Here is a 57671-nt window from a genome sequence, read left to right on the forward strand (position 1 = left end):
GATGTGTATAAGAGACAGGACCAGCACGCCGCTGTCGTCGTCGTTCTTCTCGAGTCCGGAGTTGCGGATCCAGACCCCCTCGAGGGTCGTCCCGTCGGCGGTGATCTCGACGACGGTGTCCTCGCCGCCGCCGTCGATCACCGCGGCGTCGCGCTCGACGGCTTCGATCGTGAGGTTCGGCGTGTCGACGGTGACCCGCTCGTCGAACCGCCCCTCGAGCAGTATCGTATCGCCGGGTTCGGCGGCGTCGACGGCCGCTTGCAGGGACGCGAACTCGCGGTCCTCGCCGTCGCTCTCGAGCGTCGCCGTGCCGTCGCCGTTGGGTTCCTCGACGTCGTGCACGTCGGGGACGTCCGCCCGCCAGTCGTCGACGGTCTCCGAACCGCTCGAGCCGTCCGTCGCCCCGACGGCCGCACCCGCCAGCGACGTGACGAGCACGACCGCGGCGAGGACGGCGAAGTACCGCTCGGTCACGGCCGCCCACCTCTCGTCGGCGGGTCGCGCCCGTCGGAGCAGCGCGCGTCCGAGGCGCGGAGATCGGAACCGCCGTCGGTCTCGAGATCGAGACCCGGACGCTCGTCCGGCTCGGACGGCCGATCGTCCCTCGAGCGATCGTCCTCGCCGCCCCGTCGCCGGACGCGGTCCCGAAGTCGGCTCCAGCCGTTTCGGGCCAGCGCGGGGACGTCGGCGATCGTCGCCGGCGAGTCCCGCAGGGAGACCGCGACCGCCAGCGCGACGACCGCGGCGACGAGCATGTAGCCGCCGGGGCCGACCCAGGCGGTGCCGTCGATGTTCGCGACCTGGTAGTTACCCAGCAGCGGCGGCGTGAAGCCGTCGACGCCGTTGAGCGGGGCGTCCGGATCGAGCGTGTGGCCGGCCTGGTAGAGGCGGTACTGGATGATGGCGGCCATCGATCCGAGCACCGCGACCGCCCCGGTGAACAGGGCGATCAGCCCGCGCTCGATTCTCCCGCCCGGCAGGATCGCGACGACGGCGGCCGTCGCGGCCAGCCCGACGAACGCCACCGGGCCGAGTACCCACTCCGGGACGTCCACGGCCCGCTCGTGGACGGCGTAGTTGGGATCGGCGTACACCGGGTCCGGGTAGTAGAACCCGACGTACTTGTTGAGCATCGCGACCTCTTCGAAGTCCCCGCCGATTCGCGGGTGGGCGTACAGTTCGACGACCAGCGTCTCCACGTACTGGGGCGCGTCGAACGTGATCCGCCACACCGGAACCGTCAGCGCGAGCAGGAACAGCCCCGCCGCTGAAAGCGGCAGGAGGCGTCGCAGTTCGGCTAGTCGTGTGAGACGGGTCATGGTGGATCACTCCGCGGGTTCGACGAGCAGTCGCGAGCGCATCTCGAGGTGCAGTGCGCTACAGAAGAACGCACAGTACATCCAGTAGACGCCGGGCTCGTCGGCAGTGAACGTTACCTCGCGAGTCTCCTGGGGTGCGAGCTTGATGTTGACGTCGTGTTCGGGGATCGCCAGCGAGTGCAGCAGGTCCGGCGTGGTCTCGATGTTCGTGACGGTGAAGGTCACCTCGTCACCCTCCTGGACGGTGACGTCCTGGAAGCCGAACTTGTTGCGCTGGGAGTACATCTTCACGTGGACGCGCCCGTCCTCGCGGACGATGTCGGAGTCGCCGTGATCGACGAACTCCTCGTCGTAGTCCTCGGGATCGTAGATGTCCGCGGGCTGGATCTTGTCGGCGCTGACGATCGAGGCGTCGTGGGGCTCGGCGTAGGCCGGCGTGTCCTTTACCAGTTCCATCCCCGCGTCGTCGTCGCCGATGTAGATCAGCTGATCGTTCTCCGGTTTCATCGGTCCGACGTTGAGGAACCGATCCTTCGAGAGCTTGTTCAGCGCGACCAGCCAGTCGCCCTGCGGGTCGGCCGTGTAGGACTCGGCGGCGATCAGGTGGCCGGGGTTGTAGTGGACGTCGATCTTCTCGACGACGGGATCCTCGGACTCCGCCTCGGCCTCGACGGCGGCCTCGATGTCCCACTTGACGACCTGCGAGTCGATGAACAGCGTCGTGTAGGCGTGGCCGCGCCCGTCGTAGGCGGTGTGAAGCGGCCCCATCCCGAGGCTGGGTCGCCCGACGATCGCCTCGTTGGGATCGTCGGTCTCGGCGAGCGCCTCGATGTCGATCACCGCACAGGTCGGGTCGAGTTTGCCGCTGGCGATCGCGTACTGTCCGTCGGGCGTGACGCTGACCCCGTGGGGGCTCTTGGCGACGTCGATGTAGCGCACGATCGGTCGATCGCCGCCGTTGAGCGAACTGTCGCGGGTGCCGTCGACGAGCGGGACGCCGCCGACCTCCTCGTACTCGCCGGCCTCGACGGCCTCCTCGATGGCGGGAACGTCGAAGGCTTTGACCCAGTCGGTCTCGGAGGACGACATCTCGCTTTCGGTGACGCCGTTCTCGCTGTTGTAGCCCGTCGCGAAGAACCAGCGGCCCTCCTTGCCGCCGTCGCCGTTGTCCATGTTGCCGTCGACCAGCACCTCCCACTCGACGTCCATCGTCTCGGGGTCGATCGCGGCGATGGTCGAGGTGTAGCTGTCGGGGTCGTCGAGGTCGCGCCCGTCGTTGGGCATCGGGACGCGGAACTCGCCGACGCCGAAGACGTACTTCGTGTCGGGGAGCATACAGCAGGCCCCGTGAGTCCCCTGCTGGTTGGGGACGTCGACGATGGCGTCGGTCTCGAAGTACTTCAGGTCGATCCGGGCCATCCGGCCGTTGGCCTTGTCGTTGACGAACGCCCAGCGGCCGTCGTAGTCGTTGTCGGTCTGGCTCACGCGGGGGTGGTGGGCGTCGCCCCACGAGTAGCCGCCCGCGTCCTCGAGCATCTGGCTGGATCGGTCGTCGTAGCCGTAGCCGCGGGCGCTTTCGCGGCCGAACACCGGGATGCGGATCAACTGCCGCATCGAGGGGATACCGTAGACCCGGATCTCGCCGGAGTGACCCCCCGAGAGGAACGCGTAGTAGTCGTCGTGTTCGCCGGGCGGGACGCTCGCGTCGGCGTCCGCCGCCGAAACCTGCCCGTCGTCGCTGAGCAGTCCCGTACAGCCCGCGAGCGATCCCACCGCGCCGACCGCGGCGCCCGCCTTCATGAAGTCCCGTCGCGGGATCCGCGCGAAGAGGGGGTCGCGATCGTCGACGTCAGTCGCGTGGTCTTCTATGGTCGTCATGGGTTATACTCGTCTAGAGAACCGAGAGCGTCGTACCGTCTGTCCCGTTGTATAATGGGCGATTTTTCAGGGGGGAGATAGTGCGCAGTATCGGATACTCCGTCGAAGCGTCGGGAACTCCTCGTCCGCCCGCCCGCGAGTCGAAAACGGCGAGGCGTCGACCGAGACCGGTTCCGTCAACCGTTTGTACGACGAGGCCGAATACGTCGGTACCAGTGGCTCTCCTCGAGAATCTCGTGTTGGTGTTCGTCGCCGGGCTCGTCACCGCGCTGGCGACGGGGCTCGGCGCGGTGCCGTTTCTCTTCCTCGAGGAGATCAGCGACCGTCGAAACGTCGTTCTCTGGGGATTCTCCTCGGGCGTGATGGTCGCGGCGTCGGTGTTCGGCCTCGTCGACGAGGGGCTCGCCGAGGGAACGCCGTTCCAGATCGCGGTCGGGATGGCGGCGGGGGTCGTCCTCGTCGTCGTCGCCAAGGACGTGATCGTCGACGCCGACGTCGACCCCCGCGAGTACGAGGAGGCCGACTTCAAGAAGCTCGTGCTCATCCTCGGCGTGTTGACCGTCCACAGCTTTCCCGAGGGGGTCGCCGTCGGCGTCTCCTTCGCCGACCTCGGCCTCGAGGGCGGCATCCCGGTGCTCGGCGTTACCGTTCCGGTGCTGGCGGTGTTTATGACGCTCGCCATCTCGATCCACAACGTTCCGGAGGGGACCGCCATCTCGATCCCCTTGCGGTCGATGGGCGTCTCCGAGGGAAAGATGGTCTGGTGGGCGGTGTTCTCGAGTCTCCCGCAGCCGATCGGCGCCGTGATCGCGTTCTACTTCGTTCGAGTCGCCAGGGAGTTTCTCCCCTTCGGATTCGGGTTCGCCGCCGGGGCGATGATCTACCTCGTGCTCTCGGAGTTCGTTCCCGAGGCGCTCGAGCTCGGCGAGCCGTTACCGAACGGCGGGAAGCCGGAGCTGGCCGGCGGGATCGCGATCGGGATCGCACTGATGATTCCGCTCGCGTTCGTCTGATCGGCGTCGAACGGAACGGCGGCCGCGGGGCGACGTTTCGCACGTCTCACTTCGATTCCCCGTCCGCGTCGCGGGCGACCTCGAACGGCCCCTCGTCGGCCCCCTTCTGGGGGAGCATCGGGCCGATCGAGGCGGTTCGTCGCGCGATCGTCCCCGCGCGGAGAACGTACGCCGACAGCAGCGCCACCGGCGAGGAGGCGATCGCGATCAGTCCGCTGACGACGACCGGAGCGTCGGCGTGACCGATCGTCGGCCCGCCCATGCCGCCGTACAACAGTCCCAGGAGAAACGCCGCCAGCACCGCCGGGAGCCCGAACAGGATCGTCAGCTGGGAGAGGCGGGTCAGCTCCCGTTGCAGGTACGTCGTCTTGAGGTGCTCGCGACCGGTCTCGAGCAGTTCGAGCGACTCGACTAGCTCCGCGAGCGCCTCGCGGGTAGCGCCGGAGAGTTCGTCCCCGTGGTCGTTGCGCAGGTGTCTCGCGGCGTAGATCTGCCAGGCGTCGTCGTACTCCATCGTCGCGGCGAGGGCGCTGAACGTCCCGAATCGGGCCCGATCCAGGGTCTCCCGAGTTCGGTCGGTGCTCTCCCGGACGCTCCGGACGAACGCCTCGAGCCGCGTTCGGGTCGACCCCTCGAGGTCGTCGGCGAGGCTCTCCTCGACCCGGTCCGCCCGGCGACCGATCTCTCGGACGAGTAGTTCGAGCATATTCGCCGGCGCGGCCGGCGTCGTGGCGGCGCCGGTCGCGTCCTCGATATCGCGGCGAAAGTCCACGACGCCGCCTACCCTGTCCCGGAACTCGTCGGCCGCGCGGAACTCCCGCGAGAGGATCAACTGGTTGACGGTGACGACGAGGGTGACGAGCGAGAACGTCCCCGCGATCAACCCCTGGCTGATCCGCGTCATCGTGGCGTCGTTGACACTCGAGACGAGGCCGAGGGTGTGGACGCCCACCAGGAGCAGAAACGCGCCCGCGGTGAGCGCGACGGCGACGACGATCCGATTCCATCGAAGGAGTAGCCGATCCAGGATCGAGTGAACGGGGTGATCCCGCTCGGTGACGTCCGTCCCGTACGACTCCCACGTTTCGTCGGTATCGTCGCCCCCCATGTCCGGGAGTTCGGCGCGAAGGAGGAAAACGGGTCGCGTTGCACGGTCACGGCGGACGCCCCGCGGGGAATCCCGACGCGGCCCTCGCGTACTCACTCGGACCGGTTCACCCGAACGTCGCCGGTGCCGGTGATGACGACGTCGTATCCCGCGTACTCGAACGCGATCGACTCGAGTCCCGCGCTCCGCTCGGGGTCGACCAGGTCGTTCAACGCCTCGGGATCGATAGCGTTACCGAGCGGCGGCAGCTCGAGCGGATCGGTTCCGGCCGCGTCCGCAACCGCCGCAACGACGGCGACGACGGGCGTCGTCTCGCGGCTCGGCCGGCGTGTCTGCGTTCGGAGCGCACTCGTCCGTTGAGCGAGGTCGTTCGACATAGCACGGACTGCCACAGAGCCATATAAATCGCTTCCCAAACGGTCTACGAGTTTCCAGCTATCGTTCATCCAGGTCCCGGTCGAGAGCTCCGTGCCGGACCAGCGTATCGTCGGCGAGATACTTCTCGACCGCGTGCGCGTCTTCCTCGAGCGTCTTGAGGTGTTCGCGCAGGAGTTCGCCGGTAGCTTCGTCACCCAGCCCGTCCGCCAATTCGATGTGCTCGCGCATCCGAACCGCGAGCGCCGCGTACCCGTCGAGATCGCGCTCCAGCGACGACCGGACGTCGTAGTGGTGTGGATCCTCGATGTGTATCGGAGCGTGCTGGCGAATGCCCATCGGGCCACAGACCGGTACGCCACCGAGTGCGTGGACGCGATTCGCCAGAGCGTCGGTCGCCTCGGCGATCCGATCGGCGGCGTCCTCGAGGAACCCGCCGACGTCGTTCGATTCGGCTCCTTCGACGAGCCAGTAGTGCTTTCGCACCTGATTGAAGAGGATATAGAGCCCCGAGAGCTCCGCGTTCAGTGCTTCCACGAGCCGTTCCGCGGTCTCACGCTCGAGACGGAGTTCGTTCTCCTCGACCGTGTCCCACTCCTGGCGGCGGTGGTCCGCGTCGGGTTTGCGTAGGTGCGGTGTACTCGCCATGGTTAGTTGAGCGCGTCTCGCCGAACGAGCGCGTCGTCTTCGAGGAGCCGTTCAACCTCGTGGGCGTCGTCTTCGAGCGCTTTCAGGTGATCTCGCAGGAGCTGTACCGTTCCCGCGTCGCCTCGGTTTTCGGCGATCTCGACGTGCTCGCGCATACTTGCCACCAGCGTCGCGTATCCCTCGAGATCCCCCTCCAGCGAGGTTCGCAGGTCGTAGAGGTCTTCCGCCTCGAGGTGAACTTCGGCGCGGGCCTGAATCGTCGGCGGCGTGTTCGGCGGGATACCGCCCAGTTCGACGATGCGAACGGCGAGGGCGTCGTTGATGGTACGTACCCGCTTGTACGCGTTCTCGAGGAAGTCCGCGGCCTCGCGAGACTCGGCTCCCTCGGCCGTCCAGTAGTGCTTTCGCAGCAGATAGAAGAGGTTGAACGACCCTGCGTGGTCGACGCTGAGCGCGTCGACGATCGCTTCGGCGCTCTCGCGGTCGATGCGGAGTTCGTTCTCGCTGACGGTGCCCCACTCCTGACGGCGTTCGCCGGCGTCGGGTCGGCGAACCAGACCGATCTGTTTCTCTGCCATTCTCGTTTTCCTCAGCGGATCGTTGCCTCGAGGGCGAGGTCGTCGTTTTCGAGATCGCCCTCGAGGTGGCGTCGGTCCTCCTCGAGCGTGTTCGGGTACCGTCGCGCGATCGGTTCGTGTCCCATGGCACCTAATTGCACACGAATCTATTAAACGTTAGCCAACGCGCGGAAGTCACGGCGTCGCTTGATCCGGCGATCCGAGTACTCCGTCCGGTGCCCGAGCGCCGCTTCCCGACCGAAGCCAGCGGTGCGAACGCGTTACTCGGCGCCTGCGGCTCGAGAACGGGCCAGTAATCGTTTTGGCCGCGACGGTCCTACTCGAACCATGTCGGTGTCCGCTCGACGGCCACGCGTCCTCGCCGTCCTGCTCGGGTCGTGGTTGCTCGCACTCGCCGGCTTCGGCATCGTCGTCGGTGCTCGCGTCATCGAAGCGTTTCTCTCCGGAACCGATCTCCTGGCCGTGACGCTTCTCGCGATCGGAATCGCGCTCCTGTTCGGCTACCTGAACTACCGGATCGGTACCAGGCGGCTCCTCTCGCGACTCGAGACGATCCCGCTCTCGGCGGTCCGCGCACCGAGTCTCCAGGCGAGCGTTGATCGATTGACTCGACGGATGAACGTCGATCGGCCCGACGTGTACGTCGCCCGACTCGGTCAACCCAACGCGTTCGCGCTCGGTCGTCGGACGCTCGTCGTCGACCGCTCGCTCGTCCGACTGCTGACCGCCGCGGAGCTCGAGGGGGTGCTCGCTCACGAATTCGCCCACCTCGAGCGCTCCGACGGGTTGATCCGAACGCTGGCCCTGAGCGTTCTCCAGACGGTGACGACGCTCGTGCTCGCGTCGCTGCTCCCGCTCGTGGCCGTCGTCACGATCGGTTGCTGGGGACTGTCGCTGATGGTGGGTCGTCCGGTGCGCGGTCCCGACAGCGTCGGAAGCGGGTTGCGGCGCGGGCTGGTGCGGATCGCACTGGGGCTGTCCGTCGCGCCGATCCTGGCGCTCCAGGCCGACTCCCGCCGTCGAGAGTACGCAGCCGACCGGCGAGCGGTGGCGGTTCTCGACGACCCCTTCGCGTTCGCTCGGGCGCTCGAGAAGATCCAGCGCGCCAACGAGTCACACCGGGGAGTCTTCCGGTGGATCTTCCCCAGTCGAGAGCGCCGACGGAACCGAACGCCGCTCGAGCGGGCGCTCGACAGCCACCCGCCGACCGACGAGCGCGTGGCTCGCGTTCGCGAGGCCGCAACGACGGACGAGCGCGGCGGCCGACGCCGCGTCTAACGTTCTCTCAGGACCGAAGCGTCGGTGTGAATGTCGACCTGTCGCCCGTTCAGTCGTCGGAACTCTCCTGCGGGTATCGCTCGATCGCCGGCTGCGTCGGCGCGGACGGCTCCTGCACGTCGGCGTCGTCGGTGTCGTCCTCGCCAAGGACGGGGTATTCCCGTTCGAACTCGAGGAGCATCCCGACCATGGTGAGCCCGCAGAGGACGGCGGTCGGCAGGCCGACCAGAATCGTGAACGACTGGAGCACGGACATGCCGCCGGCGAGGTTGAGCGAGATCGTCAGCAACACCATCATCAACCCCCAGACGACGCGGTTGAGTACGGACGGCGACTCGCTCCCTCCGTCGACGATCATGGCGATACTGAGGGTGGAGGAGTCAAGCGTCGTGATGAGGAAGCTAACGACGAGGACCAACAGGACGGCCGAGAACACGCCGGGGTACGGGAGAAGGTTCTCGAACAGCGCGAAGCCGACGGCCTCCAGCCCCGAACTCGAGTAGACCTCGAGCAGGTCGGCGGCGCCCGAGGTCTGGAGGAGAAGCGCGGAGCCGCCGGTGGCGACGTACCAGGGGACGGTGAGACCGAACGAGCCGACCAATCCCGCGAAGACGAGCTGGCGGAGCGTCCGTCCGCGGGAGATACGCGCCATAAAGATGCCGACCATCGGCGCGAACGTGAGCCACCACGGCCAGAAAAACAGCGTCCAGGAGCTGAGCCAGTTCGTGGACTCGCTTCCGGGCTCGTAGAAGAGACTCATGCCGATGAAGTCGGTCGCGTACCCGGTAAGGGCGTGGGAACCGAGATTGACCAGCGACGGCAGCTGCGAGAACGCGAACGTGATGGCCATCAGTCCGAGCAACAACACGATATTGAGGTCGGCGAACCGACGGATTCCGCCTTGGATGCCGACAATAACGGACAGCAGGAACAGGACGCCGACCAGGAGGATGAGTCCGATGCGGCCGGTGTCGCCGAGCTGAACGCCCCACTTGAATCCGAGACCGGAGATGAACTGGCTAATGCCGAGGCCGAACGAGACGGTGATGCCGCTGACGGTGATGACGACGACCATCGCGTCGACCAGCTTGGCGAGCCAGCCGTCGACGTTGTCCGTCCCGACGAACGGCGCGAGGATGACGGCGGGTCGGAACGGCGCGTCCTTCCGATAGACGAAGTACGAGATGGCGACCGCGAACACGAGGTAGGTAGCCCACGCGGACACGCCGTAGTGAAAGATGGCGTACTGGAGCGCGTCGGCCATCTGCGCCCACGTGCCCGTGTCGGAGCTGAAAAACGGCGGTCGGGTGTCGTAGTGGACGAGCGGCTCGACCGGCCCCCAGAACTCGAGCCCCCCTGACGAGAGGCCGGCGGTAAACGTCATCACGAGGTACTGCCAGAACGAAAACTCGGGCTCGTCGTCGGGATCGCCGAGTTTAATACGTCCCCACGGGCCGAGTAGGACGTACAGCACGAAGACGAACGAGAGAAACACGATCCACAGGTAGAGCCACCCCAGATTGGTGACGATGGCTTCGTTCGCGAGCGCCAGTTTCGATGCGGCGGCGTCGGGCCACGCGACGATGCCGACGATGATCCCGAGCAGGGGCCCCAGCGCGAGCGCGAACACGTACGGGTCGGATTCGCGTCTGAACGCCTCGATCGCACTCATGGGTCGTCGGGAACGCGGCTGTGTACGGGCGACTGTAGTTTTACACCGCTCTCGTGCGCTCTCGCGCCGCGTTCGCGTTGGCTCACACCGGCTGCGTGCATGTACACCACGTCCGGCGGTAATCGAATAAGTATCTGTTGAATTGAGTTTATATGCCATATTGTTGATTGTAGAGTGCCGCCCGAATTCCGCCGGGCGCGTTTCTCAGAGCCGCCTCGGCGCCTCCGCAGCGAGCGCGGAGAAGCAGCCCTCTCGCTCGCGAACTGCGCGGAACCGGCTCTCGCGTCGTGACCGTGGCACCGAACTTCTCGGACGTCGGTTCCTGAACAGGCGAGTCGACCTTCCCGCCGCGATCCACCCGCGGTCTCCGGTGGAGCGCTCGGTAGCGGGCTAACGGAGTGGCCAGGCTCCCCTTACAGGCGGTCCCCCGAGGCGATCCGGTTCGACGGGACGGGAAACCGAATCGCGGCTCTCGGCGCTCGGAACTACTCTTCCTCGACCGTCGTCGTCAACACTGGCACCGGTGCGGTTCGGATGACCCGTTCGGTGAAACTCCCGAGCAAGAGGCGGTCGAATCCCGACCAGCCGTGCGTTCCCATCACGATCAGGTCCGCATCGTTCGCCTCCGCGTGGGAGCAGATCACGTGCGGGACGGAACCGGATTCGACCACGGGGACCACGTCGTCGTGATCCAGTTCCGACGCGACGTCGGCGAGTAACTCGAGCGCGGTTTCTTCGACTTCGGCGGGGAGTTCGGCCGAGCGCGGATCGATCGTTTCCGGGAACTCGTCGGCGACGTACAACAGGTGAAGCGTCGCATCGTTTCGCGCCGCGATCGTCGCTGCCAGTTCGGCCGCGGCTCGCGCGTAATCGCTGTCGTCGGTCGGGACCACGATCCGCTCGTAGGGGTACGAACGCTTCCCGTTATCCGCCCGAACCGTCAGCACCGGGACCTCGCTCGAGGCGACCACGGCTTCCGTGGTGGTCCCGAACAGGTACTCCCCGATCCCGTGACGGCCGTGGGCGCCCATGATCACGGTTCCGATGTCGTTGTCGGCGACGTACTCGAGGATCACCGGCTTCGGGTTCCCCCGTCGAACGTGATCGGCGACGGTTACTCCGCGTTCCGCCGCCATCGCGCGAGCGCGCTCGAGGAGTTCCGCTCCCGGGCCACCCGCCGCGCCGTCGGACCGCTCGTCGCGACGAGCCGAATCCGAGTCGTCCGCGTCCGCGACGTGGAGTACGTGAACGGTCGAATCGGTCCCCGCCGCGACGTCCAGCGCATGGTCCAGCGCCGCCGTCGCAGGCTCGCTTCCGTCCGTCGGTACGAGGATGGGCTGATTCATACGACGCGTACGATCCGATACGGTATACATCTGGGGCCCGCTGGCCGATCCCGTCGAAAGGGTACCCGACTCGAGTTTCCGGTCCCGTTCCCGTTTGCGACTCCGTCCGGACGGCGCGCGGACCGAGTCGCTCTCGAAAGCGTAAAATCGATCGCCGTAGAGGGATCAGTAGTGACCGACTCTGGCCCCCTACTCGTCGAGACGCGGATGCTCCTCGGTTCGACGTGGGATTCGCTGACCGCAGCCGACAGACCGTACACCGCACCGGACGAGGTGTTCGTCATCGTGCTCGTCGGTTTGCTGGTACTGGCTTTGCTCCCCGTCGCGGTAGCGCTCGATATCTTTCGTTACCTCCGAACGCGCGCCGCGAGTTACGCCGAGTAAGTTACCCACGGCTTAGCCGCCTTCTGCCTCGTATTCTGTCGGCGCCGTCTCGGCGGGCTCTCGAGCGGGTGACGCGCCGCGAGGCGGCTCCCGAGTGTCGAGTCAATCGGCAAACGATACCAGCTCCTCGTTGAGCCGTTCGGTCTCGTCGGCCACGAGCCCGTGACCGCTGTTCTCGAAGCGGATCAGCTCGGCGGTTTCGATACCGTCCGCGAGCACCTCTCCGGTGATTTCGATCGGCGTGACCTCGTCGTGGCTGCCGTGGTACACCTTCGTCGGGACGGTGATGTCGTCCATGTCGGACCGAAGGTCCGCGTCACGCCAGGTTCTGGCGGAGGCGACCGTCGCCTGCCCCGAGGCTTCCATCCCGAGGCTCCAGATCCAGTCCATCATCTCGTCGCTCTGATCGGTGTGAAACAACGTCTCGCCGAAGTCGGCGTTCATCTTCGCCCGATCGGTTCGGGCGCCCTCGATGAGCGGGTTCACCGCCGCCTCGTCGAGGCCCTCGGGGAAGTCGGGCTTTTCGGTGATAACCGGACTCGCGGCGGCCAGCAACGCGAGCCCGTCGACGCGGGCTTCGTCGTGGCGGCTCATGTAGCGAGTCGCGATACCCCCGCCCATCGAGAACCCCGCCAGCGTTACCCCCTCGAGGTCCAGGTCGTCGAGAACCGCACGGACGTCGTCGGCGAACCGATCGTAGCCGTAGTCGCCGTACGGTTTGTCGGACTTTCCGTAGCCGCGAAGGTCGATACCGACACAGCGAAACCCCTCGTCGAGGAGCCGGTGGTACTGGTACTCGAACATCCGGTGGTTGAGCGGCCAGCCGTGCAGGAAGACGATGGGGTCACCCGCACCCAGATCGCGCACGAACACCTCGGTGTCGTCTTCGACGGTAACGTGAGGCATGCCTCGAGTAGCACATCTCCGACTAGCATCAAGGTGGTCCCTTCGTAAGCAACCGGTACCGGAACCACCGGTTCGCCTCGGTCGGAATCCCGGACTTCGCTCCGGTCGACGACGGGAAACGCCGTCTGTCGGTCGTTCCGAGGGGAACCGACGGACGACGCGAACGAGTCTCGTCGCCGTCGACGCTCTTTGGAGCGCGCTGTCGGTCGTTGCGCGGCCGCGGGGCTTGCGGTACTGTTCAGATAAGGCTGAAGGAGTGAGGCGTGGCGTTTTCAAAGTGATTCATGCCCGAAAACGCACGCCTCAGTCCTAGTATCGGCCAGTTCGACTTGGATTTTGTGGAGAGAGAAGCAACACCACGGCTGTTGATGAAGCTCAGTATTCAGCTCCATCTTGCTGGACTATCTCTTTCGAATACTGTCGGAATTCTCGAGATATTCGGTGTTGAACGAGCTCGATCAACGGTTCATAACTGGGTTCACAAGGCAGATCTACAGCCCGATTCCTGTCGAAGCCCGGATCACGTTGCAGTTGACGAGACGGTGATCCGGCTCGACGACGAACAGTATTGGCTGTACGCCGCTGTCGATCCAGAGTCAAACGAATTACTCCATACACAGCTTGAACCGACTAGAGACAAGGTCATCGCCAGTACGTTCTTCGCGGAATTACGCGAGAAACACGACGTCGATGACGCCGTGTTTCTCGTCGATGGCGATAAATCGCTAAACTACGCCTGTCAACGACATGGCCTCGATTTCAGATACGAACGACATGGAAATCGGAACAGTGTCGAACGTGTCTTTCGAGAGGTAAAGCGTCGAACCTCTTCCTTCTCAAACTGCTTTAGTAACGCTCATGCAGAAACTGCTGATCAGTGGCTCAGGTCATTCGCCTTCGCGTGGAATCAGCTTATCTGAACACGATGGGGCTTGCAGGCCGAACCACTATTCCGGTTCTCGAAGAACGGCCGATCGTAGACTGCCCGCTTTTCGGGTATTTCAATTCCGGTCGACGTTCGGGCTCGAGACTATGCAAGAGCTTAATATCGTACTCGCCACGATCGGCGGCCTGACGCTGGTGTTGAGCCTCGTCGCAGGATTGATACACAGTCGTGTGTACTTCATCTCAGAGCCGATGCTAGCGGTACTTCTGGGGATCGGTATCGGGCCTCTCGGGCTTGGGCTGGTCCGGTTGTCGAGCTGGGGGGATCCGTTCGTGATCATGGAGCAAGGTGCCCGGCTGACGGTCGGGCTGGCCGTAGTGGGGGCTGCGCTTCGGCTTCCCCGGGGCTACTTCCGAAAACACGCGCGCTCGATGGCGGCGATCCTCGTTCCCGGAATGGTCGGTATGTGGCTCGTCAGCGGCGGACTCGTTTATCTCCTCTTGGGGGTTCCCCTCTGGGCCGCGTTGCTTATCGGCGCGATCGTCACGCCGACAGACCCCGTCCTCGCCGGAACGATCGTAACCGGCAATACCGCGGCGGAGTACATTCCGGAACCGATCCGGAACCTCCTTACCGCCGAGTCGGGGGCGAACGACGGACTGGCGTATCCGGTCGTCTTCTTGCCGATTCTGGTTCTCCAGCATCCGCCCCAGCGGGCGATCTCCGACTGGCTGCTCTCGACGCTCCTCTGGGAGGTCGGGGCGGCCATAGTCATCGGTGCCGCAATCGGTGCGGCCGCCGGTTGGATCGAGCGCGAGTCCCGACGACACGAGTTCCTCGAGGAGACGTCCCTGCTGAGCGTGACCGTCGCTCTCACGTTCGCCGTGCTGGGTGCCGTCAAGTTGCTGGGCAGCGACGGAATTCTCGCGGCGTTCGCAGCCGGGCTGTTGTTCAACCAGTTCGCGGACGCCACGGACGAGGCGGACGAGCAGAAGGTCCAGGAGACGATGCTTCGACTGTTCACGTTTCCGATCTTCGTGCTCTTCGGTACCGCGTTGCCGGTCGAGCAGTGGGCGTCGCTCGGGGTAGCCGGCGTGATCCTCGCCGCGAGCGTTCTCCTTCTTCGAAGACTGCCGATGGTACTGGTCTTCCGACGGGCAGTTTCCGAAACGGACGGCGATCGCGACCCGCTGTTCGCTGGCTGGTTCGGCCCGATCGGGATCGCGGCACTGTTCTACGCGACGGTCGCCCACCGGATACTGGGCAGCGAACTCGTCTGGGGAGCCGTCAGTTTGGTCGTCGCAACTTCGGTCCTGGTTCACGGAGTCACGTCCAGTCCGTTCACGAAGTTGTACGGACGCGCGAGCGACCGCATTCGACCACCGGCGAACGGGACCGATCAGTCGTCGATATTCTCGAGAGGTTGACACCCTCCCACGTCTCAGGTCATGGGATTCCCGATGGAGTGCGTTGCGGTGCGTATAGCCCTGCCAAAGGGGCCTTCCGTCCGACGTGCGGTCGGCGCGACGAATACCGCTCATCGCTCCACGGCGGGGAGCCCGTATTCGCGTAGCCGGTCGAATTCATCAGCGGATCGATCTGAAACGCGGCGTACCGCACCGTTCGCTCGGGGTACCCGCCAATCTGGCCAGTACGTGGCGTCTCGAGCGTAGCGGTACCGAGCACGGCCGTACAGCCGACGGTACGAATCCAGACGATACCGAGATACGCTCGGAACTCGTTGTCCCGTAGCAGCGTCAGCGGACCGCCCGTAGACCCACGTGAACGAAACGCAGGTGCGAGAGTGATGGACAGGCCCTTTATCCCTCACTACACTACCGAGTATCGATGCCAATCGAAACCGGCGACTCGGTCACGATCGAATACACGGCTCGGTTCGCCGACGGCCTCGTGTTCGATACGACACGCAAAGACATTGCCGAGGAGACGGGGCTGGCCGAGCGGCTGCCCGACCGCGAGTACGAACCGCTCACCGTCGAGGTTGGCGACGACGAACTCATCGAAGGGGTCAACGACGCGCTCATCGGGATGGAAGCGGGCGACGAGAAGACGATCACGGTTCCACCGGAGAACGCATACGGTGAGCGATCCGACGACTCGGTCGTCGAATACCCGACCGTCGAATTCGAGCAGATACTCGAGTCGGAAGACCGATCCCTCGAGACAGGGATCCAGATCGGATCCGAGGACGGAACCGTCGGCGAAGTCACGCATATCGATCCGGAGATCACTCGGATCGACTTCAATCACCAGCTGGCGGGCGAAACGCTTGAGTTCGACCTCGAGGTCCTCGAGGCCGACTGAGTCCTGACCGGGTTAAGGGGGTCCGAAACCGATCCGAGTGCCAGACCGATGAACTCTGTAGTAGCACTTTCAATAATGACCTCTGACCGATCGCTGGCAGTAGCGATGAATCGTCGCGATTGGTCCGTAGCCGTCGAGTACGCCGCGTCCTTCGATAATCAGTGATCGTACTCGAGGACGTTTCGTACATCCGTACAAACTTGGTTCAGTCTCGAGGACCGTGAGTACGGATCGGTTAACCGATTTAGCCGTACCGATCAGAAATCTAACTCGGTCAGATCACGTCCAATCGCTATTGATTATCCGAACTACCTGCCGTCCTTATTACCTCATTCCATCGTACCTGCACTGCGCCATGATAGACCGAACGCTCACACGTCGCCGGATCATCTCGATTGTAAGCACGGGTGCAGTAGTGGGATTGGCGGGCTGTGGAGTCCTCCAGGAGGAGAGCCCCGAAGAGACTAACGACGGTGAGACAGCTAATGAGGATAGTGAGATGGACGAAGACGATGGGATGAACGGGAATGATACGCCTGACGGAGAGGGGGACGACGACGTCGCTGATAACGAAGCGAACGAGAACGAGCCTGGTGCCGAAGACGATGACGTCGAAATTCAAGAGGTCGAGGGATACGGTCGTGGCGCTGACGAGGAGAGCAGTGAAGAGAATGCGTAGTCCGATTCGGCGAGCGAAGTGTTGATCGGCATCGGTTACTCCGTTATCGAGGCACAACCCGAAGGGGTAGATAAGTATCTGCCATTGATATCCCCCCACGCCTAAAGTCGTCCCGAGAACACTCCACTTCGCGTTCTGGTGTGCAAACGAGACGCAACGCGTCTCGTTACCGCGGGAATCCGCGAAGCGGCGTTCACGGTTGCGGGTTTCCTCAGGAGCGAAGTACGTTTTCGCGTCCTCCCTTCGACGGTCCCCGACCAATTATCACCGAGGGCGTGGGTTACAGCGCGTGCAGCCCTGTCGATGGAGCCTACTCACCCTGACGCGCCGGGCGCTTCAACACGCAACTCCGCGTTCTGTTCCACGGTAGGGTGTTCAGCCTGCTGGGTATCGACACGAGCGTCTGCTTGGAGGAAAGAGATGAAGTCCGTTTCACGCTCTTTGAGTTCGCAGAATCGGTCATAATCGAGGCATCCAGGGTCAAAGATGTGGATTGGTGAGTCGCGGTCTGCAACGACCTCGACATCGCTCTAGAGATGCTTGAACTGCGTCGGTTCACGCATTGCTCCCGGCGTGATCGTGACGCCAAGCGGATGCTCAGCGTCGCTATCTACACGCGCGGAAAGATTGAGATGAGGCCCTTTCTCATCGTGATCAATCATATGTAAAATATCGGTGTCATGACGTTCGCTTAGGACTGCAACTGATCTATAGTGACCGTTAGAATTTTCTGCCCATAGATTGCTGCTGTTTGTAATGGATCATCTCGACGAAATCTCCGTCGAAGAACTTCACGATGCACTCGACAACGTCGAGGGAAAGAAGCCGACACAACGGCTGTTAGCGGCAATTGCGTACAAGAACGGCGTCACGCAGACCGAACTTGCCGAGTGGCACAACACCGGCCGACGAACAATCTACAGTTGGCTCAAGCGACTCGACACTGACGAATCGCTTGAACAGGCCGTTACTGATGCTCACCGATCTGGGAGAAAGCGAAAACTCTCAGAAAAAGACCAACAAGAGTTCGAAGAAACAGTCCACGGATCTCCCGAAGAAGTTGGGGTAGACGCGCCGGCGTAGACGCCGGCGCTCGTCCAACAGTATGTCGACGAGACCTACGATGTCGAGTACTCAATCCCGAGCTGCCGGCGGTTGCTCAAAGAGGCGGGATTGAGCTATCAAAAACCACGTCCTACAGCCGCCGAATCGGATGCTGAGGAGCAAGAAACGTTCCGTAAGGAGCTCAAAAAAGCGGCGGAAGATGGACGCCACAGTAGTCTGTATCGATCGAACCAAGCAACCCGTGCAAGTCGAGCCGCGTGCCGCGTGGCTTCCGCGCGGCACGCGGCCATCTATCGAATTATCTGGCCAACGCGACTGGATCTGTCTGTTGGGCGGGATCACCGAGAACGGGGATCGCTTTTTCTCTCGATTCGAAGAGTACGTACTGCCGAACACGCAAAATATTCCATTCTCGAGATATACCAATAGATCGAAAATAATCTGATCATCGTGCTGGATGGTGCACCGTATTTTCAGGCGTCGGCCGTACGGACCTAACGGCCCGTGATGACCTCGCCTTCGTGATATTGCCAGCATATTCACTGGGCTAAACCCAGCCAAATAGGTCAATGTTGTAGCTATTCACGAAGTTTCACGCCTGTCACAGCCTGAGGAGACCGTAATCTATTGGTTACAGATACACTCGTAACTAACTGACGAGAATCGGAGGACGTGTTCGTGGATAGAGGTTGCGAGCTCGAGCATCGCATCAGCTTGTTCCGCGGTTGCAGCAGCCTCCCGATAGTACACTGCGGCACGATTTGTTTTCCAGAGCTCGAGTAGCCGGTCGCCAAACGACTTACTGAAGAGGTTGATCTCCACAGCTCGCTCATAGACTGCGGCATGATCATGGCGAAGGTCTGCACCGCCTGCAGCATTGCGGTGGATGAGGTAGAACTGAATGCTCCGTTCGATGGCGACAAACGAAGTCTCGATTACGACGGTGTGGTGACCGTTTCGTTCACGGAGCGTTGTCGCAGCCTCGAGGAGTCGACAGGCTTTCCGGATTGGACGAGCGCCTCGTCAGTTACGTCGAGTCCTGTCTCGAGTGACTGGCCACGAGTATCCTCGAGCGCTCTTTCAGCCGCTTCGAGCGTAGCGTCGACTCGCTATCGTCCATTGGTCAGCATCTCTGTTTTGAGGTCGCTTAACGATCCTGTATCGTATAGCGTCAGTCCGTCCGCGAATATATCTTGGAGACGGTCTGCTTGGCGTTCGACCGACTTAGTGGATTCAACCAGTATTTCGAAGGCGTATCGGTCACCATCGAATCGTTGACTGCCCAGCTCTTGGGCAAGTTCGTGAGCTCGCTTCTGATTGGTTGCCCGGTTCGTACCAACTAAGACGAAAGAGTCGATGTCACTCTGTCGGTCTGCATTCCCTCGAGCGACGCTTCCAAAGAGCAGGATTCCCGTTACGTCCTCGAGTACTTCGAGAATTTTCTCTTGGAGGCTGCGGACGGGGTCTCGAAACTCTTCTTGTGGGACTCGAAGGATTGGGTCATCGGGCCTAGTGAGTCGATTGCGATTGATCTGAACGAGTTTCTTTCCACCTTCGGTTGTGGTAGTTATCAGTCCAACAGACTCGAGGTCCTCAACGGCGAGTGAAATGCTTCGGTGTGGACGGTCAATTGCACGTCCGAGATCGCGAATTCCAAACGATGAATGCGGGGTATCCGTCAAGAGGGAGAGAATTGGACCACAGGCACTGTATCTGAAAATGTCCTCGTTTGGAACTGGGACTGGGAGGGAGACAGAATTGTGGCTACTATTGTTATCCATAGATAGCGAGAGTATCCATAGAGCAAAGTAGATTGTGGTGGGTGTTGCTGCTCTGTTCGATGGTCACTAAATTCGGACTCGAACTCATAAGAGCGCGTCAGGACCGCGACCAACCGACGTAGCCAGTGGCGTTCTGCGGCGATATACAGTTAACCGCCGTCGCGGTCTAATCAATTATCTGATCAATTCACGTTTGGAGGGGATCCGGGACGTGTTGTCCAAACTTCCCATCTCGTATTTTGAGTGGGGGCCGTCTCAAATACTAGTAATCAAATCGGTTTAAGAGCGATATGATTAACAGGACGGAGTTCGTGGTATAGTCAAATGCAGACTCGAGACCTTCCGGAAGAGGCACCCGGGCACTATCGCGAGTCTCATCCACACCCATATTACATTCCGGACAAACTCCCCCTCTCGACACGGATTGATGTCGACGACGAACTCACGGAGCTTATCGCCGATGCCTCCTTTCAGCTCGGCCGAATCGACGGTATCAGTCCAACCGTCGATTTCTCACCGGTTCTCTACACGTCCCTCGTCCGACTCGAAGCAGTCGAGACCGCCGAAATAGAAGGGGCCGACGTTGACGTGGACGAAGTATACGCTCATCACACGCGGACCAGTGGAGATGAGAACGTCGATGTGAGTCGGGACTTGCAGGAGGTCCTGAATGCCGAACGCGCCCTTCAAAAAGGATTTAACGCGATCAAACAGGGAGAGCCGATAACGCTCGAACTCCTTCAGTCGCTCCACGAGTTGCTCCTCGAAAACGTTCGAAACGAAGGTGAGGTTGTCGGAGAATGGCGGACAACTGATGTCCACCTTCCTTCTCCGTACGCCAGTCAACCTCCGTTCGTTCCCCCGCCGAACCAATCGGTTTCCGAGCTTATGGACTCTCTGGAGGCGTATATCCAGATGGGCGGCCAGTATCACCTGCTCGTTGATCTCGCGATTACGCATTATCAGTTCGAGACGGTTCATCCCTGTGAGGACGGGAATGGCCGGCTTGGCCGCATTCTCATCGTATTACAGCTCTGCGCTGAAGGATATCTGAGCGAGCCGTATCTCTATCCGAGTGCCTACTTCAATCGTAACAAGCAGGAATACGTCGAGAAGATGCGCGCTGTGAGCGAAACCGGGAACTGGCGCGACTGGATCACATTTTTCATCGAAGGAATCGAGGTACAGGCGCGAGACTCGTACGAGCGAACACAGAAGCTGATGGAACTTCGGCGTGGCTACGAACAGCGGTATCCCCAGCAGAAAACGAGTCATCGCCTTGCGCGGGGTGTCTTTAATATGCCATACTTCACTGCCAACGATGTCCAGGACGAGTTCGATGTCAGTCGACAAACCGCGTATAATGCTATCAAGGAGTTAGTTTCCGACGGTGTTCTCGTTGAGACGACTGGCAACCAGCGGAATCAAGAGTACAAAGCGATCGATATTTTTGACATTCTCGAGAGAAGTCCGGATCACTAGCTCGGATATCGTGGTTCAAAACTGCACACGATCCCTTCGCTTGGAGCAATTATCTCGAATTGAGGCGCTAAAACCCCGTCCTTTAGGGCGGGGATACAGCGACGCACGTTTCTCAAACGCCTGAATCGGAAGGCTTAGGTGCCCCACAGGCGTATATCTGCCCGTCGACGCGACGGACTCCTGTCGCGTCTCGGCACCCCACAAACTGGCAGTTGACTCGGTGTTTGCCTCATCAAACAAGTAAGCCCGTGGGATGAAGACCGACAGTAACCAACCAGATAACTCCGAGTCACAAGCGTGAGAGGAGTAACGGATGCGTGGCACCTCCACCGGTTCGTCGGGCCGGAAANGTCACAAGCGTGAGAGGAGTAACGGATGCGTGGCACCTCCACCGGTTCGTCGGGCCGGAAACCAGAAATCTCCCAACGAACCGCCCGTTAGTGGGCGTGGGAAGCCCCGCCGTTTACGGCGGGGAGGATGTCACCCACTCACAATTTTCGCTTGAGGACCTGTGCTAGCTGGTTCTCGAGTTCGGCTACAGAATTTTGATCTCGCTCTCGGCTTGCTCCTCGAGTAACGCTGTCTCGCGTTGCAGGTCGTAGACGACGAGCAGCCAGAAGATCAGAAGAGTTCGTCGAGAGGCCGGTCTGCACCGGCTTCGGTCTCGACGTCTTCATCCGACTCAATAGGGGGAGCATCGAAGAGCCGGTCGCCACCGCGTTCTCGGGCAGCGAGCGTGTCCTCGATAATGGCCTCAGTTTCGTCGTCTATCTCGGGGATTTTGAGGGCTTCACTAACGTCTTCTGGTAGTTCTGGTCGCGGCGCATTCTGATGCCGTTCAATTTTCTCGGTCAGATAGAGATTTTCCTGTAGGGCACGCAGAACCGGGACGTACCGGAGGTAGCTGTACTCATCTAAGAGGGTGATCCCGTAACTGGTGAACCCCCAGAACTCCCGTGGCTCGTTGCGCTCGGTCTCATCTCCACGATATTTGTACTTCGCCATCACCTGCTTATCTGCAAGCCGGTCAAGATGTTCCCGGATAGTAGAGCGATTCTTGGGCACGAGGTATTCGAGCTCGTCGAGTGTCGCCAGGTACGTTGGATGCCCAAGCACGGCTTGGATGATGTGGTAGCGGGTTTCCTGCGTGAGGAATTGGTGTGCCCGTCGCTGTTTCTCGATCGGCATGACGTTATCACCGCCAAATGGGTCCGTCTCGTCGCCGACCGAATTTCCTGAACCCCCCGCACTATTACTCATACGTGTCTATTCCGTCTCCATTCACGTAACTGTTCGGGACAGGCAAGTTGGGAAAGCAGCTGCTTTCCCAACTTGAACATGAACGATTAAGACGAACACTTCTGTAGACAGTAGTATGAGTGGCCCCCGCGTTCCACGCAATTCATACGCCATCTACCGGGCTGTCAACCGTATTTTCGAAGGAATTAGCGCCCCACCACAGGGGGACTACCACGAAGTCGTCCGCTACATGAACGAAGAACTCCCCCGGTTCGAGCAAGCAAATAGTAGCTACCTGGTTCTTGGAAGCTACCGCGGCGCGTACGGACGACGCCTTCGAGAGTTCACTAACTGCCTCAACATGCCAACGAACGCCGAATCGATCGTTCTCGGGGATACGATCAACTTGGATACGACGGTTGTCCCCGAATTCGGCATCAAGATCAACCTCCTCGGTGAGGCAGCAGATTACATCGCTGGTGTCTATGAGAAGGAAAGCGGTGGTGAGAGCCCGGAACTCGGGGTTGTCAGAGCACTCTTTGTGAATAAGACCTTCGTGTTCCCGCGCGACTATACCGGCCTCACCCGCGATAGTCTGAAGACACGAGAAGACGTCATCCAAGCTGCTCTCGCGGTGTACTACGCCGACTTCAATCATATTGATAGTGAGCAGAGAGTTGCCGAGAAGAAGAAAGAGGAAATCGCATCACTGCTGACAGTCGCGCAAGAGGAAGGCATCGACATCAGCGAGCGAGAACTCACCGACCTCATCAAAGAGCGTCAAAGCGACATTGATGAGCCGCCCGCCGAATATAGCTGGGTCCATCTGAGCTTCTTCAAACGGTTTGAAGCGATGACCCAGTGCCACCCTTGGGCGACGATGACCGAACTGCGAGATCATGCTGATGAGATGCCGGGGTCAGAACGTCCGCGATGGGAAACTGAATTTGATGTAGGGATGTTCTGCGACGAGTAGCCGCATTCACGGATTACGTGCCTTTCTGATCGTAGGAGCGAATGATCAGTCTTCGTCGACCGCTGTCGAGGACGCGACGTCGTCGGTCACGTACTAGTCTCTCTCGCGCCGCTCGATAATCGTTTCTGATACGCTGCTCAAGTTTGTGGTCTGTTCTTTCTAAACAATAGATCAGAGTTTCCGTTTGAGGACCTGTGCTAGCTGGTTCTCAAGTTCGGCGGCCTGCAGAATCTTGATCTCGCTTTCGGTCTGTTCCTCGAGTGACGCAGTCTCTCGTTTGAGATCCTGAACCACGAGCAGTCCGTTCCAGCCGGACCCGAAGTACTCCTTGTCGTCGCGCCCAAAGACGTACACCTCGTTGAGACGCAAGAGGCGAGATACTCGAGTGTCTCCTTGATCCCGCGTCGGATTGTATCCTCGTTGGTCTTCTTGACTTCGACAGTTATGTACTCGTGATTGCGGTCGAACAGCTACTGGCGAAGCCACAACAGTCCGGCCCTCCTTAGCTGGCGCCTGCAGCGTCACTGCTCGCCCGTTCTTCCACAATTTTCCTACGTATCACACTCTGTTTCTTCTATTGCGATTCGATTGACTGTGACATCGTCGAATGCTTTGTCTGAGGAAATGATCGGATCCTCATCTGCATAGGCGACGTGATATGCATCAAACGCAGTGAGTCCATTTTGTTCCATGTAGTCTGCGGCTTGGAACAGAATATCTTCGTCTTCAGCAATAGATGCAATTTCGAGTGCGTAGGTGAGTGCCTCCATTCGATCAAATTCGAATCGATCAGAGATCATAAGAAGTTCAAGGAGCGTCGCCCGCGAAGTATAGATCTCTCCTTCGTTTTCGACCGCAATTGTCGCTGCACGCTCTTGGAGCCAATCGTCGTCTTTCACGAGCGCGATAAAGAAGTCTGTGTCAGCGTAGATCATTCGGCTGCTACTCACTCACTTCGTTGATGGCGTTTTCTTGAGCCGACTCGCGCGACTCTCGTTTGATTTCTTCGATCGATTTCTCATCGAAGGCATCACCGACAGCATCGCGAAGCCCTTCGATAGGATCTTCTTTGAGTGGGATAAGCTCAATCCGATCTTTGAGTTCGACGACTCGATATCGATCACCGTGTTTCTCCCTGATTTCGTGAGGAATAACGATTCGCCCTCGGTCGTCAGCCTCTGCCGTTTTGCTCATCGTATCCTCTACTACCGCGGGAACAGCCAAAAATATTCCCACTGTTATTGCTAGATTCCCCTGATTTGCCCTCGAAGATGTTTATAGCATCCTCAGCCAAGGATTCCCGTAGTATACTCCTCCTGGCGGTGTCACAGGCAGTTTGAGGCGAATATCTTGAACCATGAAGACGAGAGGACATTCGTTATTCCCGAGGCAGCCATCGAATCACAATTTTCGTTTGAGGACCTGTGCTAGCTGGTCCTCGAGTTCGGCGGCCTGTAGTATCTCGATCTCGCTCTCGGCCTGTTCCTCAAGCGACGCCGTCTCTCTTTTGAGATCTTGAACCACGAGCAGTCCGTTCCACCCAGTGCCGAAGTACTCCTCAGTATCGCGTCCAAAGACGTACTCCTCGTTGAGACGCAAAAAGGCGAGATACTCGAGTGTCTCCTTGATCCCGCGCCGAATCGTGTCCTCGTTGGTGCTATTCTTCACCTCGACGATCAAGTACTCCTGATCGCCGTCCTCGGAGATAATCTCGAGGACGATTACGTCCGGTCGTCCAGTTTGGTGCTGGTACTCTTTATCGAAGTAGTTGCCAGCGACCTCCTTGGCGACACGCTGTACCNCGAGGACGATTACGTCCGGTCGTCCAGTTTGGTGCTGGTACTCTTTATCGAAGTAGTTGCCAGCGACCTCCTTGGCGACACGCTGTACCTTCTTGGTTCGGGATTGGCTGTCCGCATCTTCGTCGGGAACCGCAGTAAACGACAGACTCTGATCCCGCCCGGAGTTGTCGTGGTAGAGGACGATCTCTTGGTCTCCTTCGAATCGGGCCACTTCCTGGCGTTTAGAGGCTATTGTCCGGAACTGGGGTGTGCTCTCGCGGAGTTCTTCGATCGTCGCGATGAACCGAAAGAGCACAAACAGTTCGAACAGTGAATCCGTATCGTCCGGCGCGATTGCAGTCTGTTCGAGTAACTGGCGGATCGAATTGGCGTCGCCATCGAACAATCGCTGGCGCGTTCGAAGCAGAGAGGCTGCCGTACGATACACCTCCTGGCGAGAGTTCGCGGCCGTCGTGAGCATCCGTTCGGTCGGCTCGTAGGTATCAGGCTCGCGGATCCGGCGAACGTGGACGTTGCGTTCGACGATGCGCTGGAGTTCGTCGATCAGGTCGTCGCTGCCTTTCCAGGTCTGGGCGACCCAGTCGTAGTCTCCACGAAGGTACTCCTCTGCCTCTCGAATCGTCCGGTGGATGATTGAGATGACGGGTTCTCCAGACGCACTGCCTTTGGATAGTGATCGAACCTGTACACTAGCCTGATCAGCTATAGTAGTCGTTAGAAATAGTTGCTCGCTTTTGGAATAGGGGGTTGATCAAGAGTGGTATCGATCGCTGTTGTCAGTTCAGCAAGCGAATCAAAGAATCGGTTGCTCAGTGCTGATTGTAGCTGTCTCCAGCATTCTTCGACTGAATTGAGTTCCGGCGTTGGTAACGTGTCGGCAGTTCGATCTGCGTGACGCCGCTTTTGTACACAGTTGCGACTAACAGCCGTTGTATTGGCTTCTTTCCCTCGATGCTGTTGAGTGTCTCGTGAAGTTCTTCGACGGAGATCTCGTCGAGATCCTCCATTACAAGAATTGACAGTCTATGGGCGGAAAATTCTAACGGTTACTACAGTTCATAGTTCTCTTATCGTGTGGTTTTCACTAGAAATGTTTTTCCCATGAGAACCTCCGTAGATCGGTGCTGATCACTATCTCTGGGTCAATGACTGTAAAGGCATGGCTTGTCAATGTCATCAATGAACATCTCTAGTTCCTCAACTAGGTAGCCAAGCAAGTCCTCGTAGACAGTATTTCGTTGTTACAACTGGATGTTTTTACTACCGTACTCTTGTAAATCAGCTAGCGCTCCATAAACGCATATGACTTCAACCAGTCGTGCACTATACTAATACGGGATGAAGTAATCTCTTGAGTGGGTTTTGTCGATTCAAGAGAGCACTACCTATGAATTGCGGGTACACGCTTCTAATAGATTCATCAGAAAAAAGGGTACTTCATCGCCTGAAATGGTTATAGCCCAAATCTGAACGGTCTTTCCGGTATAACTCAGGATATTCGTTAGAAGCGAATATCTATTCTACAGATGCGAATTGAGTTATGCAGCCACTCTTCTCTATACTTCTGCGGTTAAACGACGATGCTGTCTCCTTGCCTAACCAAGATGAGTCATGAGTGCTGTTTTCTACAAGATTCGCAGGTTGAAGATTGACATCCGGCGGTTTCTTAGTCACCTAGAGCCGCGTTCATAACTCGTTCCGACGGGCTCTCTTGGCCACAAGAAGTAAACACCTGGTGTGTCGCGCCTGCCTACGTTAAGGGATTGATTCGGCCAAGTAGTTACAAAACGCTCCATGGTATCAGGAAACGACTCGACATCAACGAACACAAAATTCGCAGATTCATCGGTGAGAGTCCTTGGAAACACAAAGCTGTCCAAGATCACCTCAACGAACATATGGCAGAGACGATCGCATCGCCTTTAGTGCTTAGGGAAAGTTATGAAGGTAGACTCTTCACTGAGCGTATGTCTGGAGGTCGCTACAAAGAGATCGTCCGTCACCTCAGTGAGGACGATCTCGATCGACTCCTGTCGGAGTCGACCGACGAGAAACTCACTGAGCGGCTCATTTTCCTCAAACGAATCTACAAGGGAGCGACATTGGAGGACGCTGCCAACGACATCGGCAGGCCCTCCGCCACAGGAACGCGCTGGGCTCGCCGATGAAACAAGGGCGGTCTCGGACTCCTCATCCGAACTTCGGGGGCGGCAGACCCCGGAAGCTCGACGAGGAGCAACGAGAATACCTCCGTGAACTGCTTCGTGACGGCCAGCCGTGGAAGAAACAGGAGATACAGCACCTCATCAACGAGGAACTCGACGTCACATTTCATCCCGTCTACCTCACGATCTTCCTTGATGACTTCGGTCTTTCATACGCAATACCCCGGATAAAACGCCCATCACGCCCGGAAAACGCCGAAGAGATTCTCGACGAACGCGTCCTTGATGCGTTCGACGAGGACTCGAGCAACGATCTTCACAACAAACAAGTCGAAGATGACGAAAAAGGATGGGTCGTTAATCCGGAAATTTGTACCGTCCTTGGATTTCTCGATACGTCTCATCCGCAACCATGGAATAACTCGTAGCGGCTGTACACTGTAGATGGTTCACACATCACCCGACCGCTGGTGAAGTTAGATGAACCAGCGGTCGGGTTCTACGCTCTCTCTGGTGAGAGCATTCTCCAGTTTCTGGCAAATCAAGAGAAGGAACAGATCTGTGCGTGTCTCGAAGGGGTCCGCAAGCAGAATCCGCTGGCCCGGATTCTGCTCGTCTTGGATAACTTTTCCTCGCACGTATGCAAGTACACGCGTAAGCGAGCCCATCAACTCGGCATCGACTTCGTGTTTCTCTCGGTTGGCTCACCGGACCTCAATCCGATCGAGCAGGTCTGGAAGAGCCTCAAATGGGAAGCATCGCCGTTGATTATGGAGAGCGCGGTATTCTGCCGCGCTCTCCTCACCAAGCGCTTTGAGCAACTGATGACACGGCTAAGTTTCGCGGCCTCTTTGATCGACGATCATCACAGCGGACACCTTCAGAAGTTACGCTAAGCACTATATTGGGCGATGCGATCGTTGAGGATATTGATGTCCTTAAAGACGGCCACAATAGCGTCAGCGTCAAACCACAGTATGCTGGCTCGCTTGGCAAAGCCACTTCCTGCCAAGTTGGCCTCGATTGCGTCCTCGCCGTCCCAGGTGATCACTACAACGCCGATTAACTCACCTGGCCGCTTGGTTGTGAAATCTATCTCCCACAAAACTAGACGACAAATGATAAGTTTGAGGAGCGCCGCCGTGACTGTGGCGTTCCTCAAGGCCCCCCATTCCGGACAAAACCACAGATCGCCCTTGAATTACTCCTACGTGCATGAGGAACGACAGAGGAGATCACGAGTATGTCTGGTTGAGTTCAATGATGTTCGCTACGTGACGGAGCTGTGGCAGGATATTCTTCTGAATTTGCTCTTCGTCCATTCGACTGATCGGTCCAGATACGCTGATTGCACTGGAGATTCGATCATTCTGGAAGATCGGTACTGCAACGCAGTGTAATCCTTTGATACGCTCTTCCCGATCATATGCTACTTCGTTTTGTCGAATCTCTTCAAGTTCGTCAAGCAATGTTTCTCGGTCGGTGATTGTCTGATCCGTTTTCGGTGGCAGACCATGTCGATTGATGATTTTATTTCGCCATTCCGGTGAGAGGTGGGCGAGGATAGTCTTGCCGAGCGCCGTCGTATGTAAGTGAATGCACTGGCCACTGTAGGAATCGATATTGACTGCGTCTGGACCGCGCTCTCGAACGAGAAACGTTCCAAGGCCATTCTCTTCTACAAGAAGATTGACCAGTTCCCCCGTTTCTTCAGCAACGGTCCTCAGTTCTGGTTTCGCTACGCGGTATAGGCCCTTTTTCTGCCGAGCATACGCGCCCAGATCGAGGAATCGCAGGCCGAGTTCGTATTTCTGGCCATCGCTAACGATATATCCCTCATGCTCGAGGGTTTTGAGATAGTTGTACGTGCTACTCTTAGGGAGATCAAGATGATTGGCGATTGTCGTCACCGTTGCGCCGTCGAGTGTCTTCAGCGCCTCGATAATTCTAAATGTAGTTTGAGCCGTTTTCACGAGTGTTTCCGGATTAGTGTTGTCGTCTCCCATCGTATATGATGAACTATTCGCCATGCACTAATAGTTATTCGCCTTTGATAGCCATCTCACCCAACTGGCCGGTTTGAATGGTAAACACTGCTGTCTCTTGCTCTCAATATCTACAAATCGTAAAAGCTGAGGCTAGTGAGCATGCGAAAATAGGTGTGGGACATAGTACAAACAGATCGTCCACATTCTAGTATTACTAAAGGTATTGATGAGGATAAACTCGTTACTTGCTTCGTGCTGGAGGTCTAACAGTGATTTACGAATACGGTGATTATCGGTGTGTTCAGAGTGCGCAGTACCCTGACACATGGGATACCGTCCTAATCAAGTTCCAAGGGCGTTGTGACACCATAACACGCCGCCCGGAACATGGTTAATAATAGAAGGTTCGTGAGCAGGGAATGCCTCGTTGGCAGAGAAAAACAGAAAGGCAATCATTGCTGTATCAATCAGAATCTGTAGTGCCACTCGGGAAGCAGTTACTCGTCAAGGCGGACATCGAGAACGGCGTTGGTGCCGTTATCGACAGCGTCGACAGCCTCGTTAAGAGCCTCTGAGACGACCCCGATATCATCTATAGCACGCGTATACCCGTCGCTCATCGTCGCAATGCGTGAGAAATCGACGCTACGGCCGTAGGACCCTTCCGGGACACCGTCCATGGCGGACGCGCCGTTGCCGTGTTGGCTGCGTGTTGCCTCGCGGACTGCCTCCCAACTCTCGTTATTGTAGATAACGGTGAGCGTCGGTGCGATTGCGTTCTCTGCGGTGATAATGCTCGATGCGGGATTACTAAAGAGGTATCCGCCGTCCCCAATAAGGGAAATGACACGGCTCTCAGGGGAAGCGAGCTTTGCACCGATGCCAGCAGGAACAGCCCAGCCGAGACCAGCACCGCCGCGCCAGAAATACGACCCTGGCTCAGAGAGTGGAATTTGGTGGAGCGTCGCTTGCCGATTTGTGACAACGCCCTCCATTACGATAGTGTCTTCATCCACATACTTGCTGATCTCGTTTGAGAGGACGGTTGGCGTCAGCCGGTCGTCAGCGCGGTCGGAATTAACACGGTCAGAAGCTGTCTCAATGCGCTCGCGGTGCATCTCGCGCCAGACCGTATTGTCAGCACCCTCATCAATCTGGCCGGTGACGGCTTGAATCGTCTCACTAGGATCGGCCATTACGGTATGATCGACTGTAAACGGCCAATGCGGATATGCGGCCTTGGTTGGGTCCGTATCGATCTGAACGACATTGAGATCTGACGGAACATCCGTTTCTGAGGGGACCCATGGGACGTCGGTTTCGAGGAGGAGAAGGAGATCAGCGTGTGCGAGCGCTTCCGTTGCATCAAAGCCGACGTGCAAGTCGTGGTCGCGTGGGAAGCAGAGTGCAGATGGTATGTGTTCAACGACACCCGCGCCTGCTGTCTCTGCGAACGATACGAGAGTATCAACGCTGTCCGTGCCAAGAGAGTTGCTGGTGATAACGAGCGGACGGTCAGCCTCTTCAATTTGGTCCGTGAGGTCTGCGACTGTCTCTCGATCCGCACCTGTGGGGCGTGTCTGTCGGACAGTTCCTATCTCCTGCGTTGGTTTAGGCACAGGCGACTCAAAGGCCTCGCGGCCGAACGAGAGGTAGGTCGGACCGGGCGGCGTTGAGGCCGCACGTTCAAGCCCGCGGCGGACGACTTCTCGGGGGTCAGCGGGCGGTTGGTATTCGTTCGTCCATCGACAATATTCCGAGACGATACTCGTTTGGTCGAATACATCTTGGAAGTAGTGAATGGGATGGTCGCGGCCGCCGAGGCCGGCAGCATCGGAAACCGGTGAAAGGCCTGCCATCACAAATATCGGGACGTTCGCACGATGAGCGTTGTGCATCGCTGCACCGAGATTCTGAGTTCCGACATCCACGTGGACAAGGACGGCCTGTGGATCTCCGGTTACTGCTGCGTAGCCATGCGCAGCTGAGAGTGCAACGTACTCGTGAGGACAAGGGATGAACTCAGGGAACGAATCCTCTTCTCTGTCGTCCCGGAGGCGTGCAGCTGCTTCGATGAGCGGTGTATGGTCGGTCCCGAAGTTTGCAAAGATGTAGTCTACGCCGTTGTCACGAAGGGTGCAGAGTACAGACTCAGCTACTGTGCTATCGCTACCGTCGCTGAGGTCGGCTGTGTGCGTCATGTTGATCAGTCAGGTTCAGGGGGCTGATGCTCGCTCTCGCGAGGTATCTCCACATTTGGAAAGGGACTATATAACCATTAGGGACAAGGAGTCATGATTAGAGCATTACATTGTCGGGGGCTGAAAAGACAATAAGCCTGGAACAGGTGGTGGTTCCTCAACTCTTCTCAATCATTGATCAAATTACCACCTCACCCCTGCTCGGCTGCTTCCTTCACGCTAATGTTGACATCCTTTCCGAACTAGAGATGGATTTATATACTATAGTACGAAATCGATTCATATGGTTGATGGACAATCATGGGGGTCGTCGGACCACCAACAGGACTCGAACCTAGAGAATCCAACGACAATCCAAGATATCGAATTAACTGGATTCGAACTGCTTCCTGCACTCCGATTCCTATTTGCGTTCGGTCTCGGCATGTTCTTCTTCCTTGTTCCAGTCACATGGAACGGACAAATCACAGTCCCGTTCGATGTCGTAGCTAGCGCAATTTCCACAAGATTCCCCACCTTAGTCGGAGCTGTAGGTATTGCAATTCTCGCACTCGGTGCCGGCATGTCGATAGTAGCTGAATTCTACCGGCGTGGCAAGCTCTCAATGACCGATGAGACGGCAGCTCGGATTAACCTCCAATACTGGGAAACCTCACCACTGTTCTTTGCACTCCGCGTTTCAGGATTATTTGTCGGTAGTATCCTGTTCCTCAATCTCGGCCCAAGTGTCATTCACAAACCAAACGTTGGGGGTCTTGTTTGGAACACAATCCTCCTAAGTATCGTAGTTATCATCCCACTCGGTGCCGTCTTTGTGAATCTCCTCGTCGAACTCGGAGGCCTCGAATTCATCGGCACGCTTGCACGTCCATTTATGCGTCCACTTTTCAACTTGCCTGGTCGGGCAGCCCTTGACTCATTGGCCTCATGGATCGGTGCATTCACCGTCGGCTACTATGTCACGTACAATGTTTTCCACCGCGGCGGATATCACAAACGAGACGTCTTTATCATCGCCACTTGTTTCGCCCCAGTTAGTATCGGGTTCGTTGGCGTCGTTGTATCAACGCTTGAGTTGCTAGATATATTCCCGCTTATCCTCCTCTCATGGATAATCGCGACAGTCGTAACAGGCTCTATTCTGGTCCGAATTCCGCCATTGAATAGCGTTCCAGCGGAGTATATTGCCGAACCCGATCCAGAAACCGTATTTACTGGGTCTCCTCTTGAATACGTCCACTTCGCCTTTAGCCAGGCGATGGACGAGGCTGAGGATGGGAAGGTAATCACGACTGCAATTCAAGGCCTCATTGACGGGTTTAAAGTAATTGCAGTTATCCTCGGGACGGTCGTTACCATCAGTACAGGAACTCTGCTTCTTATCGATCAAACTAATATATTCCAACTTATATCAACACCAATCGCACCAGTGCTCTCCGTTCTTGGAGTTCCAAATGCGTCGTTGGCTGCATCTGCAATCCTCATTAGCGGCGTTGAACAGATCTCGGCTGCCGCGGTTGTCGCTAATTCGGACACACTTACTCGGTTTTTTGTTGCAGTAGTGTCCATTTCGCAAATCATTTTCTTCGCTGCGTCAGCACCGATGATGGTCGACATGTTCAAACAAATCCCCATCCGATTCCGTGATCTCGTTGTCATCTTCTGCCTACGGACAGCCGTGCTGATTCCGATTGCTGCAGCCCTCATGCATGGCTTCAATATGCTTGGACTTCTCTCCTGATACCGGCTCTTTCTTCCAGGGATAGTAATCCATGATTGTACAATGGCTCCACTCAGGAAGGTTAACGGGGATCAGCCTTTCGTCTGGGAAGGATACATAGATGAGATAGCTATAGTAATCATTAGAACTTTCCGCCCATAGATTGTTGCTGTTTGTAATGGAGCATCTCGACGAGATCTCTGTCGCAGAACTTTACGACGCACTCGACAACATCAAGGGAAAGAAGCCAATACAACGGCTGTTAGCGGCAATTGCGTACAAAAGCGGCGTCACGCAGATCGAACTGCCGAGTGGCACAACACCGGTCGACGAACAATCTACAGTTGGCTCAAGCGACTCGACACTGACGAGTCGCTTGAGCAGGCCGTTACTGATGCTCATCGTTCTGGGAAAAAGAGAAAGTTCTCAGAAAAAGAGTAACAAGGATTCGAAGAGGCTGTCCACGAATCTCCCGAAGAAATTGGGGTAGACGCGCTGGCGTGGACGCCGGCGCTCGTCCAGCAGTATCTCGACGAGACCTCTGATGTCGAGTACTCACTCCCGAGCTGCGGGCGTTACTCAAAGAAGCCGGATTGAGCTATCAAAAACCACATCGTACAGCCGCCGAATCTGATGCTGAGGAGGAAGAAACGTTCCGTGACGAACTCAAAAAAAGCGGCGGGATATGGACGCCACAGTCGTCTGTATCGATCAAATCAAGAAATCTGTGCAAGTTGAGCCGCGTGCTGCGTGGTTTCCGCGCGGCACGCGGCCGCCTGTCGAATTGTCTGGACAACGCGACTGGACATGTCTCTTGGGCGCGATCACCGAGAACGGTGATCGCTTTTTCTCTCGATTCGAAGAGTACGTGACTGCCGAACACACAAAACATCTCATTCTTGCAGTATGCCAAGAGTTCAAAGATGATCTGCTCGTTGTACTAGATGAAGCACCGTATTTTCAGGCGTCGGCCGTCACGGACTAGCGGTCCGTGACGACTTCGCCTTCGTGATATTGCCAGCGTATTCACCTGAGCTAAACCCGGTCGAAGAGTGCTGGAAACAACTCCAATCAGCACTGAGCAACCGGTTCTTTGACTCACTTCCTGAACTGACAACAGCGATCGATACCGCTCTCGATGAGCTGTCGCTTCCAGAGGTGAGCAACTATTTCTAGCGACTACTATAGTGATTTAACACAGCCCAATAAAGAGATCAGAAGATCTTCCCAGGATTAAGTGTTTCGTTCGGGTCGAACGCCGTCTTGATGCGTTTCATGAGTTCAACGGTCTCGTCATTATACTCTGACGGGAGGTACTGCTGTTTCCCGAGGCCGACACCATGTTCGCCTGTCGAGGTCCCCCCCAATTCGATCGCTCGGTGAACGATCTGCTCGTCGACGCGTTTGCCGAGTGCGTGATGCTCAGCGTCGCCTTCCCTGACCATGACGGTATAGTGAATGTTTCCGTCACCGGCATGACCGAAACACGGAATCTCGAGGTTGTACTCCGTTTCGCACGTCGATATATAGTCAATCAGGTTGCTGTACTTGCTGATTGGAACCGTAACGTCGCCTGAAGTGAGCATTGTTAGCTCTGGGTCGTAGTGTTTTAGCGCGGTAGCCATCTCTTCACGAATCTCCCAAAGCCCCTCCAGTTCGGGCCCAGATTGTTCAAAAGTAACATCCCTAACGTCATAATCTTCGATAATAGCCCGACAGAAATCGATTTCAGTCTTGATATTGTGGTTTCGGTGAATTTCGATGAACGCCATTGACGCGTTCGGTAAGTCTGCGTCAAGATACCTATTCACCATCGTCGCGCTCAGTTCATCGATCAGTTCAATCTTCGCGATGTCGACCCCGGATTGAACAATATCGGCGATCACCGCCGATGCCTGCATTCGATTTTCGAAGATGACGCGTCCGCCCCAGATTTGTTCTGGTAGGCCGGCAAGCTCGAGTGTCGCCTCGGTAACGACCGCGAGTGTTCCCTCGCTTCCGACGAGCAAATCAAGCAGGTTATACCCACTCGAGGTTTTCGCCGCTCGGGTCCCTGTCTCGATAACAGTACCGTCGGGAAGGACCGCCTCTAGTCGGAGAACCCAGTCATGAATCTCACCGTACTTGACTGTCTGCATACCGCTGGCATCGTTCGCGATCATGCCACCGATCGTCGATATTTTGCCGGACGAAGGAAGCGGCGGGAAGAAGAGCCCGTCGGGTCTCGCGACCTCATTGATCCTCGATCCCAACAATCCCGGCTGGACATCGATCTGGAAATCCTCTGGACGAATCTCAAGGACTGCATCCATTCGGGTCATGTTCATGCTAATTCCGCCCTCGACGGGGACAGCGTGACCCTCAAGGCTCGTCCCAGCCGCATACGGTGTTACAGGAACGCCCCGTTGATCCGCCGCTTCAAGAACGGTCGAAACGTCTTCCGTTGACTCCGGCCAGACGACGACATCAGGCATCGACGCCTCTGTGTCAGGGGTACCCCAGTCCGTGCTGTGTTCTTCACGTTGCCTTGGCGTAGTCGATATCTGCTCATCCGCCAGCGACGTCTCTGACAGAAACTCCATGGTGGATGGTAAATCGAACCACGGACACTTATACACTATGGATACGTCGAAATGGTGATGGGTGGCCGTTGATAGTCACGATGCGATGGAAAGGGAACAGAGATTACGCCATCGGGAAGATCGTTGCGATTACGAGCGTGAAGGTTAGTCCAACCACTGACATCACAAATCCAACAAACGAAAACGTCCGTAACGTCTCGTGGTGCTCTAGGCCGCCTACTTCATTGATGATCCAGAACGGGCTGCTGTTGTGCCATGCGAAGAACATCGATCCAGTCCCGATCGTCAACAGAAGGTAGACCGGATGGACGCTAAGCTGGTTGGCGAATGGCGCCATGATCGTTGCGCTCGTAATCATCGCGACCGTCAGCGAACCGGTCGAAACGATCAGGACGGCGGCAATAAGCCATGCAGTAATCAGCGGTCCGACACCGATCCCTTCCATAATGTCGACAAAGAATTCACCAACCCCGGCAGTCCCGAGCATTCCACCGAAGGCTCCACCAGCGGCTGTGATCGCAATAATGTTCCCGCCATCTTTCACCGCTTGCGTGAGGTCGTCACTGAAGTCTGATTCTGTACCACCTTGATGCCGGTAAAATGTCCAGATTGCTGTGATCGCGGCGAAGCTCAGCGCAATGTTCACATCACCAACGAATTCCGTGAGGGCGACTAATTCTCCTTGATCGGAGAAGAACGTGGTTGTAACTGTATTCGCGGTGATTAGTACAATAGCGAGGAGAATTGGAAGCATCGACTCGACGATGCCAGGGAGCTCGTTGAGCGGTTTCCGAGTCGTCTCTTGAAGGTCTTCGGCAGTGGTTCCCAGTGCCTCGCGGAGCGGCACGTCCATTCGGTCGTCGATCCAGCGGCCATATACGATGCCGCCGACGATCGACGACGGCAGTCCGACCAGTAGCCCCATCCCGATCACAGTGCCGATATCGACAGACAGTTCGTCGGCGACCGCGAGCGGACCGGGGGTCGGGGGCACGAGCGCATGTGCGGCGAACGCGCCGCTAATAATTGCTGTTGTATAGAGGGCCATTTTCTTGCCAGTTCTCGCCCGCATCGACCGGGCGATCGGCGCAAGCAGGTAGAAGACCGTATCAAAGAAAACAGGAATTGAAAGCAGATAACTGCTCCCGAGCAACGTTACGTCTTCCCGCCCTTCCCCAACGGTCGAGTGGAAGCCGCGGACGATCCGATCAGCGGCACCGCTCTCGATCAGGCATTTTCCGATCAGCGCGGCCATCAGGATCGGAATTCCTACACCAGCCATAATGTCGCCGAACGTCCCGGCGACCTCGGAACCAACGGTAGACAGTTCAACAGCTGGCGAAGCGATTCCAACGCCGAAGGCTGCGAGGATTAGTGCGACGAACGCCGGTAGCTCGAACCGCATCATCAGTAGGACGATCAGCAGGATTCCAACTATCAGTATTACTAATGGATTCAACACTGTTCCCACAAGCAGCGGCGTTAGTACCCCTAATGTGGCTGGCAATAGCATGCAATCCACATGAGAGACAACATCACCTTAACTATATTGGATTGTTATACTAATTAGATACAAAATTTATCTCTTATCGTCTCAAATAGAGGCTTGAGACGCTGACAGCACGCAGTAATAGGCTTTATCATCCATCCTGTCTTCGAACTATTCGACTGCAGCAGATTCATGGTCAATCACCTCTCGTTCACTTGCGTTCATTTTTTGAGGAACGGCTTTTTCTAATTGGCAAAGACTTATGCTCCTCATCGCAACACATTCGTACGGACAATGGTTAACAGACAACGGTCTACCCCTGCGGAGTCGACGGACGTAACCGTCGACCGGCTCTCGCAGGCTGAACTGGACGTCGACACATATCGAGTTGTCCAGCCGGATGGATCACACGATCCCGAGGCGACGCCCGACCTCAACGACGAATCATTCCGTGATCTCTATCGCTGGATGGTGTTACAGCGCGTCTTCGACGAGCGTGCCACGAAGCTCCAGCGTCGCGGTCGTCTTGGTACCTACCCGTCTGGCCGTGGACAGGAAGCCAGCATCATTGGTGCCGGGTACGCGCTTGCAGATCAAGATTGGATCTTCCCGTACGGCCGCGAGACGGGTGCGCTGCTCATGCACGGCCTCTCGATGCGCGACCTCTTACTGTACTGGCGAGGCGTTGAGGACGCCTCTCGCATGGAGGGTGCGAATATTTTCGGCCTCGCAATCTCGATCGGATCGCACATCCCAGTGGTCACTGGCAAGGCTTGGGGAATGAAACTCGCGGGAGAGGACAGCGTCGCCTTTGCGAACCTCGGTGACGGCGCGACCTCCACCGGGGCATTCCACGAGGGGACCAACTTCGCGGGCGTCCTTGGTGCGCCGGCAGTTTTCTTCTGCCAGAACAATCAGTACGCGATCACGCTCCCCTTTGACGGACAAACAAACGCGAATACCATCGCTCAGAAGGCGCTGGCCTACGGCATTGATGGTATCCGCGTCGACGGTAACGACGTCCTCGCCGTCTACAACGCGATCACGGAGGCTCGACAACGCGCCCTCGAGGGTAATCCAGTGTTGGTCGAGGCAGTTACCTACCGCCGCGGCGCCCACACGACGAGCGACGATCCCACCCGCTACCGAACTGAGGAGGAAGTTGAGGAATGGAAAGAACGCGATCCACTTGACCGATACCAGACGTTCCTCGAGGAGACGGGCCGCTGGGCCGAGATCGATGAGGAGGCGATTCGTAAGGAGATTGAAGATGAGTTCTCCGCGGCGGTCGATGCCGCAGACGAATTCGCAGAGCGCGGCGTTGAAGAGATGTTCGCGTACCTCTACGAGGAGATGCCACCAGAACTCGAGCGCCAGCAGGCCGCATTTGAAGAGTTATTAGAGAAGCGACCGGAGATGTACGAGTATATCGAGCAGCGACCAAAGGGGTAAAACATGAACGCAACAATCATTCAGGCGGTTAACGACGCGCTACATGAGGAGATGGACAACGATGACCAAACTATCGTCTTCGGACAGGACGTTGCCGAATCCGGCGGCGTCTTCCGTGCCACAGAGGATCTCAAGGAGACGTTTGGTACCGAGCGCGTCCTTGACACACCATTGTCAGAGATCGCGATTGTCGGTAGCGCGATCGGACTTGCCACCCACGGCTTCCGACCGATCGCCGAGATCCAGTTCTCAGGATTCCTCCCACCGGCATTCGACCAGCTAGTCACGAACGCCAGCCGTATCCGCTGGCGCACCCACGGCGAGCTCACAGTACCGATGGTCGTCCGCACGCCCTACGGTGCCGGCGTCCGTGCCCTTGAGCACCATTCCGAGAGCCTCGAAGCAGCCTACGGCCACGTTCCTGGACTGAAGGTCGTCATCCCATCGACCCCCCACGATGCGAAGGGAATGTTGATCAGCGCCATCCGTGACCCGGATCCGGTGTTGTTCATGGAACCCAAACACGTCTATCGTTCGCTTCGCGAAGAGATTCCCGAGAAGGCCTACACTGAACCACTGGGCGAGGCTGCAGTCCGTCAGGAGGGCGATGACCTGACCGTGATTTCCTGGGGTGCGATGATGCACAACACGCTCGAGGCCGTTGAGAATCTCAGTATTAACGCTGACGTTATCGATCTTAGAACGATCTCACCGTTGGACCGCGAGACGATTCTCGACTCGGTGAAGAAAACTGGCCGGTGCGTAATCGTCCACGAGGCCGCCAAGACGGGTGGCTTCGGCGCCGAACTGATGGCAACGATCAATGACGACGCGCTCATGTACCTCGAGGCGCCGATCAGCCGCGTGACCGGGTTCGATGTTCCTGTCCCATTGCTCTCGATGGAGGATTACTACATCCCTCACCCACCGCGCATCGAGAAAGCGATCGAAGAAACGCTCGCGTACTGAGCAGTCCGATTTTTTGTTTCTAGAACGTAGTGGTGTTCCGTTGTCACTATCCTGTGGCTCATACACATTTAATTTCATGAGTTGGATAGTAACAGAAAACTACACTGCCAGAGTAGTCTGTTGTGTGCCTTCGCGACCGGCTATCGGTCAGTACTTCGAGTCGAATTGCCGTTTGGTCACGGATTGATTCGACTAGTATACTGAATTATTCAGCGATTCAGCGTGTGGATCGCCTGGTCTTGGGCGTGTTCTGCGGCTTCCATGATCGCCTCTGACAGTGTCGGGTGGGTGTGTACCGTCATCGTCAAGTCCTCGAGTTTCGCACCCATCTCAATCGCTAGAGCCACTTCACCAATCAGTTCGGATGCCTCAGGGGCGACGATTTGGCCGCCGAGGACAAACTTGGTGTCAGTGTCGGCGACCACTCTCACGAACCCCTTCTGCTCGGCCATCGTCTGGGCGCGTCCACTAGCCCGTAGTGGCATCGTTCCGACGACGGGGTCGAATCCCTTGTGTTCTGCTTCCTGCTCGGTAAGACCGACAGTCGCGACTTCGGGATCCGTGAATACCGCCGCTGGAATCACCTGCTGGTCAAGTGCTACCGGCCTGCCCGCCGCGACACCGGCGGCGACTATCCCTTCGGCACTAGCTTTGTGCGCAAGCATAGGCTCGCCGGCGACATCGCCAACGGCCATAATGTGCTCGAGATCGGTTCGCGTGTAGTCGTCGGTCTCGAGGAAGCCGCGATCATCAGTCTCAAGTCCGATTTCCTCAAGCTCGAGGGCATCGGAGACCGGTTCACGACCGACGGCGACGAGGACGTAGTCCGTCTCGTAGACGGTCTCTTCACCGCCCTCAGACTCGGTGATGACGGCAACGCCGTTACCCTCTTCCTTCCACGAAGAAACTCGCTCGTTGAAGGCAAATTCGATTCCAAGGTCCTCAGCACGTTCGCGGATGACCCGTGAAACGTCGTCTTGATATGCCGGAAGGGCGTCCTCGAGCATCTCGATGACTGTCACATCTGAACCAGCCTTTGCAAACGTGGTCGAGAGTTCCATACCGATGTAGCCGGCACCGACGACTAGCAATTTCTCTGGAATGCTATCCGCTGCTAGCGCATCCTGTGAAGACCAGATTTGATCATCATCGAACTCGAAGCCGGGAACCTCGATGGGTCGGCTGCCAGTGGCGACAATTGCATGTTCGAACTGGATCGACTCTGATCCCTGGCCCTCGCCGGCGTGGGCAACGCGGACGGCGTCGTCATCGATAAACGTTGCCATACCTTCGATGAGGTTTACACCATTAGCTTTGCAGAGTTGTTCGACACCGCCTGTCAGTTGGTCGACGACTTCATCTTTCCACTCCACAAGTGAGGTCATATTCACTGAAGCGTCGGCTTCGACACCCATTCGCTCGCCGTGATTGGCCTCGTGAGCCAGGTCAGTCGCAGTAATGAACGCCTTTGAGGGAATACAGCCGTAGTTCAGGCAGGTTCCCCCGACGGCATCGCGCTCGACAAGTATCGTATCGAGTCCATGCTGTGCGGCGCGGATAGCGGCCACGTAGCCGCCAGGACCTCCGCCGATCACCAGTACGTCTGTCGCAGTTCGCACATCTCCCATAACCATTATTCCAGTAGCAGCAGTTCCGGATTGTTCAGGTATCGCGTGACCTCGTTCGTAAACTGGGCAGCGTCGGAACCGTCGACGATGCGGTGGTCAACCGACATCGAAATCGGCATCGTCGGCCGGACGGCAAGTTCACCGTCGTCGACCCACGGACGCTCCTCAAGCGAGCCGAGCGCGAGGATGCCTGCCTCTGGATAGTTGATGATCGGCGAGGCGTATTCGCCGCCGATCGCCCCGACATTCGTGATTGTGAACGTTCCACCCTGCATTTCCTCAAGTTGAATGGTCCGGTCGCGAGCCCGTGCGGCCTTGTCGTTGATCTCTTGAGCTAACTCGAGCAGGCCCTTCTGATCAACGTCGTCGATCACCGGTACCATGAGACCGGCGTCGCTGGCAACGGCGATACCGATGTTGTACTCGTCTTTAAGGTGGATCTCCTCGGCATCCTCGTCGAGTTCAGCGTTGATCTGCGGAATGGCTTTGAGCGCGGCGACGACTGCCTTGACCACGAACGGCATGTAGGTCAGTTTGACGCCCCGCTCTTCGGCAGTCTGTTTCATCCGGCTGCGGGCGTCGACGAGATCCGACACCTCGACTTCGTCGTGGTGACTGACATGCGGGGCTGTGAACTTCGAGGTAGCCATCTGTTCACCGATTGAACGACGCACGCCACGGTAAGGGATTACTTCACCGGACTGTGGATCGTTCTGGGCGGCGGCTACTGGCTCCGATCTCTGTACTGGGCTCATATCGGGATCCGTAGATGTAGCGGAACTCGTGGGGGTAGTCTCGCCTGCCACGAACGCGTGGACATCCTCGGGCGTCACGAACGACTCACCGTCGCGTTCCTCGCTGGCCTGGACGTCATCGATGTTCACGTCTTCCTCGCGAGCGAGTCGCCGAGTTGCCGGCATCGCGAGCGTCCGACTCCGGTTGGCGGCATTCATACTCGAGGCGACCGACTTGGCGGCACCAGTGTCTGGACTGGTCGTGGCGGACTGAGACAGGTCGGAAATCGTTCTCTCGGCGGCTGAAGATTCGGAATCTGGCGAACCACCTCCAGGATTATCAGTGGACTCGAGTTCACCAGCAGCTTCAAGCACAGTCCGCTCGTCGATTCGTGTATCGGGCCTCGATGATTGGAGGGGCGCGAGATCGATGCCGTGCTCGCGTGCGAGTCGGCGGACACTCGGAGAGGCGAAGACGCGTCCTTCAGGTATCTCTGGTTGTGATGGTGGTTTAGATTCCACAGTCCCATCGGTCACATCGTCAGACTCGGGGTGTGTCTCTTCTGTGTCGATCGAGGCATTTGCGTTCTCTCCGTCGATCTCGAAGACAACAATAATCTCATCGACTGGAACAATTTCTCCCTCTTCGGCGCGTAATTCGACTACCGCCCCGGTGTACGGTGACGGAATCTCAACGAGCGCCTTGTCCGTCTCGACTTCTGCGATCGGTTGGTCTTCTTCAACCTGGTCGCCAGGTTTGACAAACCAGGTTACGAGCTCTCCTTCAGCAACGCCTTCACCGACGTCTGGGAGCTCAAACTCCTTTTTAGCCATGCATCAACACCACTCATCCACAGAACTATGATTTCTTCGGTGACCAACCAGCAAATCATATATGATTAAATTCCGATGTTTCTGTATCGGTTCTTACATCTAATCCAATAGGTAGCAAATGATCCATCCGGACCTCGTTAAATATCACCCCCCGTATTAATGGGCTCAACGGGTTGTTATATACGTTAATTGAGCTGTATTGATGAGTCAAACAGGCGTTCGACAGAAGCAGAATAATCTGAGGTGTAGTATTCATCATAGATTTGTAACAGATGAGTCAATAACGTCATGACGCTTTGATTTGCGGTACTGTCCAATGCCATTTGTGGCCTATGTTTACATCAGTACTGTTGTAATATATGGCCACCTAGTGCTACTTTGTTACCATACTAAAGGGTAGGTGGGGTGGAACAGTTGTTCTATCTGGCCAAATGTCTGTTACGCTATATCGATTATCCGATCAACATAGGCTAACACAAGATTCTAAATCAAATTTATAAATAGGAACACAAGTAACGCTATGAAAAGACAATACGTAGTTCAATTACATTAGCCATCTCCGAGATATCTTGTATAAGTTCTTCCTGACGTTCCTCCTGTGTAAACCGATTCACAGGTCCAGAAACACTCAATGCGCCGATAGGTTCTTCATCGATAAGAATTGGTGCTGCAATACAGTATAGTCCATTTATGGTCTCCTCTTTATCGAATGACAGCCCTCGTTCGCGAATATCCTCGAGTTCGGTGAAGAGTTCGTCCTCGTCGGTGATCGTATTTTCGGTCATTTTTGGGAGGCCGTGCTGGTCGATGATCGACTTGATGTCTTCGCGTGAGCGGTGTGCGAGGATTGCCTTCCCCGTTCCGGTCGCGTGCATATAGTGGGTCTCACCGCTCGACATAAACACGTCGGCGGAGTTTCGTGGATTCGTTGCGTAGAGACACGTTCCAAGGCCATTCTCTTCAATGACTAGGTTGGTTGGCTCGCCGGTCTCGCCCGCGAGTTCGTCAATGTGTTGTTTGGCCTGTTTATAAATACCGAACCTTTCCTGAACCGACGAACCCAATCGAAGTACTTTGCAACTGAGTTCGTATTTTCCGTCGGCTTTAGTCACGTAGCCTGCGTCCGTAAGTGTACTGAGGTGCGCGTAAACGGTGCTCTTCGAGATCGGCATCTCGTGAGCGATCTCCGAGACGCCCGCCGGTTCGAGGTCGCTGATGAGTTCGATGATCTCGAGGGAGCGTTTGACCGAGTCAATAGTGTTCTTGCTGTCTGTCATAGCAACTAATCTATTTACAACCTCTTACGCCTTTTCGTTCTTGTCAAACGGAGCTATTCTATTGCCGACCGACTGTCTCATGGGGCCGAACAATGGCTCCCAAGAATGCATTCCTCTAAGCATACCGATTTAGAGGGGGCTTCGCAACGAGGAACTCATAATGAAGTCACTGGGAGAAAGCTTTAATCGACCCCGCTGAAAATGAACTCTTATGATGCCCGCTGCAGTCGAGACATTCGAACGCTCTCTCGAGAACTTACCTGTAACATTCGAGCGGGTGAAGTCTGGAGCGTTCCAGTCGGCGGTGGAGTCGTGTATTGATCCCCCTGCTGTCGGCGTTCCGCTTCCGTTTGATGAAGTCTCCCTTGAGGAGTCCCCGGTCACGCTGGACCCAACGTCAGAAGACATACTCGAGGCCCGAACTGGTGTTACGCCCGGTGGTCCGTCGATCGCCGAGTACGGAACTATCGTCGTTACTTCCGCGTTCGACGGTTCGGGCTACACGAGCCTCTTTCCGAAGACTCACGTGGTCGTCGTCGCGGCGAGCGAGATCGTTGAGACAATCGACGATGCCCTTAAGATACTAGTCGAGGAAATCGACGATGGCCTGACCAGCGCATATCTGACTACGGGCCCGAGCGCGACTGCGGACATGGGCGCGCCGGTATACGGTGCACACGGACCGGAATCGCTCCACGTCATCATCCTCGGTGATTGCTAATATGTCTACAGAAGGGTCTGGCGACAGAGATAACGACAAGGCCGCCCGCATCCGACGACTTCTCGAGACTACCGGGTCGACCGTCGGCGAGACAGTCCGCCCGTTCAACGAGGGCCGGTACCGTCGATACGAAGAGATGCAGGAGACCGAAGCCTACCGCACGGCGGCCCGCGAGATCAAAGCCGACGCGATTGAGCGACTTCCTGAGTTACTCGAACAGGTTGAGGAGGTCGTCACAGAAAACGGCGGGACAGTCTACGTCGCTGACGACGCAGCGGACGCACGGCACTACATCAGGGGGGTCCTCGAGGAGGAAAACGCCGAGTCGGTCGTTAAAGGCAAGTCGATGACAACCGAAGAGATAAAACTCAACGACGACCTCAAGTCGACAGGTGTCGACGTCTGGGAAACCGACCTCGCCGAATTTGTCCTCCAGATTGCCGAGGACGAACCGAGTCACATTGCCTCTCCAGCGGTTCACAAATCCCGTGAGGAGATCGCCTCACTCTTCAACAACCACTTCGATCTCGAAGATCCCCTGCATACAGCCGAGGAACTCACCGCGTTCGCGCGCGAACAGCTCACCGACCACATCCTCGGAGCTGATGTCGGGATCACCGGCGCGAACTTTGTGACAGCCGATACGGGCACGCTCGCGCTGGTTACTAACGAGGGGAACGCCCGGAAATCCCTGACCGTTCCAGACACCCATATTGCGGTCGCTGGCGTCGAGAAGATCGTACCGTCGATCACAGACCTGTCGCCGTTTTTCAATCTCATTGGCCCTGCCGGCGCGGGCCAGGACATCACGGCTTACCTCTCGCTGTTGACGCCGCCGCTTGACGAACCAGTGGTCCACTTCGACCGACCCAACGAGGAAGCGTTCGACGGCTCGAGCGACAAACGATCGTTTCATCTCGTACTAGTCGACAACGGTCGGTTCGAGATGCGTAACGATGAGGAACTCCGCGAGACGCTATACTGCATCCGCTGTGGGGCCTGCGCCAACTCGTGTGCGAACTTCCAGCAGGTCGGCGGGCACGCATTCGGCGGCGAGACCTACTCCGGCGGCATCGCAACTGGCTGGGAGGCCGGCGTTCACGGCGCCGACAGCGTCGCCGAGTTCAACGACCTCTGTACCGGCTGTTCACGCTGTGTCGAGGCCTGTCCGGTCAACATCGACATTCCATGGATCAACACTGTCGTCCGGGACCGGCTGAACCACGGTGCGGACCCGAGCGCGTTCGACCACCTCGTCTCCGGGCTAATGCCGGACGACGAATCGACCGGCCTCGACCGGAGCAAGCGACTGTTCGGGAACTTCGAGACGCTTGCCACCCTGGGAAGCCTAACTGCGCCGCTGTCGAACCATGTCGTGAACTTCGACCCGGCGCGAACGGTCTTAGAGCGGGTCGCCGGTATCGACAGCCGACGCGACCTCCCACGGTTCCGCCGTGAGACGCTCGTTGACTGGTTCGATGCTCGAGAGCCTGCTCGGATCGAGGACCCGATTCGAGAGGCTATCCTCTACCCAGACATCTATACGAATTACGTACATGTCGAGCGCGGGAAGGCAGCGGTGCGGGTGCTCGAAGCCCTCCGCGTCAGGGTTCGTGTCCCCGAAGTCTCCTCGAGCGGCCGGGCCCCACTTTCCCAAGGAATGATCGAGACCACGAGGGAGCATGCCGAATCTGTCTCTACGGAACTTGAGGGCCACCTTGAAGCAAGTCGCGACGTAGTCGTCATCGAACCGAGCGACCTCGCGATGTTCCGTGGCGAGTACGAGCGGTTCCTCAGCGCTGACGCGTTCGAACAGCTCTCGGAGCACAGCTACGAACTCTTCGAGTACATCTTCGGCCTCCTCGAAAGTGATACCGGGACCGGCATCGAGACACTCGCCGGACCAAGCGAGGAGTGCGCTATGGGGGCTCCAGCGAGTCCTGATCTAGCGTACCACAGCCATTGTCAGCAGCGAACACTCGACCTCGAGGCCTATACAATCGCCGTCCTCGAGCGCTTGGGATACGACGTGATAACCTCGGATGTCGAGTGCTGTGGGATGGCCGGCAGTTTCGGGTACAAGTCCGAATTCTACGAACTCAGTATGGCCGTCGGCGAAAACCTCAAGGAACAGTTCATAGCTGATGAGACCACAGACCGGACCGTCGTCGCTAGCGGCACGTCCTGTCTCGAGCAACTCGACTCGCTGCTCGAACGCTCGAGTACGCACCCGATTCAGGTAATCGACCCCGGCTCCTGACGGGTGTCAGAAGCGGCTTCTAATCGGCCGGTTCTCGAGCCACCTAAATCAAGGCGCTATGCCCCTTCCTCAGGAGCGCCGAAGGCGCGAACAGGGGGATCCAGCGTTCCCAGAAATCAAAGATTTCAGGTGAGCGAATGGGACGCGCAGCGTCTCATCAACGCGCTTGAGTCACAACTGTCCTTAAGGACGTAATCAGAGAGCGAGCCGACGACCCCAAGGAGGCTGTCTTATTCAGTAAACCATTATAGAACGGGATGCTCTGGTTTGTGAGTGATAGCATATTATTGATATTATTTTATGAATTTTAGTAATTATATTGGATTAATATAGGTGGCAGTGAATTGTCTCTCTCTTTTCATCTTTCGAAGGGTTTAAGTCAGTATTGTGTGTGGTTATAGAACATGCCTCGTAGGAGAGCAGTCATTCAGAGTACGGGAGCAGGAATTGGATCGCTGTTACTGGCAGGATGTCTTGGAGGCGGGAACGGAAATGATGATTTTCCCTCCCAACAATTCCATGCGATCATTCCATGGGGACAGGGGGGAGGCACAGATATTTTCACCAGAGAGATATGGCAAGAGATAGCAGACCAAGGTGATGTATCTGTCGGATTTGAAAATATCACAGGTGCAGCCGGTGTAAGAGGAATATCAGAACTGTATAGCACCGACCCAGATGGCTACACAATTTCTCCGATGAACTCGCCCTCAGTTGTCCCACTTCTCACACAGGATCCAGGATTCACTATAGATGAATTTAGACATGTTGGTGCATATACACAGACTGTCTGGGTATTAGTCACAGATCCCAATCTGGACCTAAACGATTTTGAAGAGGTTGCTAGTGCATATGACGCTGGAGATATTGAGGCAATTGCCGGCCAATCACCAGGTGAGCCAAATCACGTTCTGGCAGAGTCTCTCAGATCGGAACTAGGCATTCCATGGGAAAGTTACGTTGCGTATGATGGGAGCGGACCCATCATTCAAGCCGTTGCCGCCGGCGAAGTACCAGCAGGTATCGTGACCGAAACAGCTGCAGCAGATGCAGAGGACCAGATCAATGTGTTAACGGCATTATCAAGCGAGGGAAGTCCAGTATTCCCAGATTTGCCAGTCTATACCGACTATGGGTATGATGCAGAAATCGATTTCATGGGACAGTTCCTTCGATCATTCATGGCACCACCAGATACACCGGATGAGCGAATTGAGATCTTAAACAAGAGCCTTCAAGAGGCACTTGAAAGTGACACCCTTCAATCATGGGCAGATGACACAGGTAATCACCTTGAATACCTTGGCGGCGAGGATGAAGTTCTGAAAGTATTAGAAGAGAATCAAGAGCGTATTCCGGAGATTATTGATCTTAACGATATTGAGTAACTCAAAATAATAGTATGATCAATCCAATTTATAATTCAATGAAAAACTATGTCACCTCAGAAGTATTAATGCTTTTAGGAATGTTGAGTGTCTCGAGTTATATGCTCGTCGAATCTTTTTCTTTCTCCTCTGAGTCCGGTATTTTTCCTCAGTTTGCCGCAGCTGTAACTGTTTTTGGATGCACCGTACTGCTCCTTCGAGGATTCCTTCCGAAACCACTACAACAGGCCATTGTCGAGTCAGACGGGATTTTTAATCAATATAGTGGTGGTTCGCAAGAAAAATTCAACAAAACTAATGTAGATTACGACAAAAATCATAAGCCAGAGACTCACAATGAGAATGTGATTGAAAACGACGATGCTGATGTGGATTCAACGAAGCAACTGCTTCTCGTTGGTCTTCTCACTGGCTATGGACTAATCGGTTACTTGATTGGACTTGTCTGGGCTACCCCTATCTTTATTGGTGTATTTGCAAAAATATTCAACTTCTCATGGTTCGATGCACTGATGGTTGTTTCTATTGGAATTGTCGCAGCACTCGCGTTCAATTCGATACTCCCAGTAAACATGACTAACGGAGTGGTATTTTAACCAATGACTCAAGATTCACTTTTTAGTGCAATCGAGATACTTATTACGGGACAGACTATTGGATGGTTGCTAATAGGACTTCTAGTAGGAATAATCATTGGGACAATCCCCGGTCTCGGACCAAATCTCGGGCTAGCGGTCGCCCTTCCGCTAACGATGCGTCTTAACGGGCCGGATGCGATTATCCTCCTTATCAGTATCTACAGCGGAGCAATGTATGGAGGAAGTATCGCAGCTATCTTAATTAATACTCCAGGAACAGCAGCAGCTGCGGCTACGACGCTGGACGGTTATCCGATGGCACGGCAAGGGCGTGCGATGGAGGCACTCTCAATTTCCGCGACAGCGTCGGCAGTCGGTGGTGCATTTTCAATTATAACACTTATTCTATTGACACCTTTTTTGACTGAGATCGTGCTCATGTTCGGGTCTCCAGAATACTTTCTTATAGCACTTTTTGGAATCGCACTGATAACTGTCGTTGTCCAGGAATCAATGGTGAAAGGTCTGACAGCAGGAGCATTTGGGCTGCTTCTCTCGACAATTGGTCTTCCAGTGGCTGCAGGCCAGCCAAGATATACGTTCGACATGTTCATCTTGTACGATGGGTTAGATTTCGTCGCAGTACTAATTGGTATATTCGCTATTGGTGAAATGATAAAGCTAATTGGAGAAAAAGGTAGTATTTCGAATGAGAATATAAGTTTGAGCGGAAGTTCTCTTTCTGGCATTCGAAAGGTTATCTCTGCACCGATAACTACCATCAAATCGGGGTACATCGGTATGTTCATCGGTGCGATTCCTGGCTCAGGAGCATCAATTTCGAACTTTATTTCCTATGCAGAAGCAGTCCGAAGTGGAGGTGGTGACAAAGAATACGGTTCCGGAAACCATCGTGGTGTTATCGCATCTGAAGCAGCGAACAATGGAACTGTCGCTGGCTCGCTCATTCCGACATTCTCGTTTGGCATTCCCGGTAGCGGGGCGACCGCTATCCTTCTCGGTGGTCTGATGATGCATGGACTGCGTCCAGGACCAGAACTGTTTGCAGATAACGTAAACATCACATATAGTATCTTTTTTGCTCTTCTAGTTGGTAATATTGTTATATTATTACTTGGCCTATTCATTATTACTCGAATGGTATATATAACAACTATTGACACAAACTATATTATTCCAATAGTTATAGTTGTTGCATCACTCGGAGCGTTCGGTCTAAGTGGGAACTGGCTAGATGTATATACTGTAATTTTCTTTGGGATATTTGGGTTCTTCATGATGAAACACAATTATTCAATCATTGCGTTTGTTCTTGGTATTGTTCTCGGACCGATTGCAGAGGAGAATCTCGTACGGTCATTACAACTATCAGATGGCTCTTTTTGGATATTTCTCAATGAACCGATTCCACTTGTCCTCACATTGTTAATTGCCGCAGTAGTAGTATCCCCTATTTTATCAGTAGTCCGTTCGTTCTTCAATGGGACTGGTAGTTAATAACAGTAATTACTTATATATAGATCCCTTGGATACAATTGAGTTGATTATTAAATGAAAATCACAGACATTCAAGCTACGACCCACATCGTGCCGGCTGATGTTCCAGGAATGGATGAACCAGACGAAATGACTATAGCATTTATTACTATTAAAACTGACCAAGGAATTACTGGATATGGTGAAACTGGGTATCTTCACCCCCAGGCTACTGAGTCATTCGTCAACGATCATATCGCTCCAATATTAATAGGCAAAAATCCACTAAATAATGAGCGGATCTGGGATCTGCTCTATACGAAACTCAACCCTCGAGCCCAAACCGGCGTCTGGAGCACTGCGGTAAGCGCAGTCGATATCGCGTTGTGGGATATCAAGGGAAAACAGTACGGTGAACCTGTATGGCGACTTCTGGGTGGTGCTAATGATTCAGTTCCTGTATATTACACAATTGGACAGGCTATCCGTGACAAAGACCGACTTGCCGACATTGCGACACAGCTTGTATCAGAAGGCGCCGAACGGATCAAAATTGTTGTCGGAAAAGGAGAATGGTCATCCCCAACCGTCGACGCTGAACGAGTAACTGCAGTTCGGGAGGCAATCGGTGACGATATCGGATTAGCGATCGATGCAAACTACTTGTATTCACTTAACGATGCACTTCAGTTATGCAACCATCTCGAATCATCATCGATCAGCTGGTTCGAGGAACCAGTCTACGGAAACGATGCGTTGTTGTTAGCAGACCTCCGTACACGGACCCGTATTCCGATAGCTGCAGGCCAGAATGAAGGGCATCGATTCCGTCATCGAGAGCTAATCAAAGGGAGTGCAATCGATATCAGTCTTCCAAACGTCTGTTTCACTGGTGGATACACAGAAGCTGTGAAGGTCGCGGGAATGGCAGATGCGTTCAACATTGATATCTATCATGGCGGGGGATGGCCATTCCAGAATATGCACCTCCAAGCTGGGCTGGCTAACGGACAGATGGTTGAATTTCATGATATCGTCTGGGAGATAGGAAAAAAGATTTATGACTCTCCACCTGAGCCGACAGGCAAATCCATTACCTTACCCGACGAACCTGGACTCGGTCTTGATCCGGATTTCAGCGTTCTGAATAGATATGAAAATAATTAATTTATATCCGCTGGGCAATTAGAAATGATTTACCTTGATTATGACCGGTTCTGTGACCTCAAAGAGCGTGAAACGGACTTCATCTGTCTCCTCCAAGCAGATGCTCGTGTCGACGTCTNCTTGATTATGACCGGTTCTGTGACCTCAAAGAGCGTGAAACGGACTTCATCTGTCTCCTCCAAGCAGATGCTCGTGTCGACGTCTTGGAGCACATCCAGGACGTCGGGATTACCGACGAGCAGGGGACACGGGTTTTCCGTGATGAATTGATTGAGCTTGCGAGACTGGCAAGCAATTCCGCTGCATTGTCTTCGAAGATGTCGATGGCGAGGAACTCGCGTACCTGACGACGTTGTCGTCAGCGTACGCACCTGTTGAAGTGATGAGCATCTACACGCTTCGCACGATGATCGAGATCCTCTTCCGAGAACTCAAGCAATACACGAATATCGAGAGCTTTCACTCCCAGTCGTTGAATGGCGTTCTCTTCGAGATTTTCTGTACGCTGATCGGGTACGTATTGGTTGAGTGGTTCCGGCAGCGCCACCCGCTACGGGTGGCGTGCCGGAAGCAATCCGAACGATCCGCACCCAGTGGAACACATCACTGCGAACCTACGGCTGAATCCGTCTCACGACGACTGGAGCGCTCACCGTCGAGTACCCAGTTGAAGAACCGGCGACTGACGGTGACGCCACGCACATCGGCTTAGACATCGGAGAAACCGCCCTGATAACGGGCTGTGCCCTCAAGGATGGTTCTCCGACTGAACCGTTCGTGTGTAGCGGAAGTAGAGCGAAGCATCTCCGCAAAGAGATGCATACGACCCTGAAACGACTTCAAAAGCGCGACACATCCGAGTGGCGCATCGAAGACCGATTCAGCCACTACCAGAACGCGCTCACTGACATCGTGGAGAAGGCGTCTCGGCAGGCCGTCGAGTACGCCCGACAGTTTGAGAATCCGGTATTGGTGATGGAGGATTTGACGTACATCCGTGAGCGTCTCGACTATGGGAAGTACATGAACCGTCGCCTTCACTCATGGGCGTTCGCCCGACTCCAAGGGCGCATCGAGGACAAAGCGACGGAAGCGGGCATCCCGGTTGAGTACGTGAACTCGGCGTACACTTCTCAGATGTGCCACTCGTGTCACCGTATCGGTCGGCGGGACTCCCAAGCCGAGTTCCGGTGTCCGAACGACGACTGCCATGTTTCGACGTTTCAGGCCGACATCAATGCTTCCGCGAACATTGCACGACGGATTGACCCGTGGGGAGAGAGCGTCCCGCTTGACAAGGCGGAACGCAATGACTCGTCTCGGGATGGGCGCGGTTGTGACACCGCCACGACTCACCGTGAGAAGAGCGTACCAGCGCAGATGACGCTCACGGCGTTTCGAGAGTCGGAACCCTCTGCCAGCGACGACTAACTGGTATTCCCCATGCGTGGGAAGCCTCGCCGTTTGCGGCGAGGAGGATGTCACCTTATGTGTGCTGGTGAGAAAATATGCACTTCAACGGATAATCCCCATCAGGAGGGGTTCTCAGTGCAAGTGCTATGGATCGGCGCCCGGTAACGTTTCTTCTGTAAGGAAGGTTTCCAGTACGTTCTCCGTGATCTGCGAAATGTTGTTATCGTAGTCGTTTGTTGCGAGGCTGCCGCACCACGCGATAGATCCAGTTGAGAACACACCACCTTCGTTGGGTGTTTTGAAATAGACCATATCACCACGTACCTGCGGATCTTCTGTACCGCTAAGAGCGGGTGTTGTTGCAAGTATTTCTTCGACTACGTGGAGATAGTTATCGCTGTGATCCTCGGAGGAAGCGAGCAAATATGTATTGTCCGGCGTTCCGAGACTTTGATCGTATCGATCTACCTCAAGACCGGCCGCACCACCGCCAATTAGACCAAAATCACCGATTACATCGCTATCAACGTTTTCAAAAATGAAGTCCATCTCTGATTCGTTACTGTCGGCTTGGCGTCGGTAGTAGGAGCAGTCATCGAAGCCCTGTGCCGAAAACCCTATGCCAACAAGCTTCTGCGGCGCCTTATCGCGCTGCCGCCACATTCCACCTTTCTCACCAGTAAAGCTGAGATTCAGCTCTCCGTTCGGGATATCGTAAGTACGGATACCGGTATCGCCTTTCCTGATTTCGATAACATTCGGTTCCTCCGGATGGAACGCTGTCTGCCAGTAGAATCCATTTGCACCCATGTACATAAGTCGCCCCCCACGGTCTTGATAAGTCGAGATAGTTTCCCACATCTCTAGCGAGTAGTACTCTGGATGGGTGCCTGTGAGAACGACATCGTAAGACTCGAGCAGATCAATCCCGTCGAAGTGGAGATCTTCGTCGGTGACTACGTCGTAGTTGTACTCCTTTGTTTCGAGCCAGTCAATCAAATGAAGATCGGCATTGAATTGCCAGACGGATCCAGGTGGCGCAGCAAGCCAATGTTTGTATGTTGGGGAGAGATTGAGGATTGGTCGCAATCGACTCGAGTAAAAGACGCCATGGCCGTCAGCGTGAGTATCGTAACACGAGAGTCCGTATTCACGGTGTTCACTGAGAAAAATGTCTTCGGGTTGGAGTGACGGTGTGCGCCCGATCAGAAGTTCGGTTGCTGCCCCGTCAGTGACCATGTGATCGTTGGCGTAGGCAAGGTAGCTGTTTGTTGGGGCGAGAAACAGTATATCAGCAGTGGCCGCTCCCGTAGGTGGCCGGACAAAAAACGGGATATAGCTCTCATCACCATCTGTACGCAACCGAGCAGCGTAGACACCACTTTCTTGGCCCTCTGGAACGGTCCATTCAAAATCGACGTCCCAGTTGGCATCACCGAGGTCGTCTGCGTGGAAGTGGATCGCGGCATACTCATCTGGTGCTTCTGTAAACTCGTGATAGGCACCTGTCCAGCTGTGACCAGTGACCGCACGCGTAGGGACGTTCACGAGGGTCCCGTGATTGTTTCTGGTTGTGGTATCGGTAACCGTGTCGAAGGAGCTGATTCCGTTTGCACTGATTTCTGACGCGAAGTCCCAAGCGCCCAATAGTGTTGAATCGCTAGATTTCTGTTGGGTAGTGCGCTCTTTCATCTCGGAGACTGATACGGCAGTTTCGCCGATAGCCGGTGCTTCGAGCTTTCCAGTATAACACTTGGTCCCAACCGAATCTCCGTCTGACTTCACCGCTGATGCACCAATCATACACGGAACACCAGGTGTGCCGATACGCTCGAGATCCGATGATATATCAAATGATGCGTCCTGTGATTTAGAACTGTATAGAGTCCGGTCTTTCGTCGTCTCCAACGGGTGCTGGTGAAGGTTAACTGTGCCCTCCGTGAGATCAGCACTGGCAGCAAGGAAGTACCAATGGTTCGCTTCTACTGGTTCCTCAGTTCGATACTCGTGTGCGGTTTCTCCGTTACCAAGTACCAGCTCGAGATGACTATCTTCGTCGAGGAAGAGCCCATATCCCGATTTATTGTCCTCGTCCCACTTCGTTACGAGCGCTTGTCGTCCAGCTGTTGGAAGTGTTGGATATGCGAGTGTTTGAAGTGATAACGATTGATCGACAGCTAGTGACCCCTCGTCGTCTACACGCACATACGACCCGGCATGAATTGCTTGTTCACGTCCATCGTAGTTTCCATCGATATCTGTGTCAACGGGATCTACCGACAAGTCAGGTCCTTCTGGCACCGTTTCACCAGACTTGATTTGGACAATGTCTGCGTCATACGTTGACGACCCATAACAACTCACCATAAAGGGAATCTGCTCACCTGGTTCGACACTCCACCTGGACGTATACCCAGTAATGTGTTTCATGATTACTCCTCCGTGTAGGTAGCCTGAAGTTCCTCAATTCGACGCAGGAATACGGCGTGTTCAGCCTCCTCGAGCGAGTCGAAGGTATCTTCTTCGAGGAGTTCTGGTGAGTTCCCGCGTTCTCCTGAAAGCAGCCCTATATTCCATTCTTCGTTCCGCTCCGTTTCGACGATTACATACTTCTCGTCGAGTGGTTGACGCCTGAAATAGTGAAGAACCCGCTGTAGGTCATCACTATGTTGTCCGACTGGGTTCTCTTTGTGCTCCTGAATTAGGTCATCGTCTATCCGCGGCAGGATCTGTTCACGGGCGATGCGTTCATCGAGCTGTTCAACGACTTCGACAGTCGGGTCTCCTCCAGGACCACCACCATGAATCGCTTGTCGTCCGATCTCCTCGTATATATCTTCGTATGCCGACTCAACGACGCTTCTTCCAATCTTTTCGAATACCTCGCTTGACATTACCTGACATACTCCCATACCTGTCTATATAGAAATTATCAAAATAATCAGGTAGATATCAGATAGATATTAGAGATAAACTGGAGTCGGTAAGGTGAGAAATGGGTCGCGAGTGGTTCAAGCCGTATTGGCTGGGGGTCGACTCGAGCCAGCATTGCCTAAGTGAATCTGGGAGCCAGGGACGTCAGTACTCACGTATATCGGTGAAACATTATGATTTGGGAGTTGGCCCCGAAAATACGAGGAGACGTTTTAATGATAAGGCACTTTTTTCCAACGCCGTATGGCGATTCAACACAGCCGTGCAGTCAGCGTGTCCGGGGAGCGCCGCTTGGTGTTACCACTGCTCTTGTGCGCGGTCCGGCCGCTCTCGCTGGTAGATGTCGTCTCGAACCTCTTGGAACGTATTGATGAGTTCGGCGACAGCGTGAGTGATCGTCNGTCGCTTCGCTCGGATCACCCCAGGTCCCAGTTTCGCTGACCCGATAGTACGCACCTTTGCCGATCAGGAGGTGGTCCAATAGCGCCCCAGGGTTTTCGATGTCTTCCGGCAGGTTGGGGTCGTCGAACGATGTGCTCTCGAGATCAACGAGATCGTCGTCGATGGCCATCACTGCGGCCGTCTCGCCGATGTTTGCGTGCCACCCCGCGTCGAAGGAGAGGTAGTCCTCCATGTCCTCGCCGCTCAGTGCATCCCAGTAGGGGAACGCGTACACATAGTTCTCTTCGGGCAAGTCGTGTGAGGCCTGGTTGGCACCAACTTTCGCCGCCCAGTCGTTCGTGAGGTGACCCGAGATGAACACGATATCGGTAAACCCACTCTCGGCGAGCGAATACGCGATATCTCGCACTACCGTCGCCAGCGTTCGATAGTTGAGATAGGTGATGCCATCGTACCCGGCGTGCATATCCGACGCGCCGTAGTTTACCGGNACCGTCGCCAGCGTTCGATAGTTGAGATAGGTGATGCCATCGTACCCGGCGTGCATATCCGACGCGCCGTAGTTTACCGGCGGGCCGACAAGCGCATCAACGTCCTCGGCGATCCGCTCACAGATCTCGGTTGGGATGAACGCGTCGGTTCCCATCGCGAGATGTTCGCCGTGCTGTTCCGTCGTTCCAACCGGAATCAACGCCGTTGGCGTCTCTACACTATCGAGGTACGCTTCGACTTCGGGATGTCGCAGTTCGTCGAGTCTGATATACTGTGACATGACTGTGTATGCCACACCGTGTCATATAAAACCCTCCTGGAAAGCAGCTTCGAATAGCCGAGACGGGAGAATCGCGCTTCAGAGAGCAGGCACCGTTACAGATAGTGCACAACGCGTGGATGGACGATGACAACTACACTCAGAAACGATCAACCCGACTATTGACGANGCAGGCACCGTTACAGATAGTGCACAACGCGTGGATGGACGATGACAACTACACTCAGAAACGATCAACCCGACTATTGACGAACTCTATTATAAGTCGAGAGATCAGGTGCACGGCGTGTCAACCGGTTCTCGGTGAGATGCGACTGGAAGGGATTTGAGAGTCAACTCGGCAGTTAGTTGTGCTCAGCCTTCGAAATACTATATTTAATGTAGTGCTCGATATAGGGATTTGATTTCACATATAGTGCATAACACCCCTTCCCTCGCAGCAACTATCCACTCACAATTTTCGCTCGAGGACCTGTGCTAGCTGGATCTTGAGTTCGGCAGCCTGTAGAATCTTGATTTCGCTCTCAGCTTGTTCCTTGAGCGACGCAGTCTCCCGATGTAAATCCTGCACAACGAGCAAGCCGTTCCACCCAGAGCCGAAGTACTCCTCAGTATCCCGTCCGAAAACGTACTCCTCGTTGAGGCGTAAAAAGGCGAGATACTCGAGTGTCTCCTTGATCCCGCGCCGAATCGTGTCCTTGTTGGCGCTGTTCTTCACTTCGACGATCAGGTACTCGTGGTCATCGTCCTCGGAGATGAT

The 57671-nt window shown here is 56.2% G+C and carries 44 protein-coding genes and 9 pseudogenes (1 of these 53 running past the window's edge); 23 read left to right on the top strand and 30 right to left on the bottom strand.

Annotated features, from left to right (window positions below):
- The 3 genes from C492_RS10135 to nosZ all read right to left on the bottom strand — a co-directional run.
- The coding region (locus tag C492_RS10135) for a right-handed parallel beta-helix repeat-containing protein (protein WP_008423085.1) at window positions 1-474 on the bottom strand (474 nt) is incomplete at its 3' end.
- Window positions 471-1319 (bottom strand): hypothetical protein, encoded by an 849-nt coding sequence (locus tag C492_RS10140; RefSeq protein ID WP_008423087.1) that lies wholly within the window; start codon window positions 1317-1319, stop codon window positions 471-473. The genes C492_RS10135 and C492_RS10140, both read right to left, overlap by 4 nt.
- A gap of 6 nt (window positions 1320-1325) precedes the next feature.
- A complete protein-coding gene (gene nosZ, locus C492_RS10145) occupies window positions 1326-3197 on the bottom strand; it encodes a TAT-dependent nitrous-oxide reductase (RefSeq protein ID WP_008423089.1) in 1872 nt (623 codons plus the stop codon).
- Between the two features lie 215 nt (window positions 3198-3412).
- Here nosZ and C492_RS10150 point away from each other — a divergent pair, with 215 nt between their 5' ends.
- Entirely contained in the window at window positions 3413-4210 is a 798-nt protein-coding gene (locus C492_RS10150; RefSeq protein WP_008423091.1) for a ZIP family metal transporter, read from the top strand.
- A 46-nt stretch (window positions 4211-4256) separates the two neighbouring features.
- Here C492_RS10150 and C492_RS10155 read toward each other — a convergent pair whose 3' ends face one another.
- The 4 genes from C492_RS10155 to dpsA (C492_RS10170) all read right to left on the bottom strand — a co-directional run bounded on the left by C492_RS10155 (window position 4257) and on the right by dpsA (C492_RS10170) (window position 6919).
- Window positions 4257-5318, bottom strand: a complete 1062-nt coding sequence (locus tag C492_RS10155) for a hypothetical protein (protein ID WP_008423093.1) — start codon at window positions 5316-5318, stop codon at window positions 4257-4259.
- A gap of 92 nt (window positions 5319-5410) precedes the next feature.
- Window positions 5411-5695: a HalOD1 output domain-containing protein gene (locus C492_RS10160; RefSeq protein ID WP_008423096.1), complete on the bottom strand. Its 285-nt coding sequence runs from the start codon at window positions 5693-5695 to the stop codon at window positions 5411-5413.
- A gap of 58 nt (window positions 5696-5753) precedes the next feature.
- Entirely contained in the window at window positions 5754-6341 is a 588-nt protein-coding gene (dpsA, locus tag C492_RS10165) for a DNA starvation/stationary phase protection protein DpsA (protein WP_008423098.1), read from the bottom strand.
- Between the two features lie 2 nt (window positions 6342-6343).
- Entirely contained in the window at window positions 6344-6919 is a 576-nt protein-coding gene (gene dpsA, locus C492_RS10170; protein ID WP_008423100.1) for a DNA starvation/stationary phase protection protein DpsA, read from the bottom strand.
- A gap of 327 nt (window positions 6920-7246) precedes the next feature.
- Between dpsA (C492_RS10170) and C492_RS10175 the strand changes: the two genes are divergently transcribed.
- The gene (locus C492_RS10175; protein WP_008423102.1) at window positions 7247-8197 is read left to right on the top strand and encodes a M48 family metallopeptidase; all 951 of its coding nucleotides are present in this window, start codon (window positions 7247-7249) and stop codon (window positions 8195-8197) included.
- Window positions 8198-8246: 49 nt separating this feature from the next.
- On the opposite strand, the gene C492_RS10180 is transcribed toward C492_RS10175, so the two are convergent.
- Both C492_RS10180 and C492_RS10185 read right to left on the bottom strand, forming a co-directional pair.
- Window positions 8247-9869: a BCCT family transporter gene (locus C492_RS10180; protein WP_008423104.1), complete on the bottom strand. Its 1623-nt coding sequence runs from the start codon at window positions 9867-9869 to the stop codon at window positions 8247-8249.
- Window positions 9870-10354: 485 nt separating this feature from the next.
- On the bottom strand, window positions 10355-11215 hold the full coding sequence (locus C492_RS10185; protein ID WP_008423106.1) for a universal stress protein: 861 nt from the start codon (window positions 11213-11215) through the stop codon (window positions 10355-10357).
- A gap of 171 nt (window positions 11216-11386) precedes the next feature.
- Between C492_RS10185 and C492_RS10190 the strand changes: the two genes are divergently transcribed.
- Window positions 11387-11599 (top strand): hypothetical protein, encoded by a 213-nt coding sequence (locus C492_RS10190; protein WP_008423108.1) that lies wholly within the window; start codon window positions 11387-11389, stop codon window positions 11597-11599.
- Between the two features lie 102 nt (window positions 11600-11701).
- On the opposite strand, the gene C492_RS10195 is transcribed toward C492_RS10190, so the two are convergent.
- Window positions 11702-12505, bottom strand: a complete 804-nt coding sequence (locus tag C492_RS10195; RefSeq protein ID WP_008423110.1) for an alpha/beta fold hydrolase — start codon at window positions 12503-12505, stop codon at window positions 11702-11704.
- A 284-nt stretch (window positions 12506-12789) separates the two neighbouring features.
- Between C492_RS10195 and C492_RS22735 the strand changes: the two genes are divergently transcribed.
- The 5 genes and pseudogenes from C492_RS22735 to C492_RS22740 form a co-directional block, all read left to right on the top strand.
- Window positions 12790-13425 (top strand): IS6 family transposase, encoded by a 636-nt coding sequence (locus C492_RS22735; RefSeq protein ID WP_008423113.1) that lies wholly within the window; start codon window positions 12790-12792, stop codon window positions 13423-13425.
- A 112-nt stretch (window positions 13426-13537) separates the two neighbouring features.
- Window positions 13538-14818: a cation:proton antiporter domain-containing protein gene (locus C492_RS10200; RefSeq protein WP_049892964.1), complete on the top strand. Its 1281-nt coding sequence runs from the start codon at window positions 13538-13540 to the stop codon at window positions 14816-14818.
- Window positions 14819-15239: 421 nt separating this feature from the next.
- On the top strand, window positions 15240-15716 hold the full coding sequence (locus C492_RS10205) for an FKBP-type peptidyl-prolyl cis-trans isomerase (protein WP_008423116.1): 477 nt from the start codon (window positions 15240-15242) through the stop codon (window positions 15714-15716).
- A gap of 355 nt (window positions 15717-16071) precedes the next feature.
- Window positions 16072-16395, top strand: a complete 324-nt coding sequence (locus C492_RS10210; protein WP_239643422.1) for a DNA polymerase V family protein — start codon at window positions 16072-16074, stop codon at window positions 16393-16395.
- Window positions 16396-17151: 756 nt separating this feature from the next.
- A pseudogene (locus C492_RS22740) lies at window positions 17152-18002 on the top strand (IS630 family transposase); the annotation flags it as partial.
- 567 nt (window positions 18003-18569) lie between these two features.
- On the opposite strand, the gene C492_RS22750 reads toward C492_RS22740, so the two are convergent.
- Complete coding sequence (locus C492_RS22750; protein ID WP_008423119.1) at window positions 18570-19241, bottom strand: nucleotidyltransferase domain-containing protein; 672 nt, start codon at window positions 19239-19241, stop codon at window positions 18570-18572.
- 324 nt (window positions 19242-19565) lie between these two features.
- On the opposite strand from C492_RS22750, the gene C492_RS10220 reads away from it, so the two are divergent.
- Window positions 19566-20723: a Fic family protein gene (locus C492_RS10220; RefSeq protein ID WP_008423121.1), complete on the top strand. Its 1158-nt coding sequence runs from the start codon at window positions 19566-19568 to the stop codon at window positions 20721-20723.
- A 621-nt stretch (window positions 20724-21344) separates the two neighbouring features.
- Here C492_RS10220 and C492_RS10225 read toward each other — a convergent pair.
- Entirely contained in the window at window positions 21345-21983 is a 639-nt protein-coding gene (locus C492_RS10225) for a hypothetical protein (protein WP_049892967.1), read from the bottom strand.
- 115 nt (window positions 21984-22098) lie between these two features.
- On the opposite strand from C492_RS10225, the gene C492_RS10230 reads away from it, so the two are divergent.
- Window positions 22099-22938: a hypothetical protein gene (locus tag C492_RS10230; RefSeq protein WP_008423125.1), complete on the top strand. Its 840-nt coding sequence runs from the start codon at window positions 22099-22101 to the stop codon at window positions 22936-22938.
- 171 nt (window positions 22939-23109) lie between these two features.
- Here C492_RS10230 and C492_RS10235 read toward each other — a convergent pair.
- The 6 genes and pseudogenes from C492_RS10235 to C492_RS10255 form a co-directional block, all read right to left on the bottom strand.
- Window positions 23110-23402: pseudogene (locus C492_RS10235) on the bottom strand (hypothetical protein); the annotation flags it as partial.
- A gap of 87 nt (window positions 23403-23489) precedes the next feature.
- A complete protein-coding gene (locus C492_RS10240; RefSeq protein WP_008423128.1) occupies window positions 23490-23873 on the bottom strand; it encodes a type II toxin-antitoxin system VapC family toxin in 384 nt (127 codons plus the stop codon).
- A 7-nt stretch (window positions 23874-23880) separates the two neighbouring features.
- On the bottom strand, window positions 23881-24132 hold the full coding sequence (locus C492_RS22755) for an AbrB/MazE/SpoVT family DNA-binding domain-containing protein (RefSeq protein ID WP_083898825.1): 252 nt from the start codon (window positions 24130-24132) through the stop codon (window positions 23881-23883).
- Between the two features lie 207 nt (window positions 24133-24339).
- Window positions 24340-25383 (bottom strand): annotated as a pseudogene (locus C492_RS10250) (hypothetical protein); the annotation flags it as partial.
- A 71-nt stretch (window positions 25384-25454) separates the two neighbouring features.
- Window positions 25455-25613, bottom strand: a pseudogene (locus C492_RS23670) (IS630 family transposase); the annotation flags it as partial.
- Window positions 25550-25747 (bottom strand): hypothetical protein, encoded by a 198-nt coding sequence (locus C492_RS10255; RefSeq protein WP_008423135.1) that lies wholly within the window; start codon window positions 25745-25747, stop codon window positions 25550-25552. The gene C492_RS10255 and the pseudogene C492_RS23670, both read right to left, overlap by 64 nt.
- Before the next feature lie 960 nt (window positions 25748-26707).
- On the opposite strand from C492_RS10255, the pseudogene C492_RS10260 reads away from it, so the two are divergent.
- Window positions 26708-27801: pseudogene (locus tag C492_RS10260) on the top strand (IS630 family transposase).
- Here C492_RS10260 and C492_RS25295 read toward each other — a convergent pair.
- The 3 genes from C492_RS25295 to C492_RS10275 form a co-directional block, all read right to left on the bottom strand.
- Complete coding sequence (locus C492_RS25295) at window positions 27798-27956, bottom strand: hypothetical protein (RefSeq protein WP_239643423.1); 159 nt, start codon at window positions 27954-27956, stop codon at window positions 27798-27800. The pseudogene C492_RS10260 and the gene C492_RS25295 sit on opposite strands and share 4 nt — an antisense overlap.
- 184 nt (window positions 27957-28140) lie before the next feature.
- The gene (locus C492_RS10270) at window positions 28141-28911 is read right to left on the bottom strand and encodes an IclR family transcriptional regulator (protein WP_008423142.1); all 771 of its coding nucleotides are present in this window, start codon (window positions 28909-28911) and stop codon (window positions 28141-28143) included.
- Between the two features lie 479 nt (window positions 28912-29390).
- Window positions 29391-31094 carry a thiamine pyrophosphate-requiring protein gene (locus C492_RS10275; protein WP_008423144.1) on the bottom strand — a complete coding sequence of 568 codons (1704 nt, stop codon included), beginning with the start codon at window positions 31092-31094 and terminating at the stop codon, window positions 29391-29393.
- Between the two features lie 283 nt (window positions 31095-31377).
- Here C492_RS10275 and C492_RS10280 point away from each other — a divergent pair, with 283 nt between their 5' ends.
- Window positions 31378-32835, top strand: a complete 1458-nt coding sequence (locus tag C492_RS10280; RefSeq protein WP_008423145.1) for a YjiH family protein — start codon at window positions 31378-31380, stop codon at window positions 32833-32835.
- A gap of 157 nt (window positions 32836-32992) precedes the next feature.
- Window positions 32993-33990 (top strand): annotated as a pseudogene (locus C492_RS22765) (IS630 family transposase).
- A gap of 38 nt (window positions 33991-34028) precedes the next feature.
- On the opposite strand, the gene C492_RS10295 reads toward C492_RS22765, so the two are convergent.
- On the bottom strand, window positions 34029-35396 hold the full coding sequence (locus tag C492_RS10295) for an FAD-binding oxidoreductase (protein WP_008423150.1): 1368 nt from the start codon (window positions 35394-35396) through the stop codon (window positions 34029-34031).
- A 103-nt stretch (window positions 35397-35499) separates the two neighbouring features.
- A complete protein-coding gene (locus tag C492_RS10300; protein ID WP_049892968.1) occupies window positions 35500-36909 on the bottom strand; it encodes a GntP family permease in 1410 nt (469 codons plus the stop codon).
- A 270-nt stretch (window positions 36910-37179) separates the two neighbouring features.
- On the opposite strand from C492_RS10300, the gene pdhA reads away from it, so the two are divergent.
- Both pdhA and C492_RS10310 read left to right on the top strand, forming a co-directional pair.
- Window positions 37180-38337, top strand: a complete 1158-nt coding sequence (pdhA, locus tag C492_RS10305; RefSeq protein WP_008423153.1) for a pyruvate dehydrogenase (acetyl-transferring) E1 component subunit alpha — start codon at window positions 37180-37182, stop codon at window positions 38335-38337.
- A 3-nt stretch (window positions 38338-38340) separates the two neighbouring features.
- Entirely contained in the window at window positions 38341-39306 is a 966-nt protein-coding gene (locus C492_RS10310) for an alpha-ketoacid dehydrogenase subunit beta (protein ID WP_008423155.1), read from the top strand.
- A gap of 209 nt (window positions 39307-39515) precedes the next feature.
- On the opposite strand, the gene lpdA is transcribed toward C492_RS10310, so the two are convergent.
- From lpdA to C492_RS10325, 3 genes are all read right to left on the bottom strand, one after another.
- Window positions 39516-40940 carry a dihydrolipoyl dehydrogenase gene (lpdA, locus tag C492_RS10315; RefSeq protein WP_008423157.1) on the bottom strand — a complete coding sequence of 475 codons (1425 nt, stop codon included), beginning with the start codon at window positions 40938-40940 and terminating at the stop codon, window positions 39516-39518.
- On the bottom strand, window positions 40940-42502 hold the full coding sequence (locus C492_RS10320; RefSeq protein WP_008423160.1) for a 2-oxo acid dehydrogenase subunit E2: 1563 nt from the start codon (window positions 42500-42502) through the stop codon (window positions 40940-40942). The genes lpdA and C492_RS10320 overlap by 1 nt, the downstream gene beginning before the upstream one ends.
- A 518-nt stretch (window positions 42503-43020) precedes the next feature.
- A complete protein-coding gene (locus tag C492_RS10325) occupies window positions 43021-43779 on the bottom strand; it encodes an IclR family transcriptional regulator (protein ID WP_008423161.1) in 759 nt (252 codons plus the stop codon).
- A 214-nt stretch (window positions 43780-43993) separates the two neighbouring features.
- Here C492_RS10325 and C492_RS10330 point away from each other — a divergent pair, with 214 nt between their 5' ends.
- The 8 genes and pseudogenes from C492_RS10330 to C492_RS10350 form a co-directional block, all read left to right on the top strand.
- Window positions 43994-44500, top strand: a complete 507-nt coding sequence (locus C492_RS10330; RefSeq protein WP_160166985.1) for an LUD domain-containing protein — start codon at window positions 43994-43996, stop codon at window positions 44498-44500.
- A 1-nt stretch (window position 44501) separates the two neighbouring features.
- A complete protein-coding gene (locus C492_RS10335; RefSeq protein ID WP_008423165.1) occupies window positions 44502-46760 on the top strand; it encodes an LUD domain-containing protein in 2259 nt (752 codons plus the stop codon).
- 404 nt (window positions 46761-47164) lie between these two features.
- Window positions 47165-48148 (top strand): Bug family tripartite tricarboxylate transporter substrate binding protein, encoded by a 984-nt coding sequence (locus C492_RS22770; protein ID WP_083898820.1) that lies wholly within the window; start codon window positions 47165-47167, stop codon window positions 48146-48148.
- 101 nt (window positions 48149-48249) lie between these two features.
- On the top strand, window positions 48250-48744 hold the full coding sequence (locus tag C492_RS23680; RefSeq protein WP_152424876.1) for a hypothetical protein: 495 nt from the start codon (window positions 48250-48252) through the stop codon (window positions 48742-48744).
- Window positions 48745-48747: 3 nt separating this feature from the next.
- Window positions 48748-50244, top strand: coding sequence for a tripartite tricarboxylate transporter permease (locus C492_RS22775; RefSeq protein WP_008423169.1), 1497 nt, complete (start codon window positions 48748-48750; stop codon window positions 50242-50244).
- Between the two features lie 54 nt (window positions 50245-50298).
- On the top strand, window positions 50299-51390 hold the full coding sequence (locus tag C492_RS22780; RefSeq protein WP_152424877.1) for a mandelate racemase/muconate lactonizing enzyme family protein: 1092 nt from the start codon (window positions 50299-50301) through the stop codon (window positions 51388-51390).
- A gap of 125 nt (window positions 51391-51515) precedes the next feature.
- Window positions 51516-52014, top strand: a pseudogene (locus C492_RS22785) (transposase); the annotation flags it as partial.
- Between the two features lie 24 nt (window positions 52015-52038).
- A pseudogene (locus C492_RS10350) lies at window positions 52039-52821 on the top strand (RNA-guided endonuclease TnpB family protein); the annotation flags it as partial.
- A gap of 126 nt (window positions 52822-52947) precedes the next feature.
- On the opposite strand, the gene C492_RS10355 reads toward C492_RS10350, so the two are convergent.
- The 4 genes and pseudogenes from C492_RS10355 to C492_RS10370 form a co-directional block, all read right to left on the bottom strand.
- A complete protein-coding gene (locus C492_RS10355; protein WP_204365611.1) occupies window positions 52948-55233 on the bottom strand; it encodes a N,N-dimethylformamidase beta subunit family domain-containing protein in 2286 nt (761 codons plus the stop codon).
- A 2-nt stretch (window positions 55234-55235) separates the two neighbouring features.
- Window positions 55236-55697: an inner-membrane translocator gene (locus tag C492_RS10360; protein ID WP_204365612.1), complete on the bottom strand. Its 462-nt coding sequence runs from the start codon at window positions 55695-55697 to the stop codon at window positions 55236-55238.
- A gap of 308 nt (window positions 55698-56005) precedes the next feature.
- Window positions 56006-56911, bottom strand: coding sequence for a creatininase family protein (locus C492_RS10365; RefSeq protein ID WP_008423177.1), 906 nt, complete (start codon window positions 56909-56911; stop codon window positions 56006-56008).
- Window positions 56912-57362: 451 nt separating this feature from the next.
- A pseudogene (locus C492_RS10370) lies at window positions 57363-57671 on the bottom strand (hypothetical protein); its annotated part runs 3 nt beyond the window's last position; the annotation flags it as partial.

It is taken from the genome of Natronococcus jeotgali DSM 18795 (assembly GCF_000337695.1).
In the GTDB taxonomy this organism is placed as follows: Archaea; Halobacteriota; Halobacteria; order Halobacteriales; family Natrialbaceae; genus Natronococcus; species Natronococcus jeotgali.

Coding starts and splice junctions, on each gene's coding strand:
- C492_RS10140 (WP_008423087.1), bottom strand. CDS start 1,319: ATGACCCGTCTCACACGACTAGCCGAACTGCGACGCCTCCTGCCGCTT.
- nosZ (WP_008423089.1), bottom strand. CDS start 3,197: ATGACGACCATAGAAGACCACGCGACTGACGTCGACGATCGCGACCCC.
- C492_RS10155 (WP_008423093.1), bottom strand. CDS start 5,318: ATGGGGGGCGACGATACCGACGAAACGTGGGAGTCGTACGGGACGGAC.
- C492_RS10160 (WP_008423096.1), bottom strand. CDS start 5,695: ATGTCGAACGACCTCGCTCAACGGACGAGTGCGCTCCGAACGCAGACA.
- dpsA (WP_008423098.1), bottom strand. CDS start 6,341: ATGGCGAGTACACCGCACCTACGCAAACCCGACGCGGACCACCGCCGC.
- dpsA (WP_008423100.1), bottom strand. CDS start 6,919: ATGGCAGAGAAACAGATCGGTCTGGTTCGCCGACCCGACGCCGGCGAA.
- C492_RS10175 (WP_008423102.1), top strand. CDS start 7,247: ATGTCGGTGTCCGCTCGACGGCCACGCGTCCTCGCCGTCCTGCTCGGG.
- C492_RS10180 (WP_008423104.1), bottom strand. CDS start 9,869: ATGAGTGCGATCGAGGCGTTCAGACGCGAATCCGACCCGTACGTGTTC.
- C492_RS10185 (WP_008423106.1), bottom strand. CDS start 11,215: ATGAATCAGCCCATCCTCGTACCGACGGACGGAAGCGAGCCTGCGACG.
- C492_RS10195 (WP_008423110.1), bottom strand. CDS start 12,505: ATGCCTCACGTTACCGTCGAAGACGACACCGAGGTGTTCGTGCGCGAT.
- C492_RS22735 (WP_008423113.1), top strand. CDS start 12,790: ATGCCCGAAAACGCACGCCTCAGTCCTAGTATCGGCCAGTTCGACTTG.
- C492_RS10200 (WP_049892964.1), top strand. CDS start 13,538: ATGCAAGAGCTTAATATCGTACTCGCCACGATCGGCGGCCTGACGCTG.
- C492_RS10205 (WP_008423116.1), top strand. CDS start 15,240: ATGCCAATCGAAACCGGCGACTCGGTCACGATCGAATACACGGCTCGG.
- C492_RS10210 (WP_239643422.1), top strand. CDS start 16,072: ATGATAGACCGAACGCTCACACGTCGCCGGATCATCTCGATTGTAAGC.
- C492_RS22750 (WP_008423119.1), bottom strand. CDS start 19,241: ATGGATAACAATAGTAGCCACAATTCTGTCTCCCTCCCAGTCCCAGTT.
- C492_RS10220 (WP_008423121.1), top strand. CDS start 19,566: ATGCAGACTCGAGACCTTCCGGAAGAGGCACCCGGGCACTATCGCGAG.
- C492_RS10225 (WP_049892967.1), bottom strand. CDS start 21,983: ATGAGTAATAGTGCGGGGGGTTCAGGAAATTCGGTCGGCGACGAGACG.
- C492_RS10230 (WP_008423125.1), top strand. CDS start 22,099: ATGAGTGGCCCCCGCGTTCCACGCAATTCATACGCCATCTACCGGGCT.
- C492_RS10240 (WP_008423128.1), bottom strand. CDS start 23,873: ATGATCTACGCTGACACAGACTTCTTTATCGCGCTCGTGAAAGACGAC.
- C492_RS22755 (WP_083898825.1), bottom strand. CDS start 24,132: ATGAGCAAAACGGCAGAGGCTGACGACCGAGGGCGAATCGTTATTCCT.
- C492_RS10255 (WP_008423135.1), bottom strand. CDS start 25,747: ATGGAGGATCTCGACGAGATCTCCGTCGAAGAACTTCACGAGACACTC.
- C492_RS10270 (WP_008423142.1), bottom strand. CDS start 28,911: ATGGGAGACGACAACACTAATCCGGAAACACTCGTGAAAACGGCTCAA.
- C492_RS10275 (WP_008423144.1), bottom strand. CDS start 31,094: ATGACGCACACAGCCGACCTCAGCGACGGTAGCGATAGCACAGTAGCT.
- C492_RS10280 (WP_008423145.1), top strand. CDS start 31,378: ATGGTTGATGGACAATCATGGGGGTCGTCGGACCACCAACAGGACTCG.
- C492_RS10295 (WP_008423150.1), bottom strand. CDS start 35,396: ATGGAGTTTCTGTCAGAGACGTCGCTGGCGGATGAGCAGATATCGACT.
- C492_RS10300 (WP_049892968.1), bottom strand. CDS start 36,909: ATGCTATTGCCAGCCACATTAGGGGTACTAACGCCGCTGCTTGTGGGA.
- pdhA (WP_008423153.1), top strand. CDS start 37,180: ATGGTTAACAGACAACGGTCTACCCCTGCGGAGTCGACGGACGTAACC.
- C492_RS10310 (WP_008423155.1), top strand. CDS start 38,341: ATGAACGCAACAATCATTCAGGCGGTTAACGACGCGCTACATGAGGAG.
- lpdA (WP_008423157.1), bottom strand. CDS start 40,940: ATGGTTATGGGAGATGTGCGAACTGCGACAGACGTACTGGTGATCGGC.
- C492_RS10320 (WP_008423160.1), bottom strand. CDS start 42,502: ATGGCTAAAAAGGAGTTTGAGCTCCCAGACGTCGGTGAAGGCGTTGCT.
- C492_RS10325 (WP_008423161.1), bottom strand. CDS start 43,779: ATGACAGACAGCAAGAACACTATTGACTCGGTCAAACGCTCCCTCGAG.
- C492_RS10330 (WP_160166985.1), top strand. CDS start 43,994: ATGCCCGCTGCAGTCGAGACATTCGAACGCTCTCTCGAGAACTTACCT.
- C492_RS10335 (WP_008423165.1), top strand. CDS start 44,502: ATGTCTACAGAAGGGTCTGGCGACAGAGATAACGACAAGGCCGCCCGC.
- C492_RS22770 (WP_083898820.1), top strand. CDS start 47,165: ATGCCTCGTAGGAGAGCAGTCATTCAGAGTACGGGAGCAGGAATTGGA.
- C492_RS23680 (WP_152424876.1), top strand. CDS start 48,250: ATGCTCGTCGAATCTTTTTCTTTCTCCTCTGAGTCCGGTATTTTTCCT.
- C492_RS22775 (WP_008423169.1), top strand. CDS start 48,748: ATGACTCAAGATTCACTTTTTAGTGCAATCGAGATACTTATTACGGGA.
- C492_RS22780 (WP_152424877.1), top strand. CDS start 50,299: ATGAAAATCACAGACATTCAAGCTACGACCCACATCGTGCCGGCTGAT.
- C492_RS10355 (WP_204365611.1), bottom strand. CDS start 55,233: ATGAAACACATTACTGGGTATACGTCCAGGTGGAGTGTCGAACCAGGT.
- C492_RS10360 (WP_204365612.1), bottom strand. CDS start 55,697: ATGTCAAGCGAGGTATTCGAAAAGATTGGAAGAAGCGTCGTTGAGTCG.